52 protein-coding genes and 8 pseudogenes (1 of these 60 running past the window's edge) are annotated in these 57,671 nt (G+C 46.4%); 29 read left to right on the top strand and 31 right to left on the bottom strand.

Annotated features, from left to right (window positions below; genetic code table 11):
- Window positions 1–333 carry the 5' portion of an FAD-dependent oxidoreductase gene (locus tag JCM12296_RS04960; RefSeq protein ID WP_054690623.1) on the bottom strand. Its footprint begins 1,590 nt before the window's first position, so the window shows 333 of its 1,923 coding nt (coding positions 1–333); it begins with the start codon at window positions 331–333; its stop codon lies off the left edge, out of view.
- Window positions 334–718: 385 nt separating this feature from the next.
- Here JCM12296_RS04960 and JCM12296_RS04955 point away from each other — a divergent pair, with 385 nt between their 5' ends.
- Window positions 719–1,396: a cytochrome b/b6 domain-containing protein gene (locus JCM12296_RS04955; protein ID WP_054690621.1), complete on the top strand. Its 678-nt coding sequence runs from the start codon at window positions 719–721 to the stop codon at window positions 1,394–1,396.
- Between the two features lie 9 nt (window positions 1,397–1,405).
- Here the strand turns inward: JCM12296_RS04955 and JCM12296_RS04950 are convergent, their stop codons facing one another.
- The 19 genes and pseudogenes from JCM12296_RS04950 to JCM12296_RS35925 all read right to left on the bottom strand — a co-directional run bounded on the left by JCM12296_RS04950 (window position 1,406) and on the right by JCM12296_RS35925 (window position 18,559).
- Window positions 1,406–1,858 carry a c-type cytochrome gene (locus JCM12296_RS04950; protein ID WP_054690616.1) on the bottom strand — a complete coding sequence of 151 codons (453 nt, stop codon included), beginning with the start codon at window positions 1,856–1,858 and terminating at the stop codon, window positions 1,406–1,408.
- Window positions 1,859–2,072: 214 nt separating this feature from the next.
- Window positions 2,073–2,489, bottom strand: coding sequence for an acyl-CoA thioesterase (locus JCM12296_RS04945; protein WP_054690615.1), 417 nt, complete (start codon window positions 2,487–2,489; stop codon window positions 2,073–2,075).
- Between the two features lie 46 nt (window positions 2,490–2,535).
- Window positions 2,536–3,582 (bottom strand): alkene reductase, encoded by a 1,047-nt coding sequence (locus JCM12296_RS04940; RefSeq protein WP_246803997.1) that lies wholly within the window; start codon window positions 3,580–3,582, stop codon window positions 2,536–2,538.
- 1,006 nt (window positions 3,583–4,588) lie between these two features.
- Window positions 4,589–5,746 (bottom strand): dihydrolipoyl dehydrogenase family protein, encoded by a 1,158-nt coding sequence (locus JCM12296_RS47055; RefSeq protein WP_218187969.1) that lies wholly within the window; start codon window positions 5,744–5,746, stop codon window positions 4,589–4,591.
- Complete coding sequence (locus JCM12296_RS47050; RefSeq protein ID WP_218187968.1) at window positions 5,731–6,018, bottom strand: FAD-dependent oxidoreductase; 288 nt, start codon at window positions 6,016–6,018, stop codon at window positions 5,731–5,733. Before JCM12296_RS47050 ends, JCM12296_RS47055 begins: the two co-directional genes overlap by 16 nt.
- Before the next feature lie 48 nt (window positions 6,019–6,066).
- Complete coding sequence (locus JCM12296_RS04925) at window positions 6,067–6,813, bottom strand: 2-oxo acid dehydrogenase subunit E2 (protein ID WP_246803996.1); 747 nt, start codon at window positions 6,811–6,813, stop codon at window positions 6,067–6,069.
- 57 nt (window positions 6,814–6,870) lie between these two features.
- Window positions 6,871–7,002 (bottom strand): annotated as a pseudogene (locus JCM12296_RS50180) (E3 binding domain-containing protein); the annotation flags it as partial.
- Between the two features lie 143 nt (window positions 7,003–7,145).
- Window positions 7,146–7,307 (bottom strand): annotated as a pseudogene (locus tag JCM12296_RS50175) (biotin/lipoyl-containing protein); the annotation flags it as partial.
- 322 nt (window positions 7,308–7,629) lie between these two features.
- A complete protein-coding gene (locus JCM12296_RS35945) occupies window positions 7,630–8,430 on the bottom strand; it encodes a 50S ribosomal protein L11 methyltransferase (protein WP_083455844.1) in 801 nt (266 codons plus the stop codon).
- Window positions 8,431–8,610: 180 nt separating this feature from the next.
- Window positions 8,611–8,952 (bottom strand): hypothetical protein, encoded by a 342-nt coding sequence (locus tag JCM12296_RS04910; protein ID WP_054690603.1) that lies wholly within the window; start codon window positions 8,950–8,952, stop codon window positions 8,611–8,613.
- Between the two features lie 26 nt (window positions 8,953–8,978).
- Window positions 8,979–9,644 (bottom strand): YkgJ family cysteine cluster protein, encoded by a 666-nt coding sequence (locus JCM12296_RS35940; protein WP_083455843.1) that lies wholly within the window; start codon window positions 9,642–9,644, stop codon window positions 8,979–8,981.
- Window positions 9,645–9,676: 32 nt separating this feature from the next.
- Window positions 9,677–11,092 (bottom strand): tRNA uridine-5-carboxymethylaminomethyl(34) synthesis GTPase MnmE, encoded by a 1,416-nt coding sequence (gene mnmE / locus JCM12296_RS04905; protein ID WP_054690602.1) that lies wholly within the window; start codon window positions 11,090–11,092, stop codon window positions 9,677–9,679.
- Window positions 11,093–11,116: 24 nt separating this feature from the next.
- The gene (gene jag, locus JCM12296_RS04900; protein ID WP_054690600.1) at window positions 11,117–11,821 is read right to left on the bottom strand and encodes an RNA-binding cell elongation regulator Jag/EloR; all 705 of its coding nucleotides are present in this window, start codon (window positions 11,819–11,821) and stop codon (window positions 11,117–11,119) included.
- 31 nt (window positions 11,822–11,852) lie between these two features.
- The gene (gene yidC, locus JCM12296_RS04895; RefSeq protein WP_054690598.1) at window positions 11,853–13,529 is read right to left on the bottom strand and encodes a membrane protein insertase YidC; all 1,677 of its coding nucleotides are present in this window, start codon (window positions 13,527–13,529) and stop codon (window positions 11,853–11,855) included.
- A 134-nt stretch (window positions 13,530–13,663) separates the two neighbouring features.
- Window positions 13,664–13,873 (bottom strand): membrane protein insertion efficiency factor YidD, encoded by a 210-nt coding sequence (gene yidD / locus JCM12296_RS35935; protein WP_083455849.1) that lies wholly within the window; start codon window positions 13,871–13,873, stop codon window positions 13,664–13,666.
- Between the two features lie 5 nt (window positions 13,874–13,878).
- Window positions 13,879–14,223, bottom strand: a complete 345-nt coding sequence (gene rnpA, locus JCM12296_RS04890; RefSeq protein WP_054690596.1) for a ribonuclease P protein component — start codon at window positions 14,221–14,223, stop codon at window positions 13,879–13,881.
- A gap of 59 nt (window positions 14,224–14,282) precedes the next feature.
- Window positions 14,283–14,417 (bottom strand): 50S ribosomal protein L34, encoded by a 135-nt coding sequence (gene rpmH / locus JCM12296_RS35930; RefSeq protein WP_083455842.1) that lies wholly within the window; start codon window positions 14,415–14,417, stop codon window positions 14,283–14,285.
- Between the two features lie 133 nt (window positions 14,418–14,550).
- Entirely contained in the window at window positions 14,551–16,077 is a 1,527-nt protein-coding gene (locus JCM12296_RS04885; RefSeq protein ID WP_054690594.1) for an Rne/Rng family ribonuclease, read from the bottom strand.
- Between the two features lies 1 nt (window position 16,078).
- Entirely contained in the window at window positions 16,079–18,559 is a 2,481-nt protein-coding gene (locus JCM12296_RS35925; RefSeq protein WP_083455841.1) for a TIGR03960 family B12-binding radical SAM protein, read from the bottom strand.
- Between the two features lie 67 nt (window positions 18,560–18,626).
- Here JCM12296_RS35925 and JCM12296_RS51300 point away from each other — a divergent pair, with 67 nt between their 5' ends.
- Complete coding sequence (locus JCM12296_RS51300; protein WP_306303966.1) at window positions 18,627–19,277, top strand: OB-fold nucleic acid binding domain-containing protein; 651 nt, start codon at window positions 18,627–18,629, stop codon at window positions 19,275–19,277.
- A complete protein-coding gene (asnS, locus tag JCM12296_RS51295) occupies window positions 19,259–20,008 on the top strand; it encodes an asparagine--tRNA ligase (protein WP_306303965.1) in 750 nt (249 codons plus the stop codon). The genes JCM12296_RS51300 and asnS overlap by 19 nt, the downstream gene beginning before the upstream one ends.
- A gap of 280 nt (window positions 20,009–20,288) precedes the next feature.
- Here asnS and gyrB read toward each other — a convergent pair.
- From gyrB to JCM12296_RS04855, 4 genes and pseudogenes are all read right to left on the bottom strand, one after another.
- Window positions 20,289–22,683, bottom strand: a pseudogene (gene gyrB / locus JCM12296_RS04870) (DNA topoisomerase (ATP-hydrolyzing) subunit B).
- Between the two features lie 5 nt (window positions 22,684–22,688).
- A complete protein-coding gene (dnaN, locus tag JCM12296_RS04865; protein ID WP_054690591.1) occupies window positions 22,689–23,807 on the bottom strand; it encodes a DNA polymerase III subunit beta in 1,119 nt (372 codons plus the stop codon).
- Window positions 23,808–24,144: 337 nt separating this feature from the next.
- A complete protein-coding gene (locus tag JCM12296_RS04860) occupies window positions 24,145–24,573 on the bottom strand; it encodes a hypothetical protein (protein WP_246803994.1) in 429 nt (142 codons plus the stop codon).
- Between the two features lie 11 nt (window positions 24,574–24,584).
- A complete protein-coding gene (locus JCM12296_RS04855; protein WP_054690588.1) occupies window positions 24,585–25,199 on the bottom strand; it encodes a recombination-associated protein RdgC in 615 nt (204 codons plus the stop codon).
- A 607-nt stretch (window positions 25,200–25,806) separates the two neighbouring features.
- Here JCM12296_RS04855 and JCM12296_RS04850 point away from each other — a divergent pair.
- The 5 genes from JCM12296_RS04850 to JCM12296_RS04825 are packed head-to-tail and all read left to right on the top strand — an operon-like array spanning window position 25,807 to window position 32,939.
- On the top strand, window positions 25,807–28,221 hold the full coding sequence (locus JCM12296_RS04850) for a transposase (RefSeq protein ID WP_054690585.1): 2,415 nt from the start codon (window positions 25,807–25,809) through the stop codon (window positions 28,219–28,221).
- 41 nt (window positions 28,222–28,262) lie between these two features.
- Entirely contained in the window at window positions 28,263–30,524 is a 2,262-nt protein-coding gene (locus tag JCM12296_RS35920; protein WP_083455840.1) for a UvrD-helicase domain-containing protein, read from the top strand.
- The gene (locus tag JCM12296_RS04835) at window positions 30,458–31,660 is read left to right on the top strand and encodes a 3'-5' exonuclease (RefSeq protein WP_172683769.1); all 1,203 of its coding nucleotides are present in this window, start codon (window positions 30,458–30,460) and stop codon (window positions 31,658–31,660) included. The genes JCM12296_RS35920 and JCM12296_RS04835 overlap by 67 nt, the downstream gene beginning before the upstream one ends.
- Before the next feature lie 11 nt (window positions 31,661–31,671).
- On the top strand, window positions 31,672–32,052 hold the full coding sequence (locus tag JCM12296_RS04830; RefSeq protein WP_054690574.1) for a hypothetical protein: 381 nt from the start codon (window positions 31,672–31,674) through the stop codon (window positions 32,050–32,052).
- An 8-nt stretch (window positions 32,053–32,060) separates the two neighbouring features.
- Entirely contained in the window at window positions 32,061–32,939 is an 879-nt protein-coding gene (locus JCM12296_RS04825) for a HEAT repeat domain-containing protein (protein WP_054690571.1), read from the top strand.
- Between the two features lie 92 nt (window positions 32,940–33,031).
- On the opposite strand, the gene JCM12296_RS48900 is transcribed toward JCM12296_RS04825, so the two are convergent.
- Complete coding sequence (locus JCM12296_RS48900) at window positions 33,032–33,976, bottom strand: penicillin-binding transpeptidase domain-containing protein (RefSeq protein ID WP_306303964.1); 945 nt, start codon at window positions 33,974–33,976, stop codon at window positions 33,032–33,034.
- A gap of 158 nt (window positions 33,977–34,134) precedes the next feature.
- Window positions 34,135–35,307: pseudogene (locus JCM12296_RS48895) on the bottom strand (transglycosylase domain-containing protein); the annotation flags it as partial.
- A gap of 315 nt (window positions 35,308–35,622) precedes the next feature.
- On the opposite strand from JCM12296_RS48895, the pseudogene hisI reads away from it, so the two are divergent.
- From hisI to JCM12296_RS50165, 15 genes and pseudogenes are all read left to right on the top strand, one after another.
- Window positions 35,623–36,003: pseudogene (gene hisI, locus JCM12296_RS04815) on the top strand (phosphoribosyl-AMP cyclohydrolase); the annotation flags it as partial.
- The gene (gene hisG, locus JCM12296_RS04810) at window positions 36,000–36,875 is read left to right on the top strand and encodes an ATP phosphoribosyltransferase (RefSeq protein WP_054690566.1); all 876 of its coding nucleotides are present in this window, start codon (window positions 36,000–36,002) and stop codon (window positions 36,873–36,875) included. The pseudogene hisI and the gene hisG, both read left to right, overlap by 4 nt.
- Before the next feature lie 25 nt (window positions 36,876–36,900).
- A complete protein-coding gene (locus tag JCM12296_RS04805) occupies window positions 36,901–38,043 on the top strand; it encodes a pyridoxal phosphate-dependent aminotransferase (protein WP_054690563.1) in 1,143 nt (380 codons plus the stop codon).
- A 17-nt stretch (window positions 38,044–38,060) separates the two neighbouring features.
- Complete coding sequence (gene yihA, locus JCM12296_RS04800; RefSeq protein ID WP_054690559.1) at window positions 38,061–38,663, top strand: ribosome biogenesis GTP-binding protein YihA/YsxC; 603 nt, start codon at window positions 38,061–38,063, stop codon at window positions 38,661–38,663.
- A complete protein-coding gene (gene era / locus JCM12296_RS04795) occupies window positions 38,653–39,555 on the top strand; it encodes a GTPase Era (protein ID WP_054690557.1) in 903 nt (300 codons plus the stop codon). Before yihA ends, era begins: the two co-directional genes overlap by 11 nt.
- Before the next feature lie 83 nt (window positions 39,556–39,638).
- On the top strand, window positions 39,639–40,412 hold the full coding sequence (locus JCM12296_RS04790) for an ATP-grasp domain-containing protein (protein WP_172683768.1): 774 nt from the start codon (window positions 39,639–39,641) through the stop codon (window positions 40,410–40,412).
- Complete coding sequence (locus tag JCM12296_RS48890) at window positions 40,409–40,900, top strand: HNH endonuclease (RefSeq protein WP_083455838.1); 492 nt, start codon at window positions 40,409–40,411, stop codon at window positions 40,898–40,900. The genes JCM12296_RS04790 and JCM12296_RS48890 overlap by 4 nt, the downstream gene beginning before the upstream one ends.
- Window positions 40,878–41,198, top strand: a complete 321-nt coding sequence (locus JCM12296_RS43515; protein ID WP_246803993.1) for a hypothetical protein — start codon at window positions 40,878–40,880, stop codon at window positions 41,196–41,198. The genes JCM12296_RS48890 and JCM12296_RS43515 overlap by 23 nt, the downstream gene beginning before the upstream one ends.
- Window positions 41,195–41,665: a PAS domain-containing protein gene (locus JCM12296_RS43510; RefSeq protein ID WP_246803992.1), complete on the top strand. Its 471-nt coding sequence runs from the start codon at window positions 41,195–41,197 to the stop codon at window positions 41,663–41,665. Before JCM12296_RS43515 ends, JCM12296_RS43510 begins: the two co-directional genes overlap by 4 nt.
- A complete protein-coding gene (locus JCM12296_RS43505; protein ID WP_246803991.1) occupies window positions 41,662–42,381 on the top strand; it encodes a sensor histidine kinase in 720 nt (239 codons plus the stop codon). Before JCM12296_RS43510 ends, JCM12296_RS43505 begins: the two co-directional genes overlap by 4 nt.
- Complete coding sequence (locus JCM12296_RS04775; protein WP_246803990.1) at window positions 42,365–43,552, top strand: response regulator; 1,188 nt, start codon at window positions 42,365–42,367, stop codon at window positions 43,550–43,552. The genes JCM12296_RS43505 and JCM12296_RS04775 overlap by 17 nt, the downstream gene beginning before the upstream one ends.
- Complete coding sequence (locus tag JCM12296_RS43500) at window positions 43,474–43,779, top strand: sensor histidine kinase (RefSeq protein ID WP_246803989.1); 306 nt, start codon at window positions 43,474–43,476, stop codon at window positions 43,777–43,779. The genes JCM12296_RS04775 and JCM12296_RS43500 overlap by 79 nt, the downstream gene beginning before the upstream one ends.
- A gap of 235 nt (window positions 43,780–44,014) precedes the next feature.
- Complete coding sequence (locus JCM12296_RS04770) at window positions 44,015–44,692, top strand: anthranilate synthase component II (RefSeq protein ID WP_083455837.1); 678 nt, start codon at window positions 44,015–44,017, stop codon at window positions 44,690–44,692.
- Window positions 44,692–45,375: a hypothetical protein gene (locus tag JCM12296_RS35910; RefSeq protein WP_083455836.1), complete on the top strand. Its 684-nt coding sequence runs from the start codon at window positions 44,692–44,694 to the stop codon at window positions 45,373–45,375. Before JCM12296_RS04770 ends, JCM12296_RS35910 begins: the two co-directional genes overlap by 1 nt.
- Window positions 45,288–46,928: pseudogene (locus JCM12296_RS50165) on the top strand (bifunctional anthranilate synthase component I family protein/aminotransferase class IV). The gene JCM12296_RS35910 and the pseudogene JCM12296_RS50165 overlap by 88 nt, the downstream one beginning before the upstream one ends.
- 56 nt (window positions 46,929–46,984) lie before the next feature.
- Here the strand turns inward: JCM12296_RS50165 and pruA are convergent.
- Together pruA and JCM12296_RS04755 are read right to left on the bottom strand one after the other, a co-directional pair.
- Entirely contained in the window at window positions 46,985–48,628 is a 1,644-nt protein-coding gene (pruA, locus tag JCM12296_RS04760) for an L-glutamate gamma-semialdehyde dehydrogenase (protein ID WP_083455834.1), read from the bottom strand.
- A gap of 94 nt (window positions 48,629–48,722) precedes the next feature.
- Window positions 48,723–49,037, bottom strand: coding sequence for a hypothetical protein (locus tag JCM12296_RS04755; RefSeq protein ID WP_157067383.1), 315 nt, complete (start codon window positions 49,035–49,037; stop codon window positions 48,723–48,725).
- Between the two features lie 166 nt (window positions 49,038–49,203).
- On the opposite strand from JCM12296_RS04755, the gene JCM12296_RS04750 reads away from it, so the two are divergent.
- Complete coding sequence (locus JCM12296_RS04750) at window positions 49,204–50,208, top strand: TAXI family TRAP transporter solute-binding subunit (RefSeq protein ID WP_054690546.1); 1,005 nt, start codon at window positions 49,204–49,206, stop codon at window positions 50,206–50,208.
- 13 nt (window positions 50,209–50,221) lie between these two features.
- Entirely contained in the window at window positions 50,222–51,748 is a 1,527-nt protein-coding gene (locus JCM12296_RS04745) for an AAA family ATPase (protein ID WP_054690542.1), read from the top strand.
- A 153-nt stretch (window positions 51,749–51,901) separates the two neighbouring features.
- Here the strand turns inward: JCM12296_RS04745 and JCM12296_RS04740 are convergent, their stop codons facing one another.
- Window positions 51,902–52,270: a nucleotide pyrophosphohydrolase gene (locus JCM12296_RS04740; RefSeq protein WP_054690539.1), complete on the bottom strand. Its 369-nt coding sequence runs from the start codon at window positions 52,268–52,270 to the stop codon at window positions 51,902–51,904.
- Between the two features lie 18 nt (window positions 52,271–52,288).
- The gene (locus tag JCM12296_RS04735; protein ID WP_054690534.1) at window positions 52,289–52,789 is read right to left on the bottom strand and encodes a MogA/MoaB family molybdenum cofactor biosynthesis protein; all 501 of its coding nucleotides are present in this window, start codon (window positions 52,787–52,789) and stop codon (window positions 52,289–52,291) included.
- A gap of 195 nt (window positions 52,790–52,984) precedes the next feature.
- On the opposite strand from JCM12296_RS04735, the pseudogene mobA reads away from it, so the two are divergent.
- The 4 genes and pseudogenes from mobA to mltA all read left to right on the top strand — a co-directional run bounded on the left by mobA (window position 52,985) and on the right by mltA (window position 55,703).
- Window positions 52,985–53,589 (top strand): annotated as a pseudogene (mobA, locus tag JCM12296_RS35895) (molybdenum cofactor guanylyltransferase).
- Window positions 53,590–53,601: 12 nt separating this feature from the next.
- Window positions 53,602–53,961, top strand: a complete 360-nt coding sequence (locus tag JCM12296_RS04720; protein ID WP_054690525.1) for a molybdenum cofactor biosynthesis protein MoaE — start codon at window positions 53,602–53,604, stop codon at window positions 53,959–53,961.
- 27 nt (window positions 53,962–53,988) lie between these two features.
- Complete coding sequence (gene moaC, locus JCM12296_RS04715) at window positions 53,989–54,477, top strand: cyclic pyranopterin monophosphate synthase MoaC (RefSeq protein WP_054690522.1); 489 nt, start codon at window positions 53,989–53,991, stop codon at window positions 54,475–54,477.
- A gap of 47 nt (window positions 54,478–54,524) precedes the next feature.
- Entirely contained in the window at window positions 54,525–55,703 is a 1,179-nt protein-coding gene (mltA, locus tag JCM12296_RS04710; RefSeq protein WP_172683767.1) for a murein transglycosylase A, read from the top strand.
- A 9-nt stretch (window positions 55,704–55,712) separates the two neighbouring features.
- Here the strand turns inward: mltA and JCM12296_RS04700 are convergent.
- A pseudogene (locus JCM12296_RS04700) lies at window positions 55,713–57,232 on the bottom strand (DUF5714 domain-containing protein).
- Window positions 57,233–57,671 lie beyond the last annotated feature (439 nt).

The raw sequence follows: 57,671 nt of genomic DNA, 5'->3' as shown, positions 1-57,671 counted from the left end.
CGCCGAATCGGAAATGAACACCGCTACCCGGCGGATCTCATCCAGATCGCCCATCTGGCCGTCACCAGCGCAAATGCGATCCATGATCGCAACAAGCCGCTGTGTTCCCTCGCGACAAGGCGTGCATTGGCCACAAGATTCCTGGGCAACCTTTTCCAGATACGCCCGCAAAAGGTCTACGGCATCGGTCGTTTCATCCCAAACCACCATGCCTTTCCATCCTAGCATGGCCTTGAATGGAGTGGAACCGTTCGAATCGGCAGCCGCTTTTCCCAAGAGCCCGATAAGCTGATCGGACCAGCCTTCCCAAGTGCAGAGCACTGGCGCTTTCATGAGGCATCACCTTTCGTTTTGCAGAAACAGAAGGATTTCAAATCCGTCAACAAATTGATTACCTGGAAAACAATGAAGTTTGAAGGATATTTCCTTACTACAAAAAATGTTCGGAGGTCAATCCAAGAGACCGTTTCTTTTTCTTTTTCCATGACCATTGGGGGCCAAATACCCCCCAATGCCTCTCGGGTCTCGGTAACCGTTCTTGTTTTTTGAGCAGATCAGGCCAGAAATGACCACTGGTTACTTTTTGTGCCTGGCTTTTCTTTTCTTGGTGGTTGTACATGAAGCGTCACAAGCCTATACTACCATGAAACAGAAAACAAAAATGGCCTTGCCGGGTAACGACATTACAATTCGGTCAGATCTTAATAAGGAGAAAATCATGCAGGCACCCCATGATCCCGAAAAAAACTGGATCGAAGTGTGGGATATCCCAACCCGCTTCTTTCATTGGCTGCTGATGATCCTGGTGACGGTGTGCTTCGTCACCGCAAAACTGGGGGGGAATGCCATGACCTACCATATCAGCAGCGGCCTTGGCGTCCTGGGTTTGCTCATCTTTCGGCTGATTTGGGGAATCATCGGCAGCCAAACGGCCCGTTTTAGTCAGTTTATCCGCAGTCCGATGGCTGCTTGGCGATATGGCCGGTCCCTGATGAAAAATAGCCCCCACCCCTACCTGGGCCACAATCCCTTGGGCGGATGGTCCATCCTGGCCATGCTTCTGGGGCTGCTACTCCAGGCAACAACCGGTCTGTTCGCCAATGATGAAATCTTCACCCATGGACCGCTTTACGCCTGGGTCAGTGATGCAACCAGCGGTGAGCTCACCCATATCCATCTTATCAATCAGGGAATTATCCTTGGTTTAGTGAGTCTGCATGTTCTGGCTGTGGTATTCTATTTCGGGGTCAAGCATGAAAATCTGATTCTACCGATGATCACCGGCCGCAAATCAGGAATGCACTTCGAAGAGACACAAATAAAAACGCCACCCATGGGGGTGGCGTTACTGGCCTTGGCCTTTTCAGCGCTCATCGTCTATTTGATTGGCAAATGAATAGAAAATTCATCTGTTGCGAAAATTACCGTGACAAGCTTTGCAGGTTTTGGCCACAGCCCCAAACTGAACCTTGAGCGCATCCATCTTACCACCGGCAGCCACCTGGTCGAGTTTTATCGCCTCTTTCTCAAAGGCGGCGGCGTCTGATTTGAAGGTTCCCGTATCTTCGAATACTTTTGAACTCATGGTGGTATCCCCGTTGTCAGTGCCCGGCACCAAAAAGGCTTCCCAGGGCAAAGGTGCCAACATGGCCACCACCCTGGCATCCTGTACAATCGTTTTGTCTTCGGAAGCACCCCCCAGCGCCGCACCAATTTTTCCAAAATGGTGCCCCAGCAAAATCATGACCGCTTGTCGGTATTTAATGGCATCTTGCGGTTTGTCAAACTGAGCATAGGCCATACCGGCTACCACGATGGTAAGCGTCAAGCAAATTACATAAATAAAACGTTTTCGCATCACAACTCCTTTCATATTCTTGATGGTTGTCTGTACAAAAAGTCCCCTCATCGAGGATTGAACCTGATTTTGAACCGAAGAATACATTAATGAGATGATGAGATGATGCTCGAACTGTAGAAATTAAGAAAAGTTACCATGAAGAATTCGTATGAGCAACCATCAAACCGACGGCATCCCCGCCCATCCAATTCTTCCGTACCCATCTATTGTTTCAATCCTTCATACGCGTTGATGGGTTCCGCCAGCGCGTCGGGTACGTCGACCACCTTTTTTGTCTGGTAATCAAAAAAAGGTAGGTCGTTGATCCGGTTGCACAGATGTTACCGTCTCGATTAATCTGAAAATTCAGGATGACGGCCTTAGGCTTGATCTCACCAACCCGGCATTCTATGTTGATTTGATCTCCCAGACGTAGCTCGCGTTTGTAAGCGCATCGCGTCTCGGCGACGATCAGATCAATGCCGTTGTTATCTCCCGCCACCGCGTGACCGAACATGGCAAAATAGCTGACACAGGCCTGATGGAAATAATAAAAATACTTCTCATAGCCGACATGCTGATATTCGTTAACCTCTGTCTCTAAGACTGGAAGATCCAAAGAAAAGTGAAAGGGTGTCAATTTAGGCAACGTCAACTCCATTCATTAAGGTGAAATCGGGTTACTCACAAGTCCGTCAATGCTGGATAATCCGTATACCCCTTGGTGCCGCCCCCGTACATTGTCTCCACATCCAGAGGATTGAGGGTGGTATCCTCGCGGAAACGGGAAACCAGATCCGGATTGGCGATGTAGCCTTGCCAAAAGCCACCGCATCGGCGATTCCATCCTGCAGCAACTGCGTTGCCGTCGCCTTGGTCAACTGTTCGTTGGCGATCAGCATCCCACCAAACGCTTTTTTTAACGATGGCGTCAACATCGGCTCATTCGGGTGTTCCCGCGTGAAAATAAACGCAATCTTGCGTTGCCCCAGCATATTAGCGATATAGCCAAAGGTTTCCGCCGGATCATCATCCCCCATGTCATGAGCATCCCCGCGGGGCGCCAAATGGACGCCGACGCGGCCGGCACCCCAGACGTCAATCGCTGCATCGGTAACTTCCAGCAGCAGTCGGGCTCTGTTTTCAACGCTGCCGCCGTATTCATCGGTGCGGTGGTTGGTGGAAGTCTGCAGGAACTGGTCTAATAAATAGCCGTTGGCGCCATGGATCTCAACACCGTCAAAACCGGCCTTCTGGGCATTTTCCGCGCCTCGCCGGTAGGCGGCGATAATGCCGGGAATTTCGTCTATCTCCAATGCACGAGGAACGACATAGGCTTTTTCAGGACGCACCAAACTGACATGCCCTCTCGCCGCAATGGCACTGGGTGCTACCGGCCGTTTCCCCTCCAGGTAAAGGGGATCGGAAATGCGGCCCACATGCCATAACTGCAAGACGATTCGGCCGCCAATCTGGTGAACCGCATCGGTAACCAATTGCCAGCCGGCCACCTGGGCCTCGGACCAAATCCCGGGCGTATCCGGATAGCCGATTCCCATAGGATCAACCGACGTGGCTTCACTGATGATCAACCCTGCAGCCGCACGCTGGGCATAATATTGGGCCATGAGGGTATTGGGAACGCGTCCTTCGCTGGCGCGGCAGCGAGTCATAGGTGCCATAACAATACGATTAGGAAGAGAAAGCGCGCCCAATTGAACCGGATCGAATAATGTTATCATAGAAACTCCTTTGGCAGCACAAAACCCGAAACCAATACACGATAATTGGCATCCCACTGCACTTTTCCAAATTTAGACACATTGTCCGTATCAATCGACTGTTAAATACCGATTGCCGGAGCTACCAAGATTCTGAATGCCCAATAAGATAGTGCCAATTTGGTGCTATGCCACCCTTTTCAGATTTTTCCGACCCTGACGTCAGAAGATTAGTGAACATGGGGTTTCCTGAAGTGATCATCCACGAGCAACCCACTATATTTAATGACGAAAAGCGGTGTTGGGTGGCCTTAACTCATTTGTTCAAAATAGCATAGCCCGGCGGGTAAGCGGGTAAATAGACGGGTTGGCTGCAAGGAGCCGTACAAAGCAAGGGAGGGGTGATGAACGGCTTGGACGCCGCAGAACAATTCACCACCCGACCCCACCTTTTAAGACGCAACATGACAGAACAGCGGAAATGATTCCCGATATCAGATAGTTATCCAATTGTTAGTTGGCGTTCGTCTGGTCAAGCAGCTCAACAACGTCAATACCCCATATTGACTGTTTTTTCTTGAACGTCATCCCCGGGGATACGCGATAGATGCCGTAAGTGCTCTTAATATCCGAGTTCTTGATACAGGTCCAGGAACCGTCAGGGTTTCTCCGGAATTCTTTAGGCGATACGATTGCCGTTGGTTGCATAGCCGAGCTCCTTTCTTTTTTATGCGTAAACATGTTTTGATGAATTAAATTCAGTTAAAACATCTATTGTATATCGGTCGTCATTTCTTTCAAAAATAAAAACAATCCTGCCGACTTAAAAAGGTATCCTTACTCTGTTGATATGGAAAAGACTGTCCCAAACGAACTATCAGGAAAAAATATTTTCAAGTAGATATAGCTACAATGTATACACAATATGAATGTTTTAATAAAGCAAAAAATTAAAACAAACCACGTATTTGACTACCGTTTTTATTTAGGATTAAAAAAATTGTATTTATTTTTAAATAGTTATTTTTTATTTCTTTTTCTTCTTCGGGCGGTAGTAGTGAGTCGCCGTGCCATGAAAAATATCAGCGGCCTCTTTAAACGTCTCTGAAAGTGTCGGATGGGGATGAATGGTCAACCCTACATCGGTGGCGTTGGCCCCCATTTCCAGAGCCAACGTCGCCTCGGCAATCATCTCCCCGGCTCCTGGCCCAACGATACCTACGCCCAGAAGCCGTTCAGTGTCCGGTTCGATAATTAATTTAGTGATGCCGTCATTGCGGCCCAGAGTGACCGCCCGTCCCGAAGCGGCCCAGGGAAAGCGCGTGACCTCCACGGTAATACCTTTTTCCTTGGCGTTACTCTCGGTCAACCCAGCCCAGGCCACTTCCGGATCAGTAAAAACCACCGCCGGGATGGCTACTGGATCAAAAGCCACATTCTTCCCGGCAATGCTCTCAACAGCAATCCGTGCCTCATAAGAAGCTTTGTGGGCTAACATCGGTTGACCGGCCACGTCGCCGATAGCAAAAATCGTTTCAACCGATGTCCGACACTGGGCGTTTATCCGAACAAAACCTTTATCGTCTACATCAACACCTACCACATCAAGGCCCAAGCCAGTCGTTTGGGGCCGGCGTCCCACGGCTACCAAAATACGCTGAAAGAGTTGTGTACTCGTTTTCTCTACGTTTTTAGTTTGAAAAGTCACTTTAACGCCATTCTTCTGAGGCTTGACCGCTGCCACTGTAGTATCCATTAAAATCGCTTTGAAGCGATCTTTTAATCCTTTCTGCAGGAAACGCACCAGATCCCGGTCTGCATCGGCCAACAAATGTGGTGACATCTCCACCACAGTCACGTCAGTCCCCAAGGTGGCATAAACACTGCCCAGTTCCAAACCGATGTAGCCACCACCCACCACCAGCAGGCTTTTTGGAATCGTTTTTAGATCCAAGGCGTCTTTGGAATTCCAGATATGGACGTTGTCCACCGGGAATAGGGGTAAATCGACTGCCTGAGATCCCGTCGCCAGAATGGCAAAATCAAATATCAATGTGCTGGTGTTGCCATCAGCATCGGTCAGAATCAGGTTATGGGCATCGGTAAAAGCCGCTGTGGCCCGCAGGTAGGTAATTTTGCGTTGGGTCACCAGACGCCCCAAACCACCGGTCAGCCCGGCAACCACATCCGCTTTCCACTGGCGCAGCGGTCGATATCAATTTTGGGTTTACCGAAAGAAACGCCCCAATTTTCGGCTTCTGCCGCATCGTTGATTAGCCGGGAAACATGCAATAACGTCTTGGATGGAATACAGCCACGATAAAGGCAAACGCCTCCCGGATTTTCCGCCGGATCAATAAGGGTTACGGCCATTCCCATGTCAGCGGCCAAAAATGCAGCCGCGTATCCGCCAGGACCAGCGCCAATCACAGCTACGTGTGTTGTCTTTTCATCCATCTAATATTCTCGCTTTCTTCATTTGGTGATGCGAACACCACGCACCGTTCAATCCAAAAAAAGGGTTAAGGGCTGTTCCAATCCATCACAGATCCACCGCAGAAAACGTGCTGCATCGGCACCGTCGATGATGCGATGATCATAGGAGAGCGATAAGGGAAGAATGGTTCGCGGTTCAAAGCGATCCTGAACATATATTGGGCGAATTGCCGAACGGCTGATACCCAAAACGGCCACTTGGGGCCAGAGCACAATGGGTGTGAACCCAACCCCGCCGATACCCCCCTGGTTAGAAATGGTAAAAGTGCCCCCTTCCATTTCATCGGGTTTTATTTTTTTATTACGCGCACGTGTCGCCAAATCCGCGATGGTTCTGGCTAATTCAATAATGCTTTTACAATTTGCATCACGAACCACTGGAATAAGAAGACCCCGGGGGGTGTCCGCAGCTATCCCAATATGAATGTATTTTTTAAGGATAATGCGGTTATTGACCACATCAACACTGGCGTTAAACCGTGGAAAACGTCTGAGCGCTTCCGCACAAATACGGACCAAAATGGCTGTCAACGTCAAGCGGACACCGATTTTCTCCGCCTGTCGAGTGTTTTTTTCAATAAACGCCATCACACCGCTAATATCGGCTTCATCAAACTGAGTGACATGGGGTATGGATTTCCAACCCGTCATGGTACTTTGGGCCGTCAGCCGTCGAACGGTTTTCATTTCCTCAATATCCACTTCACCCCAGCGGCTAAAATCAGGTAGACTTGCCACCACACCCGAAATGGCCATACTGGCTTCTCTCCCTGCCTCTGGCATGCGCTGATGCACATGTGTCTTGACATCAGATTCGCTGATCCGCCCAGCTGGACCGGAGCCACACACAGAGTGGATATCGACACCCAGTTCCCTGGCGATTCGCCGAATCGAGGGAGTAGCTGGCGCCGGAGGGCGCTCCAGCAATGACCTTTCTGGCGGCACTGCCTTCTCCAAATTTGATAATTCGGTCGCAATATTGATCGCGTTGTTTTTGGAAACGGTCGGCGTAGCGTTTCACTATCCACCTTAGCGATAACATCACCCACGTGCATCCGGTCACCTGGGCAGGCAAGCACGTCCACAACCCGGCCGGCAATCGGCGATGGAATCTCAACCAGGGCCTTATCAGTCTCCAGTTCGATAACCGTATCGTCCACTGCGATTATATCCCCGACCTTAATATGAACCACCACAACCACCCCAGCTTCGACATTCTCACCGATTTCTGGAACCTTGATGACATCCATCATGGTTTCTCCTTCAATTAGAAAAGTCGGAATCTATCGAGATACAGAAAATAAATAAACCGCTATCACTTCGGTATAGATATATTGGGATACAGACACCCGGCTGTCAACAGATAGGGAAAGCTTGACAACTAATTGGAAGAGGTTGAAAAGGATTAGAATTATATTGACAGAAAAATAGATAAAGGTTTCGCAATTCCAAATTATTGGATTAAAATTCAATTAAAACGGAATGATAAAAACGAATCACATACAGCCTCATTTTTAAACGATTAGACATGAATCAATACCACAAGTTGATCAACCTATTATCTTTCAATAATCAGGCTCTAAGAATCCATAATGCCATCCATCCATTTTCTGTAATTTCTTCTACCAAAGAAAAACCTGCTTTTTCATATTGATTGATAACAAATTTACTCTCCCCTTCTTTAATTCCAGATAAGATTATATCACAATGCATGTTAATTATATGTTGTATCTTTTTGCTGATTTCTAAAAGAGTAGGGGTCCGAAGATTCGCCAAAATAAGATCATAAGAACCTGTTAACTTACTGATACTTGTATCACTAACAATAATTTTATGAGATAAATTGTTAATACAAATATTTTTTTTAGCATCAAAAAGAGAACAGGGGTCGTTATCTAAAGCGACCACCGATTTTGCCCCTATCTTAGCTGCAATTATAGCCAGCACACCCGATCCTGTTCCAATATCCAAACAATTAATTTTATTTCTTTTTAAAATTATTTTTTCTGAATAAAAATATTTATCCATTAATTTAATACATAAGCGTGTCGTTGGATGATCTCCCACTCCAAATGAACTACCTCTATATAAAGAAACAACATGGTATTTTTCAGAAAAATAGTTTGAATTAGATGGTTTTAAAACAATATTCTGAGAAACCAGGGTTGGCCGGTCATATGATACTTCTATATTTGAACGGCCATACTGAGATGAATAAGTAAGAATTCCATCGTTAATTAATTTTTTTATTACCGATTTTAATTTTTTAACTCCCGAAGGATGGTTACAATTAAATATTTTTTTTAACTCATTAAAATCAACTTTGTGGTTTGCTAAAGCAATATACCGTATTAATTCTAATGATTGAGTCATCACCCGAAGATATTTCCTTCCTTATTATTAGACGATATCGTAAAAAACCCGATATCGGCGTTAAGCTTCATCCTTCGTCACTGCGGCGTACGCAAAAGTACGCCGCATTCCTAAGGACTCGCAAGCCTTGTTATCGGGTTTTTTACGATATCGTTTGGGACGCGGATTTTTATGAATCTATTAACCCTGCTCTTTTCTGATAAGTTCATTGTGCCAAAGGGCGAAATCATACATCGCTATATAACGATCATCATCATTAACTATCCCAATGGCCATATCTAAAACACCGCGGCCATAATTATTTGAATATTGATCCATTGATTTTGACTGTAAAAATTCACGAACAAGCATTTGCGCGGTACGCTTACTTTTATCCCGTCTGATATCAATAGGATCTTTTGGTTTTTCAAATGGATCCCATTTGTCATAACCAACTTTTTCTATAATATATTTTTGTCTTTTTGGCGACATAGAGTCAAACACGGATTTTTTTTTATCTGCATCCGAAAGTAAATAATTCATTTATTGACCTCTTTTTCACCTTTTCTTTATTCTTTATCTTTTTTTACGCCTAAATAGGATTCATCAAAAACAGTTAACAATGACATAGAAAGCGGCATCAAAATTTTATCCATCTGAGTATATGAAGATTTTATAGTCTTAACCAATTTAGATGAAAGATCATTTAATTTCAAATAAATTGCATCAAGGTTAACGGTTGGATAGCTCTGCCCCTCTTTAAACATCGATAATCCACAGGTATGACCCCTCCCTCCAATAGAAGTAGGAATCCCGTACAATCGACAAGTAATAGGTCTAAATTTATATAAATCACATAGGTTTTCATTATTTAATAAAGGACAACGAGATCTTTCGGCAGCTAATTCAAACAAGACCTGATCTTCGGTTTTATCGCCAGATTCAATAGATCTAAATGAATCTCGCTTTAAGCGGTATAGTTTTCTATCTACTTTGTTTGCCTCTTCTAAAATCAAAGCTCTTTTTGTCTCAGGAATATTTTCTATAAATTTATAATTTATATAAATTGCTTCAACTAACGTTAAGTCAAATAATGCATGACAGCAATCTGAGCACTCTTTTTTACAGTTTATACATTCAGGGAATTGATTACATACAGATTCAAAAACCTGATCAACCTGACTTACAATATTTTCATATTCTGCAAAAATTAACTCTAATTCCGGTATCATCATGATCGATCCTCAACATTGTTTCACGTGAAACACTATTTCCCAATACAAAATTGTTGAAAAATTTGTTTATACAATTTATCGGAATTTACATTTCCAGTGATTTTATTAAATATATTAATTATTATGCCAATAGCGTCGGAAAAATCTTGTAAATCTATAAATATTTCTTTTTCGAATATCCTATTTATTTCTTTTTCAATTTTTTCGAGTAAATAACACTGCCTTAAATTGGCAACTTCAAAATCAAAATTTATTCTGGTTTGTTTTTGGTGAGTAATCTTCTCAAAAATGAGATTTTTTAATTTTTCGATTCCAATATCATTCTTCGCAGAAATTTGTGGGATGTTGTTTTCATTAAGATATTTTTCTAAATTGGCAATGTTTTTCTCTGTTGATATATCTATTTTATTTATAACCTTTAACAGATTTCTATCATTATTTTTGTAGAGAAATTCTTTTTCAACCTTATTTAAAATTCTGCTTCCGTCTAAAATAAATATAATAATATCAGAACATTCAATATTTTCTTTAGTTTTTTTAATGCCTTTTAATTCTATAGGATCTATTGAATGATGTATTCCTGCAGTATCACATGCTGTAATCGGAAGACCTTTAATCGTTAGGAAATCTTTAACAATATCTCTTGTGGTCCCTGGAATTTCACTAACGATTGCCGTTTCTTTTTCAACAAGACAATTGAGCAGACTCGATTTTCCTACGTTTGGGTATCCGGCTATGGTAAGAATTATGCCTTTTGCATATATTGATTTTTCATTACTATTTTTTAAAATTTTTTTAATCTCAGGGAGAATGTTTTCGGCAAGATTTTTTTTTGCCTCAAAACATATTTTTTCCGCTGCAATATTTTCATCATCATAAAATTCAATGTATGCTTCTAATTTTGCTTTAATATCGTAAATACAATTTCTCAGTTTTTCTATTTTTTTGGATAATATTCCTGAAAGTTGGCCGATAGCAATTTGTGCAGCTTTTTCACAAGGCGCATTAATCAAATCGATAATCGATTCGGCTTGGGTTAAATCTATTCTTCCATTATTAAATGCTCGCAATGTAAATTCTCCAGGTTCAGCTATCCTGGCACCAGCCTTTATCACTTCTTTTAATATTCTTTCTAAATTTATTATTCCTGAGTGAACTTGAATTTCAACAACATCTTCTCTTGTGAAGCTTTTTGGACCTTTCATATATAGAATAATTGCTTCATCTAAAATTTCATTTGTTGCATAATTCTGAATTCTTCCAAAATAAATTCTATGAGATTTGATGTTATTTTTAAAAGTGAGGAAATTAGAATTTTTTATTTCTTTTGCTATCGGACTAAAAAGTTTATAAATTATTTCTAAGGCATTAGGGCCAGAAATTCTAATTATACCTATGCCGGCGGGACCTAAAGCAGTTGCTATTGCTGCAATGGTTTCTTCTAACATTTATTTTCAATGCTTCTTAAAAAATTATTTCTTATTATTTTTTATTTTTTTATGGATAGGAATAATTATTAGTTTTCTATAAAATCCATCTCCAATACTTTTTGTTCTTACCCCAATTACATCTTTTAATTCTAAGTGTATTATTCTTCTATCATGCGAATTCATTTGACCAATAGTGATAGTTTTTTTATTCTTTTTTGCCTTCTCAGCCATCCTATGTGCTAATTTAATTAAATTTTTTTTCCTTTTTTCAATATAATCCTCAACATCTACAACAACTCTGATTCTTTTTTCTCTTTTTTTATTAATTAATTTTTCGCTTATATATTGAATAGCTTCTAAAGTTTGACCTCTTTTACCTATTATTACACCACTTTGATTACCTGATATTTTGAATACCAGTTCTTCTCCATCAAAATAATGTTCAATTTTAACATTATCCGATAAATAGTTAACTATTTTTTTAATTTTTTCTTTTTCACATTCTATTTCTTCATTACTTAAAAGATTATTTGTTTCATTGCTATTTTTATTAAACTTGCTTTTATCTTCTTTATCGACAAAAACATTTATTTTAGCCTTCTTTACGCCAACCAATCCGAAAATACCGGATGATCCATAAGTAATAACTTCATATCGTATATTTTCTTTTAATACGTTTAATTCTTTACTGGCACTTTCAAGTGCTTTTTCAACACTCTTTCCTTTAAACTCTAAAATGTTTATCATTTTCCCTCTGGATTTCTCATTCCTTTGGATTTTATTTAGCTTTCTTTTGAATGTAGTATTGTTGGCTAATAGACAGAATATTATTCACTAACCAATATAAGACCAAGCCGGATGAAAAATTGATAAAAATAAAAGTAAAAACGATCGGCATCAGCATCATCATTTTTGCTTGAGCTGGATCTCCAGGAGGTGGTGACATCTTTTGTTGAAGCAACATCGTCGCTCCCATTATTATGGTCAAAACAGGAATTCCGTATGGAGGTTGCATAAAAGGTATTGAAAAAGAAAAATTAAAAAGTCTATCGGGTGCTGATAAATCATTTATCCAAAATATAAAAGGCGCATGTCGTAATTCTATTGCTTGATATAACATCCTATACAAAGCAAAAAAAACTGGTATTTGAAGAACCATCGGAAGACATCCACCCATAGGATTTATTTTGTATGTCTTATATAAAGACATCAACTCTTGATTCATTTTTTGTTTATCATTTTTATTTTTTTCTCTAATTTCGGCCATTAAAGGTTGAAGCTTCTTCATATCATTCATTGATTTGTAGCTTTTTGAACCCAATGGCCATAAAATTAATTTAGTAATTATTGTTAAAATAATTATAGCAAAACCATAATTTGGAATAATGCTATGAATTTTAATTAAAAACCATAGACACGGCTTGGCTATGATATCAAAGAAACCAAAATTTAATACTTTACCCAAATCATGACCAAGACTATTCAATAATTCCATGCTCTTCGGACCCATAAATACTAAATACTTAAAACTCTTTTGTTGTTTGGATTCGATTCTAAAATTATCAGTTATTAATCGATTGGAAACGATATTATCCTCAATGGATAACCGCATTATACCTTCAATCGGTTTTTCGGGAACAATCGTATAAGTAAAGTATTGATCTTCAATACCAACCCATTTTATTATTCCTTTAAACTCATTTTCTTCGTCTATATTTTTAATTTTAATTTGTTTTAGAGAATTATCAATTAATGCACTAGGCCCCGAAAAACCATAACCTTTTTCATCTTCAACATTATTCTTCATCCCAATTGATAAGCTATCAATTAATGCATTATCAGTATTGTTTATAATAGCTACATCCAATGAAATAAGATAACTTTTTGGATCAAAAGTAAATTTTTTATCGATTATATATCCATTGTCAGATATCCAACGAAAATGAATTTCTTTTTTACTTTTTAATAGGGATATTTTTTCTAATTTTTCGCTTATTGAATAATTAGCATCACCAAAACCTTTTATAGAAGAATTTGCCAAAGTTGTATTAAGAACGCCATTATTTATATTGATGGGGATTAATTGTTTATCTGGTGACCCAGGTTTCGCATTTTCTTTGTATTTTTTTAAAACGTAACTTTTAAAAGTAGCGCCTCTACTTGAAATTTTAACAATATAAAATGGCGTCTCAATACTAACTTGCCTTTCATATTGAGGATTATCAACAATATTGTTTTGACGTGAATGGTGGGAAGAAACTATATCTTTCTGTTTATTATTTTCAATTTTATTTTCTACATCTATATTATTTTCTTCATTATTTTTGATTTGGCTTTTTTCTACGATTTCTTTATTATCGATCTGTTCTGGCTGCTTATCTATAAAAAAAACACTCCAGATGAATAATACGACGAAAGATAGGCCGATTGCCAACAGCAGCCGAACTTGTTCCATTTTAAATCTCCTTGACGATTTTTCTCGTCAATACGTTAATTACGCTGTTTATATCTAAACAACATCAACAAAGTCAGAAAAGGGGGAAAAATACATAGTACACAGTAATCAGGAGAATTTAATTTTGCAGTTCATTAGGGAACTGGATCATACCCACCTGGATGAAAAGGATGGCATTTTATTATTCTTTTTAGCGTAAGCATACTCCCTACAGCAAAACCATGCTCTTTTAAAGATTGGTATGCATATTCAGAACAACAGGGATAAAATCTACATGTTTGCCCAAAGATTGGTGAAATTAAAATTTGATATATTCTTATTATTATAAGAAAAATTTTTTTCATCGACATTATTTTCCAATTTTAATTTGAAAGAGTTCCAGCTCTTTTTTCAAATCGCTATGGTCGCAATTTTTTATTTTCTTTCTCACGATAATATTAATGTCATAGTTATTATTATATAACATACGCGATTTTCTAAAAAATTCTCTTATAATTCTTTTTATTTTGTTCCTTACAACTGCATTTCCCACTTTTTTTGATACTGTTATTCCTATCCTTGAATTACTTAAATCATTTTTACGGTAAATAATAATTATATTTTTATAAAATTTCTTTTCTCCAAACTCAGAAAGCGTTATAAATTCATAACGCTTTCTGAGTTTATCTTCTTTTTTCAGTACTTGTGGGTTCATAAGGATTCGACCTTTTTTGTTTATTTCTAATTAATTTTCAAAAGGCCGAATCCTTAAGATTAAAGAGCTAAACGTTTTCTTCCCTTCGCTCTTCTTCTGTTAATAATTCTTCTACCTGCTTTGCTGGACATTCTTAATCTAAAACCATGAGTTCTTGAACGCTTAATTTTGCTTGGCTGATAAGTTCTTTTCATTATTTATTTCCTTTTTTAGTTATATTTTTTTAAAACACATAACAAATCGATTTTATTAATCATAAGAAAATACCTGTGTCAAGATTGAAATACCTGTTTTAATTTTCAATGCCACCATATAATCGGTCGTTTATCACAATGATTCTGTTATTTCAAATGCTTCCATGTGATATCGAACATCGGGATATATCGTTATCTGTTTTTCTATCGTTTTTTCAATACCAGGAATAAGCCGATTTTCTTCACCATGCAAATATTCAGCCACTTCCGGATTAACTCTTAATGTAAGCCTATTTCCGGTCATATCAACGGCATATCTTAATATTTCTCGATAGATAGAATAACAAATGGTCTTTATGGAAATAACATAGCCCTCTCCATCACAATAAGGACACGGATCACACAGAAGTCGACTTAAAGGTTTTCTTGTTCTTTTCCTAGTCATTTGGATAAGCCCCATCTCTGAGATGGGAAGGATATGGGTTTTGCTCCTGTCTTTTGTAACTGCTTCATTTAAAGCGGAAAATACTTTTTCTTGATTCGATTTTTTTTCCATGTCGATGAAATCAATAATTATAATACCCCCTATATCTCTCAATCGAATTTGATAAGCAATTTCCTTAACTGCTTCTAAATTTGTTTTTAATATTGTTTCTTCCAAATTATGTTTTCCGACATATCTACCGGTATTAACATCTATTGCCACCAAAGCTTCAGTATGTTCTATAACGATGTATCCACCAGATTTTAACCAAACTTTCTTTTTCAATGCTCTTATAATATCACCTTCGAGATTATAAGAATCAAAAATAGGTTCTTTCCCATCATATAATTCTACTGAGCTTTTTAATTTTGGATTAAATGTTTCAAGAAAATTTAAAACTGAATCATAATCCTTCTTTGAGTCTATTACTAATTTTTCAGCTTCTTGTATAAGCAAATCTCGAACGGCTCTAAGACTTAAATTTAGTTCTTGATGAAGCATTGATGGTGTAATAGCAGTCTGATATTTCTTTTGAATATTACACCATAAATTCTTTAAAAAACCCATCTCATACGCAATTTTTTCTTTATTAATCCCTTCTGCAGCAGTTCGTACAATATATCCCATATTACTTTTATCTGCGAGTCCTAATACTATTTCCTTTAATCTGTTTCTCTCTACATCATCCTCAATCCTTCTTGAAATACCAATATGCGATGAAGTCGGCATTAAAACTAAAAATCTACCAGGAAGAGAAATATTAGATGTTATTCTTGCTCCTTTTGTTCCAATCGGAGATTTTGAAACTTGAACCAGTACTTCTTGTCCTTCTCTAAGAATGTTTTCAATATTTTCCTTTACGATGGTTTTTTCATTTTGATTCTCTATATTTTTTTTTTCTAATTCTAAATTATCGCAGTTAAAATAATTTTCCGATTCTACATATTGATGGTTTACTACATCATCAACATAAATAAAAGCAGCTTGGTTTAAGCCTATATCGACAAAGGCAGCTTGCATTCCTGGCAAAACCCGCTGCACTCTTCCTTTATAAATATTTCCGGTAATATCTCGACTACCTTTTCTTTCGATAAAAAGTTCAGCAATGGTTTCTTCTTCAACCAATGCTACACGCGTTTCATGGTCGGATACATTTATAATTATTTTTTTATGCATCTTAAATTTTTATTATCTTTGATTGAATTATTTGGTAATCGTTTAATCCGAATAATTCCCTAAGAATTTTATTCGGCCTTATAATTATTCCATTATTTATTTTTATAGTTAAAATTGCTTTATTTAGACCAATAATAGTTATATTATCAATCATTTCTTTTAGATTTATTTTTATAATATTACCTTTTTTATTTTTTTTAGTTATTTCGAATACTTTTTCTTTATAAAATAAATCGATTTTTTTTGAATTAAAAAAACAATCTTTAAGTTCTATGAAATAATTATATTTATCATTTTCATTTTTATGAAATAAGCTTGTTTTTATTATTTTGATGCCTTCAGGCAAAGTTTTATTTATTTTTTTAGTTATTTCATCAGGATCAATATATTTATACATTTTTATTATCATTTCTTCATTTATACTTTGAATTCCTATAGGCAAAGAATCAATAAAAGAAATTTTTGGCATAGGATGAAAACCTTCAGAATATTTAATTGGAAACCCCATGCGTCTTGTTGCTCTTATAAATATATTGACTAATTCTAAATGACCGAAAAATCTTGCATCACCTTTTTTTATAAACTTAATTCTGAATTTATATGTATTAATATCATTAATTTCATCTTTATTATCAGAAATTACTAATTTTTTATTAGTATAATATAAAATAGGTTTTATTTCTTTAAAATCACAAACTCCGCAATTTGAACATTTTCCATTCCGACAATCTTCCGTTGTAACTCCTTTTAGAGAACGTTCTTTTTCTTCAATTAAATATTTTTTGTTAATTCCAATATTAATATGGTCCCAAGGCAATTTTTTTTCAACATCTATTTTGTGATCAGTAAATTGCAGGAAATTGATATTACATTTATTAAAAACAGAGATCCATTTATCATAATTAAAATAATCACTCCACCCATCAAAACGGCATCCATTTCTCCATGCTTCAACAAGAACGTTACTAAGTTTTCTATTTCCTCTAGACCAAGCAGCTTCAATTTTACTAACCCTTGGGTCTTGCCATTTAACTCTAACATTATGTATATTTAGATTGTCTCTTAACCATTCTATTTTATTTTTTGCAACTTCAAGATCAATTTGTTCTTCCCATTGAAAAGGTGTATTAGGTTTTGGCACAAAAGTCGATAAACTAACATTTATTTTTATATCGCCTTTTTTCAATATATCGTATTTAATTTTCTTTATTAAATCGACAATAGCCACTAAGTCTTTATGCTGTTCAGATGGAAGACCTATCATAAAATATAATTTTATTATCTTCCATCCCATTAAATAAGCACTATTGACTGTACTAATAATATCGTTTTCATCGATATTTTTATTAATTACATCCCGCAAACGTTGACTTCCGGCTTCAGGTGCAATTGTAAATCCTGTTTTTCTAACTTTTCTTATGCAATCCATTAATTCTTGGCTAATTGAACCTGCTCTTAACGATGGTAATGAAATGGAGACACCATTATATGTTTTTGAATTAATAAGCGTTTTTATTAGATTAGAAATGCAAGAATAATCTCCTGTGCTTAGTGATAAAAGCGATAAATCTTCATAACCGGTATTAATTAAAGATTTCTGCGTAATTGATAATATTTTATCAGGATCTCTTTCTCTTACAGGTCTATAAATCATGCCTGCCTGGCAAAATCGACATCCTCTTGTACACCCGCGGGCTATTTCCATTCGTAGACGATCATGAATTGGTTTTCCATAGGGTATAATTGGATTTTCTGGATAAACAGCCTCATTCAGATCAGGAACAACAGCTCTATCAACACAAGTATGCCATGCTGTTTTTGGAATAAGTATTTGTTCATTATTAGAATATTTAACATCAAAAAAACTTGGTATATAAACGCCTTTCAAGCGAGACCACGCTTCCAATAAATCTTGGCGGCCGGATTTATTATTAAATTTATTTTTTTTCCATATATTTAGCATTTCCAACAATACATATTCACCATCACCGACAACAATAGCATCAAAAAAATCGGCAATAGGCTCCGGATTACAGGTACAGGGACCACCAGCGATAACAATCGGATCAGTTTCAGTTCTTTTTTTTGAAAACAAAGGAATTTTTGATAGATCAAGCATATTAATCATGTTAGTGTAATTTAGCTCATACAACAGACTAAAACCGATAATATCAAATTCCTTTATTGGTTTTTTCGACTCAAGAGAAAATAAAGGGATATCATTCTCTCGGAGATGTAACTCCATATCCATTGCTGGTGCGAAAACACGTTCTGCTAATATATTGTTTTTTTTATTTAAAATATTATACAGTATTTGTATTCCAAAATGAGATGAAGCAATCTCATAAAGATCAGGGAATGCCAAAGCAAAGCGAATTTCTACTGAGTTCCATTTTTTTTTAATGCTGTTGATTTCGTTACCTAAATACCGACTAGGAAGTTGAATTAAGGGAAGGATCTCTTGAATAGTTTTATTGCTCATGATATTCTTCTTATAAAATTAAATTATTTATCCTTTAACTATTTTTTTTAAATATATGGTTTTGCCAATGAAAAGAAATAAAATTATAGACCTTATTAATTTAGAAAGTCCCAAAAAAAATATTTTAATTAAAGGATGGGTAAAAACAAAAAGAGATTCAAAAACATTTTCTTTTATAGAATTAAATGATGGTTCATGTCTAAAAAATATACAGATTATTGTTAATGATAATTATGTCGATTATTCAAAAATAAGGAAATTAAAAACAGGATCAGCCCTTGAAGTCACTGGCAACATGGTTGCATCTCAAGGAAGTAGACAAAAATGGGAAATCCAAGCCCTTACCATAGAAATAATAGGTTCCTCTGAAGATTCCTTCCCTTTGCAAAAAAAGAGGCATAGTGATGAATATTTACGTACGATTGCCCATTTAAGGCCACGAACAAATAAATACGGTTCCTTATTTAGAATCAGAAGTGAAGTTTCATGGGCTGTCCATAAATTTTTCAAAGATCGTGGTTTTTGGTATATACATACCCCTGTTATCACCAGCTCGGATTGTGAAGGAGCAGGAGAGCTTTTTCGTGTTACGACATTAAGTGACCCCCTTCCTATGAAGGAAGATAAAAAAATCGATTATTCAAAAGATTTTTTGGTAAAGAATCAAATCTTACTGTATCGGGTCAGCTTTCAGCAGAAATGTTTGCCCTATCATTAGGCAATGTTTATACGTTTGGACCTACTTTCCGTGCTGAAAACTCAAATACGAGCCGGCATATTGCAGAATTCTGGATGATAGAACCAGAAATGGCATTCTGCAATCTTAATGAAAATATGGATCTTGGAGAAGAACTTATCAAAAATATTGTTAGTTTTTCCCTTGAGTATTGTTCCGATGATATCAATTTATTCTCAAATTTTGTTGATAAACAGTTGATTTTTTCTTTGGACAAAATCATTTATAACGATTTTATTAGAATTCCATATGAAGAAGCCGTTGATATTTTAATAAAATCAAAAGAAGCTTTCACTTTCAAAATCGTTCATGGCTTGGACCTGCAATCCGAGCATGAACGTTATTTGAGCGAAAAAGTTTTCAATAAACCGGTGATCATATATAACTATCCTAAAGGAATTAAACCTTTTTATATGCGCTTGAATGAAGATAACGAAACGGTTGCGGCCATGGATATCATTGTTCCCCGAATTGGAGAGTTAATAGGTGGTAGCCAACGTGAGGAAAGGCTTGATATATTAGAAAAAAATATGGAATTTTTAGGCCTTTCAAAAGATCACTATTGGTGGTATTTGGACTCAAGAAAATATGGGTCTGTTCCACACAGTGGATTTGGACTTGGCTTTGAACGCCTTCTAATGCTGATTACTGGCATTACTAATATTAGAGATGTAATTCCCTTTCCTAGAACTCCCGGAAGCATAGATTTTTAATAGCTTATTAAAACTTTAATCATTTTAAATAGATAGCATTTTTATTAAAATTATTCAAAAAGAGATTGACAATAAATAATGTTTATGCGAGTTCTTATAAGCTCTTTTATGCAAAAAACCTGCGATTGCGATAATACTCTATTCTGCCTACTGATTCGATTACTTAAACGTTATTAACTGTTCTTGCTGCTGCTGAAGTTGAAAAAATTTGCCAATAAAGGAGCGCACCCATTAAAGAACCCTCTATTTTTTAAATAGGGGGTTCTTGTTTTTAGCCTCTTTAAATATCTAACATACTGACTTCTAAAGCGTTATTTTGAATGAAATCGCGTCTTGGCTCAACCTCGTCTCCCATAAGAATAGTAAAAATTTCATCTGATTCAACCGCATCCTCAACAGTTACTTTTAGCAAGGTTCTTTTATCTGGGTGCATTGTTGTCTGCCATAATTGTTCTGGATTCATTTCGCCTAAACCTTTGTATCTCTGAATATTGAACCCTTTCTTGCCTTCTTCAAGAATATTTTGCAATAAATCATATTTATTTTTTAAAATAGCAGGTTCTGACTCTTTTTCCATCGAACTTATTTCAAATGGAGGGTTATCTATATTTTCTATTTTTTTATTCAAAATAAAACATTTCTGATAATCTGAGGAATATATCAAACTTTTTCCAACAGTATTTATTTGCATATAATTATTTTGATCAGGCGCTTTAATGGTTAACTCAAAAACTTCTTCATCACGATTCCAATATAATTCTTCTGTAGCATAGCCTTTGGATTTAAATTTTTCATTTAATTTTAGCATGTTGTCTCTATTTTGAAGAAAAGATTTATCTTGTATTTCAGATTTTATCAATTCCTCCACAACCTTAGAATTAAAACCATTGCTTTCCAACTTCTCCATTGAGGCAACAAACTCACTTAAATCACATAAAAAATAAAAAGGTTATAATCTACAAGAGTATGATCTTTCTGTAATACTTTTATTTTTTTCTTTTCGCTGCTCTTTTTAAGTATAAATTCGTTGAGTTCCTTTTCATTTTTAATGTAGGATTCGTTCTTTCCTTTGGTAATTTTAAATAACGGTGGTTGAGCAATATATAGATAGCCCTTATCCACTAATTCCGGCATTTGACGGTAAAAAAAAGTCAGTAACAATGTCTGATGTGAGAACCATCAACATCAGCGTCCGTCATAATTATAATTTTATGATACCGTATTTTATCAATATTATATTCTTCTTTTCCTACTCCTGTTCCTAACGCTGTAATTATATTTTTTATTTCTTCACTTCGCAGGATTTTATCGAATCTTGCTTTTTCTACATTCAGTATTTTTCCTCTTAACGGTAATATTGCCTGAAATTTTCTGTCCCTACCTTGTTTCGCCGAGCCACCTGCCGAGTCACCTTCGACAAGGAATAATTCCCGCATTGAAGGCTCAGGAACTTGGCAATCCGCTAATTTTCCCGGAAGTGTTGAATCAATTAACGCGCCTTTATTTCTTGCAAGATCCCTCGCTCTTTTGGCTGCATCCCGAGCTCTTGCCGCATCGACTGCCTTTTCAATGATCTTACGTGCTACAGCAGGATTTTCTTCCATAAAAGAGCTGAGTTTTTCATTAACCAGCGACTCAACCAAACCCTTAACTTCACTATTTCCCAACTTTGTTTTGGTCTGCCCTTCAAACTGGGGTGACTTGATTCTAACACTAACAATAGCTGTCAACCCTTCACGGACATCATCACCACTTATTTTTGCAGAAAGGTTTTTTGGCAGATTACCATTAAGAGAATACTGATTTATACACCTGGTAAGTGCCGCTTTAAAACCAATTAAATGAAAACCACCCTCTACCGTATTGATATTATTCGCAAAAGAAAAAATATTTTCCTTATAGGTAGCATTGTACTGAATAGCTACTTCTATATTTACATCATTTCGATATCCTTCTATGAATACGGGCTCATGTAAAACTGCGTGGCGTCTGTTCAGATATTCGACAAAAGATGCAATTCCTCCATCATAATGGAATTTTTCATTTTTATCGAAACGTTCATCCTCGATGTATATATTAACCCCTTTGTTCAGAAAGGCCAATTCTCTCAGTCGCCGTGAAAGAATATCATAATTAAATTCTGTTGTATTGAATATCGTATCATCAGGAATAAAATGGATCTTTGTTCCTTTTTTATCAGTTTTTCCTTTAATCGTTAATTCACTTGTTTTAATTCCTCGCTCATATGTCTGATAATAAATATTACCTTTTCCGTATATTTCGACTTCAAGTTTTTTTGACAACGCATTAACGACGCTAACACCAACGCCATGAAGTCCTCCAGACACTTTATAACTGTCATTGTCAAATTTTCCACCGGCATGCAGTTTCGTCAATACGACTTCGACAGCTGGAACATTTTCCGTGCGATGAATATCAACAGGTATACCGCGCCCGTTATCTTCAACACTAACACTGTTATCCGAATGAATACTGACCCGGATATTATCACAAAAACCGGCCATCGCCTCATCAATGCTATTATCCACAACCTCGTAAACCAAATGATGAAGACCAGCCACATCAACATTACCAATATACATTGAGGGTCTTAACCGGACCGGCTCAAGCCCCTCTAGTACATCTATACTATTTGCATCATAAATTTCGCTCATTAAAATTAAATTCTCATTGGCATAATAACACTGGTAAAAGTTTTATCACCATCACCTTCAATGACACAGGGATGGTTACCATCGACAATATTGATAATTACCTGTTCATCATCAATAACACTCAATGTATCCAAAAAATATTTTGGATTAAAAGCAGCTTCAATCATCCCTCCGGCAAATTCTATTTCGGTTTCTTCCTTGGATTCACCATAATCCGGATTTGTAGCAGTTACCACCAGTTTATTATCATCAAAAGTAAAAACAGCGCCCTTGTAATGATCGGTTGCTAAAATAGACATTCTTTTCAGCATCTTATAAAATTCTATCGTATCAAGGTGAATAAAATGGTCCACTCCCTTTTTTAGGATATCTTCGTATTTGGGAAAATCTCCTTCCAGCATTCGAATAATGATGGTTTCAGTCTCTTTTTGAACAATAAAATTGCTATCTTTGATGCCAACTTGAACATTTCCCTCAACATCAAGAAATTTCGCAACTTCATTTAGTCCTTTTTTGGGAACCAATACACCTTCACCCAGAGGAATTATTAGTGATGACTCAAAAATATGATCGACTGCATTTAAACGACTGCCGTCTGTGGATACAAATCGAAAGATACTTATATCTTCGTTTTTCATTCGCTCAACAAAGATACCATTGATATGGGCGCGTTTTTCATCACCCGCTGCTGATATAATAGTGGTACGTTCAATCATTTTTTGTAGAATGGCGGCTTCAATCGAAAAAAATTCAACTTCACTAATATGTGGCGTTTCTGGAAAATCATCTGGATTCATTCCAACAATATGGTATTGAATTTTTCCGCTACCAATCTCTATCCAGCGATTTTCGACTTCATTGATGAAAATATCATCAGAAGGAAACTCTCTTAAAATTTCATATAATTTTTTTGCACTAACAGCAATGGCGCCCTCTTTTTCTACCGAAGCAGAATAAAAACCTTCAAAACCGGTTTCTAAATCGGTCGCAGTCAAATATACACCCTCGTTTCCACTGCGAATCAAAATATTTTCGGTAATTGCCAGATTGCTTCTTCTTCCAGCCAATCCTTGAACTTTTGCCAGCACACTTACAATCTGAGATTTGTTGATAACGAATTTCATAATAAAAATCCTTTATATTCATCTATTGGTTCTTAGAGCTGACAAAAAAGTTTATATATTCATAACTAATTATAATAACTAATTATTTTTAATAAAAAAATGTTAATAACGTTTTCTGTAAATTTATTTAACCCGTCATTTTTAAACCTGTGATTTGCTGTTGTTCATAACTATGGTGTTATTGTCAATCTATTAAACAAAAAACTTCTCAACAAAAAACTTCACGGCTGCATAGCAAGCAATTAAGCCTGAACCCACTTTCGGATTTCTGGTAAAAGCGATGTATTCCAATCCGAAGAGACTCTCAGATTTAAAAAAGCATTAAAAAGACGGTTTATTAATTCAATCGCTTTTTCAAACAGATAAGCTTTCTCCAACAACAAGCCCTCAATATCGTCTTTTGTTTCCAAGGGCCCCGTCTCAGGAGCTTAAGCCCTGAAAAAGATAGACTTTCGCCTTTTAAAGAAAATTTCCAGTCCTGATTTTCTGTTTTATAAATTAAATTCATTTCAATAACAACGGCACCCTTTCTCAAAGAAAGAATTCCCTCTTCCAAACCGGCATCGTCGCCCTTAATCGTAATTATCTCACTTGAATCATTACTATTGTTTTCAAGTACGATTCGGTTGCCAATATTCAGGGCAACAATGGTTTGATCGACGGTTTTTAAATAATCCGGGTTGGCGTCAATGATAAACCAAAGCCAGGTTAAAAATTCATTTCCAATAAATTTATAGCGGTTATAGGCAACGGCGACATCAAGCATGGAATAATTGGCTACTCCGTAAAACGGGTTGGACTGAGTTGGGTAAGAATATCTTTTTCCGGATCGGATAATGGCGATGCTAATGACGCCATACTATATGGAAAAAGTCGTATCAGTTTCAGTTTAAAGGACTTCGAAAATAGGGTTTCCAGTTCTTCATTGGCACCCTTCAAATTTGAAAAAAACCATAATCGGTTGGCTTCATAATTCCAAATAAGGTCATAACTATTTGGTGTTGCAGGAATTCTTAAGTTCAATACATGGATAACGTGGTCTTTTATCTCTTTTTTTTCGGTTTTGCTCAAAAAATCGCGGCCGCTGACCTCAAGCCGTTTTTTCATCTCCATGGCATAGTGCTTTTGAACGATTTTGGCAGGAATTGATTTTTTATCAATCCGCATGGAAAAAACCAGATGCGTTCCGATCAAGAACGGATTTCTATCAAAATCGGTGCTGAAAGGATCATTGAAACAAGTCCAGCCGATGGCCTTATCTGAAGATTCATTGTCAATCTCTTCAATGGATTGCTTTTTTAAACCGATTGCAACGTTTTCGATAATCGGTTCATCAAGATTCCCCTCGACAAGGTATTGCGTAATCGAAACAGAAGATGAAAATATTCCCATAGAAGATTCCGCAGAAAGTCATCAAAAGGTTAATAATTTATATTAAAAACATATACATATAATATATTATTAATAATTTTTTCAAGCTATTTTTGAAATCTTTTTGAAATAGATGGAAGCCAAAGAACATTTGTAATATCAAGTCCTAGTCGGGACCGACTTGTGGTGTGCTATTGATAAAAAAATATGAATCATCCAAAATTTTTTATTTTGTAATTAAAATCAGACGATTCTCCCGACCAAAACCGGACACATTTTGAGCATTAAAACAACCTAAAAAATAATAATCCAAATAAATACAGGACGTAACAAAACTCTACTTTGTGCGTTAAGCCTGAAAATGACCCATGCTAAACGCACGGCCATCTATCCCTCCTCATACTCCTCAGGGCGAACAGAGAAAATTTCTCAAACCCCAAACAATATGCTGTAAATATACAATAAATTGAAAGAAGGCGCAATCAGCAACACGCTTGACCGCGTCCTGTTTGCGAGAGTATCTGTCGAAAAACAGGGAATTCCGGACAATTTTATCCCAAAATGTGTTGTATTTAGCATGGCAAGAAAATACTTGATTTGTTGCATATAGCATGATAACAAATTCAGCATGATTCTTGCCCCCAGCACGATTACCTACTTCAATAAAATTCAGGCCAAGGTCGCCCAAGCCATGGCTAAATTCGATAGTGCCACACCTTACTTCGTTCAAGATGATCCGGTCATTTTTAATTACGAATTGATCCGAAAGGCCTGGTTTCAGGGAGTACCGATCAAAACCATCTGCCAAGAAAACAAGATATCGCGCTCGCAGTTCTATGAAAAGGAAGATCGCTTTGTAACCTACGGGATGGCAGGGCTTTTTCCGGATTTTAAAGATCTGATCGATGCACCAGATTTGGAACGTTTGGTGATTATGGTCAGCAGGGCACGGCCAAGCCTGTCTCAACAGGCAATTTTTCGATTTGCCGAGGCGGTTCCTGCTACCAAGGCGGATGCGAATATAGAAACGGTTGCACAAATTCTGGCGTCTTACGGTCGTTTGGTTTCCAATCGGCCAGGTGATATCGATTTTTGGTGGCGCATTCAAAGAACACTTTCTGAACTGAATCGATTGAAGCAGAAGGGCGTTAAGGGGCGAGACCGCAAAAAACGCCAACAAACATTTTTTCAGGATGCCGATTTATGCCATAAACGTTTTGAATTATTCAGAGAGATATTTTTACAGTCCTCGAATGCGGTTAAACCGGTTTGCTTGCGTTACGGTTTGTCGCTGACCAGTTATTACCGTTTGGTGAAAGACTATCGGCTTTTTGGACCCTGGGCACTCATTCCGGCCAATACACCCGGCAAGGATACGATGAGCGATGAGACCGAGTTGAGCATTGTTCTGCACAAGTTGCGTCATCCTCGAGAATCGGCGCAGGGGATTGTCAACATTCTCAAATTGCGTTGCTCGAGATTTACCGTTAATCGGGTGTTTTCCCGCTGGGCTTTAACAGACCGCACGCGGGCACCGGTGGCTTTGGATCAATTCTGTTCCGAGCCGGACAACGAGGTGAATCCGTTTGTTCCCGACATGACAGCGTATCATCTTCATAGTGAGGCGTCATTGCTCGAATCGCGCCGGATAAACCGGCAGTTTGAGTTACTGTGCCGTAAAATGCAAACACATGCCTATCATTTATGCGATCCAGGCCCACTTTTGCTGGCACCGTTTGTCAATGACCTGGGGATCGTGCAGGCGATGGAAAGCTATGGTCCGGCGCGGTTGCGAGGTAAGGACTTGAGCAATTTGGCCCTGCTGAATGTTTTTCGCATTCTGTCCGGATATCGACGCATTAATCATCTACGCAATAATCGCGATCGATCTGTGGCCTTTGCCAGTGGCCTGGGTATGTTCGGATCACGTTCACGCTATTACGAGGACACCCTGGAATTCAAATTTGACCAGCTTCATCTACTTCGTTGCGATCTGGTTCTCCGGGCCAAGGAGCTTGGCCTTACCCAAGGCACGAAGATCGCTTTCGATTTTCATTTCAAGAGGTTTTTTGGAGCTCACAGCATTGATAAGGGAATTGGAAAAGGCCCTGACAAATCGGGTGATTTGGTTCCCGGCTTCAGGCCCCATGTGTCTTGGGACCTTTCGACCAACACACTTTTGTCGATGAATTATTACCATGGGGGCATGCGTGCACCAAGCATCCTGGAACACTATTGCGAGGAACATATATTTCCGCTTTTCGATCCATTGGCCATTGAGGAGATTTATATGGACTCGGAATACACCAAGGAAGCCAGCCTACAGTATTTCAAGCAGGTTCGCTGCTCCAATGGCGATGTTTATATTTGCCTGAAGAAAAATAAGCAGATCAAGAAACTGATCGGCCCGGCGTTGGATGACGAATCCGGCTGGGAGAAACACGACGAGGAAGATGAACTCAAATCCATTGACGTTACGCTTCCGAAAACGTTGCTGCCCCTGAGGATCGCGATCCTGCGTGATCTTGAAACTCGAAAAAAGATTCGCTGCTTTGGAAGTACCCATACCGAGTTAAACGCGTCGGAAATGCTTCAAAAATACCGTTACCGCTGGCTTGTGGAAAACGGTCTGAAGGACTTGGTATACAGCTATTTTTTAGATGAAATGACTGGCAGCGACCCCGAAAAAGTTGAATTCGAATTATACTGCATCATGGTGGCAAGACTTGCTTATGAAAATTTCCTCAAAGAAGTGGGCGGGGAGCACTACCGCCACCAAGATGGTAACAAGACGACGCTACAAAGCATGCGGAACTTGTTTTTTGAAAAAAGAAATTTTACCCTGCATCAGGGTTCGGATGACAATCTGGTCGTCACGATCCTCGATAGCAGTGGGAACGAATTTGAGCAACGTACCGCTGATATGCTGAGCCAACGGATGGTACAAGGCAAAAACAAAGTCTTGTGGTGGGGCAATCGTGGCGTCGTACTAAGGTTCAAAAACCAGTACAAACCGATGAAAGTGTCCGGTCAGCAGACCTGAAAAGTGTCCGATTTTGGACGGGAGAATCGTCTGAAAATATAATGAACTCAGATACTTTTATAGCTGATTTACATATCCATTCAAAATTTTCGCGAGCTACTGCTCAAAATCTTGACCTTGAAAACCTTTATGTCTGGGCGCAGCTCAAAGGAATTAAGGTTGTTGGAACTGGGGATTTTACCCATCCGGAGTGGTTTTCAGAGATCAAGAATAAGCTGGAACCCGCTGAACCGGGTTTGTTTCGCCTCAGGTCCGATATTGCAAACTGCTGCGATGAACGTGTTCCAGTATCCTGCCGGGCGCCGGTTAGGTTTATGTTGAGCTGTGAAATCAGTAATATCTATAAAAAAGAGAATCAGACTCGCAAAAATCATAACCTTGTATTTTTTCCTGATCTCGAAAATGTAAGGCAATTCAATCAACGGCTCAAGGCCATCGGTAATATTCATTCAGACGGTAGACCCATTCTGGGTTTAGATGCACGAGATTTACTTGAAATTACACTGGAAACGTCTGATTATGGTTTTTTTGTGCCGGCTCATATCTGGACGCCTTGGTTTTCCATGCTGGGCTCAAAATCGGGTTTTGATTCGATTACCGAATGTTTCGGTGACTTAACCCACCATATTTTTGCAGCTGAAACAGGCCTTTCATCGGATCCACCAATGAATTGGCGCGTTGCCGATTTGGATTCGGTTACCCTTATATCAAATTCGGACGCGCATTCACCTGCTAAACTTGGAAGAGAAGCAAATCTGTTCAAAACGGATTTGAATTACCATAGCATATGGAGGGCTATTAAAAATGGCGATCCGAATCATTTTTTGGGGACATTTGAATTTTACCCTGAAGAAGGCAAGTATCACGTGGATGGACATCGTAAATGCGATGTTTGTTTACAGCCCGCCGAGACCCGATTGTATCAGGGGCTTTGTCCTGTTTGCGGCAAGGCATTGACCCTGGGGGTATTAAATCGCGTTGAACAACTTGCCACACGCATTGAAGGGATTCGATCGAAGCGCACCTTCCCGTTCTATCGTTTGATTCCATTGGAAAATATTTTGTCCGAGCTTCTTTGCGTGGGTCCTAAATCCAAGAAGGTTTCCCAAACCTATTGGTCGTTGCTGGAAAATCTGGGTAACGAATTAACCATTTTGCACGATTTGGCGATAGAGCGTATCGCTGCAGTTGGTTTTCCCCTGATCGATGAGGCGATTTCTCGAATGCGTGACAACCGTGTCGCGTTTTCACCTGGATATGACGGCGTTTTTGGAACGGTTCACATTTTTTCCGAAGCGGAGCGATCCAAGCTCTCCACACAGCGTAGCCTTTTTGCCGGTTTCGACATCGGAACTGTCGCTAACCCGCCCCAAATGAAGAATAATCCCATTCAACCCCAACCTTCTTTACAGCAAAATACCATCGATAGCGTTGATCCGGTTGTCCGTTTGAATGCCGAACAGCAGAAAGCCGTTGACCATACCCATGGCTCGCTGATGATCGTGGCCGGACCCGGTACCGGTAAAACCCGAACCCTGACCCACCGTATGGGTCGGATTCTTCAATCGGGTGCGGATATCAGCCGAATAATAGCCGTCACCTTCACCAATAAGGCAGCCAAGGAGATGCAGGAACGTTTGTTCGCCATGCTGGGAGAAAGCCAACCGCTTCCGTTTGTCGGAACATTTCATTCGCTGGGCTATCAGATCTTAAAGGACGGGAACACCGATCGAGCGCTGAGCATTCTGGACGAGGACGGTCGCAAAGCCATTGTTCAGGATGTATTGGTCTTAAATAATCAGGTCGGCAATGGACGTCGGATTAAATTAGAAGATCTGATGAAATGGATTGGACTGGCCAAACAAAAGATGCTTTCATTCTGTGAAGAACTGGATGATATTTGTCCGCCTGAGCAGGTTGATCTTTTTCGCCGTTGTTATGAAAGCTATGAAAACATATTGGAAATTCATCATTCTGTCGATTTTGAGGACCTTATTTTTAAAAGTGTTCAGTTACTTGAAAACGATGTCAGTATACAGGAAAATTATAAAAATCGCTTTACTGATATATTTATCGATGAATATCAAGATATTAACGTCAGTCAATATCGTCTTGTTCGTCTGTTGGCCGGCGGTCAAGCCAATCTTTGCGTGATTGGTGATCCAGATCAGTCCATCTATGGTTTTCGAGGATCTGATTTAAGCTGCTTTAAATGGTTTCTGGGCGATTACCCTCAATGTCAGACAGTTTTTGCAAAAATTATCGATCGACACAGACCATTCTTGAAATTTCTTCCCAGGTGATCCGGCATAACCCGGAACCTTTGGCAACCGGTCAGCGTTTGGCGACATATTCAAACCGAACAGGTGATAGAAAGATCCAAGTATTGGAAATGCAGAGCGAAAATGCTGAAGCTGTCGCTATTGGCAAGACTATCGAAAAAATGGTGGGTGGGATTGGCTTTTTATCGTTGGACTCTGGTTCCGTGGATGTATCCGATGACTCACTGAACTTCGGTTTTTCTGATTTTGCCGTTTTGTTTCGAACCCGGAATCAGGCTGTTCCGATTTTAAAAATACTGGAAAAAGCCGGAATTCCTTGCCAAGTTGTCGATCGGAGAAGTGTTCTGGATCACCTGGGACTGAAATCATTGCTTTCGATTGTTAAGTTGATGCATGGTTTGGGCGGTTATGCGGATATCGAAGCGGCATTGAAGGTGATGAGGCCCAAATTGTCTTCCCATCTAATAAAATCATTAAAACGCTGGGCCTATCAGAACCAATTATGCGTTGAACAGGCCTTTATTCAAACACGACGCCGTTTACCGATTCCCCCTATGGGGCTTTCAAAACAGCAGCAATTATATGATTTTATTCATCAGATTGATATATTGAAAAATAGACTGGCCACTTGTTCATTAACGGATCAAATCGAATATTTATCGGAAAAATTGGGTATTACTGAAAAATTTAATGACGATATTTTCTTTGAAAAAGGTTTTCAGCAGATCGTCGAATCCGCAAAGGGTTTGTTTCCAAAAGATGTGGCTGACTTTTTGGCGACAGTGGCGCTTTGTAGGGATACCGACACGTATGACCATCGGGTTGAAAAAGTGTCGCTGATGACCCTGCATGCTGCAAAAGGTCTTGAGTTTCCGGTTGTTTTTATTTCTGGTTGCGAAGACGAATGGATTCCCTACCGATCGGAGAATCGGTCTTCGGATGTACAGGAGGAGCGACGGCTATTTTACGTCGCTCTGACCCGGGCGAAAAGATACCTTTTTCTCAGTTGGGCCAAAAATCGCCGCATCCATGGGAAACCCCGTAGCCGGCATGTATCGCCATTTATCGAGGATATTGATATGATCTATAAAACAAATTTCGGACACGATTTTAAGAAGGCACCGCAATCCCAACATAAACAACTTTCTCTTTTTTAACGGAGTATTGCATGTCAGGCGACCCTTTTCGATCTTTACCGCTGAATACCGGATTAATCCTGAACTATTTTGATCAATCCAAAAAAATTGCCGCCGATAGTTGGTATGTCTGTATTTGGGTAGAAATAGAAATTCCCGTGAACAAAAAATGGTTCGGCAATTATCACTTGGATGATATGAAATTCGACAAAATACGGCAGGCCCTTGGGGATCGGGTTTGCTTCAGACATAAAAATGAACGAAATTTCGTCAGTAATCATGACAAAGAGCGGATTGTAAACGATATTTGTGATCGCGTGGCGAAAATGGGGACGACCTATTTCTGCCACCCGGATTTTGCCGCCAAATATATTTTGAAATGCTTCAACGATAAAATAAACCGTCGATATTGATATTTTTAATGAAGAACGGCAGACTTATTCCTTTCAATCGCTCGCATCGGCTTTTGGATAAAGTGCGTGATTATTTGGCGGACATGAACACTTTTTTCGCCGACATCGATAATGGTGTAGCGATATTTCTTGAAATATTGCCGCATGTGGACAATTCCATGTTGGCCAGGATGCTTCCACTGCTCGGATATGCCGGTAAGGAAGAAGTATTGTGGCCTTTATATGATTTGACGGTCAATGAATCGACGAATGAGCAAATTCGCACGACGGCTGCCATTCAACTGGGGCTGGCGGCTTTGCAAAGTAAGGATCCATCCGCTATCAATGCCGCGTTGATCAATATGCTGGATCATTCTTTGCCGACGATTCGAATGGGTTGTGCATTAGCCTTGGGTTGGGAAGGGAATTATCCGGCCGTTCAGGCGCTTATTCAACGTCTTGATGATCCTGAGCGGGATGTTCAGGCATCGGTCGTAACGGCCTTGGTGTCCGTGGGTGGCAATTATGTTTTTGATCTGTTAAAATCACGGCTTCTAATCGGATCCATAGAAGAACAGCGTAGTATTTTACTCAATTATTGGCGTTTTTCCGAGAAGTTTCCAAACGTCGAATGGGTCTACAGCGATGTTATCATGGATTTGCCCGCAGACATGCGCATCGACGCGTTGGAGGGAATGGGAATGCTTCCCATTTCTTTTGTTATTCTAAATAGATATCGTAAATTGATTGCTGACGAAGATCCCTTCGTCCGATTGAAGGTTTTAGAAAATTTATTAGCCCACAAAGCGGATGAAATTTCTTCTATCAGTGATGATCTGTACCCTCTTTTAAATGATAAGGACAGTCGTGTCAGACAGGCCGCTGTTCGGCTTTTAAGTAATTTATAGATAAAAATATCCAATTCATCCGGAACATTGTAAACCACGATGGTTCTTCGGGCGTTGCCGTTACATGTCGGATTTAAAGAAAGATTCGGTATCTACAATGCTGTTCGGCCGTTTGGAATACTCGGTGGGGACGGTTCCTTCCTTGAAACATTCGATAAGAGTATCCTTGGATTCGGGAACGGGCAGCAATCCGGTTTTAGCATCGATTTTTGCAAAACGACCCCTTCCGGAACCTGAAAGACTTTCACGGGTTTGTCTTTTAGGATCGTTTCCATGAATCCGAGCCAGATGGGACTGGCCGTACGCCCGCCAGTCTCCCCTTTCCCCAGGCTCTGATTATGATCGTGTCCCACCCATACACCGGTGATGTATTGCGGCGTATAACCAATAAACCAGGCATCCTGTAAATCGTTGGTGGTTCCGGTCTTGCCGGCTACCGGGCGATTGAGCGCCTTGACCCGTTGGCCGGTTCCCTCTTTCACCACACTCTCCATGAGGCTGGTCATGATATATGCCGTATTTTTTTCCATAACCTTTTTGGGGTAGGGATTCATCTCCTCGATAACATTTCCGAAACGATCCTCTATTTTGGTAATGAAGGCCGGTTCTATCAGGTATCCGTCGTTGGCGAAGACGGCGTAGGCATTGACCAACTCCAGTACCGTTACACCGGAAGAGCCTAGGGCAATGGAAAGGTTCCGCTCCAGGGGGGAGGCGATGCCCATTTTGCGTGCGTAGTCGATGCAGTAATCCACTCCGATGTTCTGAAGAATTTTAATGGTGACCACATTGCGGGATTTGGTCAGCGCTTCCCGAAACAGGGTGGGACCATAGAATTTTTTGCCGTAATTTTTCGGTTTCCAGGTGAAGTCCCGGGCTTTAAAAACAATGGGGGCGTCGATGATTTCCGTTGCCGCCGTGTAACCTTTATCCAATGCCGCTGCGTATATGATCGGTTTGAATGCCGAGCCGGGCTGGCGGCGGGACTGGATGGCCCGGTTGAATTGGCTTTCCGCGAAGTCCCGGCCCCCGACCATGACTTTGACCAGTCCCGTTTGGGATTCAATACAAAGCAGGGCGCTTTGGGCATCGGGAATCTGATCCAACGAAAGATCCCAAAGTCCGTCGGGTTTCTTTTTTCGTTTAGTCGCACCAGAATCACATCACCGGTTTTAAACACGCGACCGAGATTTCTGACACGGTCCTGATAGGCGGCTTTGTTAACGTTGGGCTTACGGGCCCAGCGCACATCACTCACAGGAATGACGCCCCGGGCATCCCCCATGCGGACGAGGACCTTGCCCGCCTTGTCGTTTATATCGATTACCACGCCTTTTACGGAAGCGCCCCGTGCTAAAGGCGTCTCTTTCTGCAACGCTTTTTGCTTGGTGCAAAAGCCCTCTATTTCGGCCTCGGCCAGGTGGGCTTCGGGTCCCCGATATCCCTGGCGGTGATCCAATGCATGCAGTCCCTTTTCGATTTCCCGGCGGGCCGCCTTCTGCATTTCGATATTGACGGCCGTATAAATTTTCAATCCTTGGGTATACAGTGCCGCCTCACCGTATTTTTGTTCGACATAGCGCCGGACATGCTCCGTGTAGATGGGAACCTCTTCAATATACCAGTTCCGCCGCGGCTTAATATCCAACTTAACATCAATGGCGGCGGACACTTGGGCATTGTCGATGAAACCCTCTTCCATCATCCGGTTGAGCACATAAATCTGGCGCTGTTTGGCCCGTTCGGGATAGTGGAACGGCGAGTATCGGCTGGGCGCCTGGGGAAGTCCGGCCAAAATGGCGCATTCGGCCAAATTCAAATCGCTGACGGTTTTGCCAAAATAGTTTTCGGCCGCCGCTTCAACCCCATAGGCGCCGTGGCCCAGGTAAATTTGATTGAGATATAAAAAAAGAATCTCCTCCTTGGAAAAGGTTTTGTCGATACGATAGGCCAGGATGGCTTCCTTGATTTTTCTTTCGTAGCTGCGTTCAGGGCTTAAGAGAAAGGATTTGGTGACCTGCTGGGTGATCGTGCTGCCCCCCTGAACAATCGTGCCGGCTTCCAGATTTTTTATAAATGCCCGCACGATGCTGAAAAAATCGATTCCCTGATGCTTATAGAAGCGCGAATCTTCGGCGGCGATGAATGCCTGCTGAAGTTGGACGGGGATTTTGGACAACGGAACGACGATGCGTCGTTCCTTATAAAATTCGGCGATTTTATGATTGTCATCCGAATAGACGGTGGTGACAATGGAGGGCTGGTAATCTTTGAGGCTGGTTATTCTTGGCAGATCTTCGCTGAAATAGGAGTAAACCGCGAATGTCGCCGCGGCACCGGTCAACAAAAGAAAGAAGGCCAGCCACATCGACCATTTGATCAAGCGGAACATGATCACATGGGGTTTGCGACGGGCCCGTTTTTTGATAATCTGCGAGGTGCTCTTCTGTCTCGTCATGGCGGATTGAATCTTCTGCGTTTTGCATGCCGGCCATCCAACGGCTTGCCGGTGGGGTGACCATGAATCAAGCTGACGACTTTATAGCATATTGAGACAATCGTCGCACCCTAACAAAGTAAATAATTTTTCGCAAGATTATCCCGCAGTTGCGAAAAAAAGGGATTGACTCCCGCCGGTGATCTGATTAGATAATCCGGTTTTACCTCAAGTCGGAGTAAGGAAACGATGATAGAACTCGATTTCAAAAAAATGGGTGGGCTGGTTCCAGCCATTGCCCAGGATGTGGAAACCGGTGACGTGTTGATGCTGGCTTTCATGAACCAGGCTGCATGGGAAGAGACCCTGAAGACTGGGCGGGCGACCTACTACAGCCGTTCTCGCGACACCTTGTGGGTCAAGGGCCTGACCTCTGGACATATTCAGTACGTCAAGGAGATCCGGGTCGATTGCGACAACGACACCGTGCTGCTTAAAGTGGAACAGGTCGGCGGAGCCGCCTGCCATACCGGATATGCCAGCTGTTTTTATCAGAAAGTGGAAGACGGTGCATTGGTGACCGTTGGCCAGCCCGTTTTTGATCCCAAGGAGGTTTACAAAGAATGACGATGCCGCTGAAGCTGGGTATTCCCAAGGGAAGCCTGCAGAATGCCACCTTTGCCCTGTTCAAGCGTTCGGGTTGGACCATCAATGTCAATGACCGCAGCTATTTCCCTGAAATTAATGACGATGCCATCGAATGTGCCATCTGCCGGGCCCAGGAGATGTCCCGCTACGTGGAAAACGGCACCCTGGATGCCGGCCTCACCGGAAAAGACTGGATCGCCGAAAACGAATCCGATGTGCATGTGGTCGCCGATCTGGTTTATTCCAAGGTCAGTGCCAGACCGGCACGCTGGGTTCTGGCGGTGCCTTACGATTCGTCGGTTGCTTCCCTTGAGGATTTGAAGGGGAAAAAGATTTCCACCGAACTGGTCGCCTTTACCAAACGCTATTTTGAAACCCGTGGGATCCCCGTCAAGGTGGAATTCTCCTGGGGGGCGACTGAGGCCAAGGTCGTTTCCGGTCTGGCGGATGCCATCGTCGAGGTGACCGAAACCGGTTCGACGATCAAGGCCCACGGTCTGCGGATCATTCATGAACTCATGCAGACCAACACCCAGCTGATCGCCAACCGCACGGCCTGGGAGGATTCCCAGAAGCGTGAAAAGATCGAACAGATCGCCCTTTTGCTGAAAGGGGCGTTATTGGGGGAAAAACTCGTGGGGATCAAGATGAACGTGCCGGAGGACAAACTGCCTGAGGTGGTCGGCCTTTTACCTAGCCTCAACGCCCCCACGATTGCGTCCCTTTACAATTCCAATTGGTTTTCGGTGGAGACGGTTATCGGAACCAACGTGGTGCGGGATTTGATTCCCGAATTGCTCAAAAAGGGTGCCGAAGGCATTATCGAATATCCGCTCAATAAGGTGATTTGATCGTTTCTTAACAAAAGGGGTTGGTATGGCATCAAAACGCACCGAGGAGATGACTTCCTTTATTGTCATGGATGTTCTGGAAAGGGCCTGCGAGCTGGAATGTCAAGGCAAGGACATTGTTCATCTGGAGGTCGGCGAGCCTGATTTCGATACCCCCGAATGTGTCAAGGCGGCCGCCTGCAAGGCCCTGGCGGATGGGTCGACGCATTATACCCATAGTCTGGGACTGTTGGAGCTGCGTGAGGCCATTTGCGAATACTACCACGATACCTATGGCGTCACGGTGGATCCGGACCAGGTGGTGGTCACCTCGGGTACGTCGCCGGCCATCTTCATGACTTTTGCCGCCCTTTTGGAAGCCGGTGACGAGGTTATTCTTTCCGACCCGCATTATGCCTGTTATCCCAACTTCATCAAGTTCGTGGGTGGAGTGCCGGTAACCGTGCCGGTGTTCGAGGAAGATGGATTTCAGTATCGGCCCGAGGCCATCGAACAGAAAATTTCCGACCGGACCCAGGCGATTTTCATCAACTCCCCGTCGAATCCCACCGGCAATCTTCTTTCCAAGGCGCGCATGCAGGCCATCGCCGGCATGTCACCGTGGATTGTTTCCGATGAGATTTACCATGGCCTGGTCTACGAGGGAAAGGAACACTCTATCCTCGAATTCACCGATCGGGCTTTTGTCCTCAACGGATTTTCCAAGCTTTTCGCCATGACTGGTCTGCGGTTGGGCTATCTGATTGCGCCCAAGGCATTCATGCGGCCGATCCAGAAGGTGCAGCAGAATTTTTTCATCTCGGCCAATGCCATGATCCAGAAGGCTGGCATCGCCGCCCTGAAGGAAGCCGGTGCGGATGTGGCGCGCATGAAACGCATCTACAACGAACGGCGCATCTTCATGATCCGGCGGCTTAAAGAGATGGGATTGGGCATTACCGTCGAGCCGACGGGCGCGTTTTACGTCTTCGCCAATGCCAAGCACCTTTCGGGCGACTCCTACGCCCTGGCCTTCGATATTCTGGAAAAGGCCTGCGTGGGGGTGACCCCAGGCGTTGATTTCGGCAAACACGGCGAGGGATACCTGCGGTTTTCCTATGCCAATTCCCTTGAAAACATTGCTGAGGGGCTGAATCGTCTCGAAGCCTATCTCAAAACCCGAACGTAAGCGACCCGACCATTCCCATGCATGTAAAAACGGCAGAATTCGTCACCAGCGCGGTCAAACCCGAACAATATCCGGCGGGCGCCCTGACCGAGGTGGCGTTTGCCGGCCGGTCCAACGTGGGCAAATCTTCCCTGATTAATACCCTGGTTAACCGAAAAAGACTGGTCAAGACCAGCTCCACCCCCGGCCGCACCCAACTGATCAATTTTTTCTGTGTCAATCAGACGCTCCATCTGGTGGACTTGCCCGGTTACGGTTATGCCCGGGTGCCTGAATCGGTGAAACGCCATTGGGGACCCATGATCGAGACCTACCTCAAAGCGCGCGACCGGCTGAAGGCCGTCGTGTTGATCCTGGACATCCGGCGAATTCCAGGGCTTGAAGAACTGCGCTTCCTGGACTGGTTGGCCCTGTACCGCAGAATCGCGATTCCGGTGTTGACCAAGGTGGACAAATTATCCAAGTCCGCCCAGCAAAAACAGCGTCAGGCCATTGCCGGTGCCCTGAACGTGGATGCGTCGACCTTGATTCTTTTTTCCGCTAAAACCCGACAGGGATTGCCACAGGTCTGGGCCGCCATCGACCAGGCCATCGAAGCCGAGGTGCCCGGTGAACCGTGATACCGATCTTTTCCGCTGCGGTTATGTGGCCATTCTTGGCGCACCTAACGCGGGAAAATCCACCCTTCTCAACCGCATGCTGGGGCAGAAGCTCTCCATTACGTCTAAAAAGCCGCAGACGACGCGCAACCGCATTCTCGGGGTAGTGCATCGAAAGGGATCCCAAGTGGTTTTTCTGGACACCCCTGGAATCCACCGGGCCAAGAACCCGCTTAATACGCGCATCGTGGACGCGGCCCTGTCTACCCTTGCGGAGGTCGACCTGATCCTGCTGGTGGTGGATGTGCAAAACCCGGACAACGCATCGGAAGACCTTTTGATGGGCAAGCTTGAGACCCAGAAGCATCCGGTGGTGTTGGCGCTCAATAAAATCGACCAGCTTCAGCGGCCAGAACTGCTGGTTAGGATTGAGCGTTGGTCCCAGCGCTTTGCCTTTACCGCCGTGGTACCTGTCAGCGCCAAAAGCGGTGAACAGGTGGATCGTCTGCTCGACGCCATGGAGATGGCGCTTCCCGAAGGTCCGCCGTTTTTTCCACCGGAGAGTCTGACCGATTTGCCCATGCGTTTCATTGCTGCCGAACTGATTCGTGAAAAGGTGATCCGACTCACCGGGCAGGAAATCCCTTACGCGGTGGCGGTGACCATCGATCTTTTCAAGGAAGAGAAGAACGGATCGCTTAATCGCATCCATGCCACGATTCATGTGGAACGCGACTCCCAGAAGGGCATCGTTATCGGGAAAGGCGGTGCCAAGCTCAAGCAGATCGGCGAGGCGGCCCGGCAGGAGATCGAACAGCTCCTGGAAAGCAAGGTTTTTCTGAAGCTTTTTGTGCGCGTTCAGAAGAACTGGACCAAAGATACCAAGGCCCTGCGTAAGTTCGGATACGAATGATTCTCTCTTTTCACCCTTGTTATGAGGCGGATGCCAATATCATTTGCGCCGGAAGGGAGCCGGACGCCGGGGATATTGCCGCCATGCGTGCGGCCGACGCGGTGATCCTGCCCCAGGGGTGCCGGGAATCGCTCTACCGATTAAGCCGGGCGCACTGCCGGCATGTGTTTCCGGATTATGCGATGCGATTTCGCTACCCGGGAAAAACCGGGCAGGCAAGGCTTTTTCGGGAAATGGCCGTTCCCCATCCGCAAACGTGGGTTTTTGATGATCTGTCCCACTATCATCACTGTTCGGGAAACGAACCGCTGCCTGCCTTTCCACTGGTTTTTAAACTGGACTGGGGCGGCGAGGGGGAAACGGTTGCGCTGATTCGTTCCCATGCCGACCTCGAACGGGCCCTTGCCACAGCCGCAGCCTATGAGCGTTCCGGTCAGCGCGGGTTTATCCTGCAGGCCTTTGTTCCCACCTTCAATCGGAGTTTACGGGTCGTGGTGATCGGAGACGATTTGACCGCCTATTGGCGGATTCAGGACCAGGCCGCGCTTTTCGGTACCAGTGTGGCCCATGGCGCGCGCATCGATCACCATGCCGATCCCCTGTTGCGGGAGCAGGGCATCAACCTGACCCGTGATTTCTGTCGGCGGGCGGCAATCAATCTGGCCGGGTTTGATCTGTTGTTCGAAGCCGGTCCGGGCGGGGTTAATGCCCTGTTTCTTGAAATCAACTACTTTTTCGGTCGAACCGGTGTGGGGGGATCCGCCACATTCTACGCGCGGTTACAAAGCGCCATCGATGCCTGGCTGGCGCAGCGGGGACTGGCCGTGGGCAAGCAATCAACCGAGGAGACGGCATGAAGCCCTTTGCCTATGACCTGGATGAACAGGATCTCAAACGCGAGCGCCAAAAGGCGCGGGAACTCAGACAATCCCAGTGGTGGAAACGCCGCTGCGCCAAGGGACGCTGCCACTATTGCGGGCAAGCGACGCCACCGGCGGAACTGACCATGGATCACATCGTTCCGGTGGCCAGGGGCGGAAAAACCACCAAAGGCAATGTCGTGCCTGCCTGCAAGTCCTGTAATAACAAGAAGAAACAGATGTTGCCCATGGAATGGGAGGCGTATCTACGCTCGGTTGGCACCCCGCTTGACGCTGAACCGATTCCGCCGAAAAGATCCTCTGGAACACCGGCCGTTTTTCAGGCCGATTTGACTTCTTCCTGCCGTATAGCTGTTGACATGACAGCAAATCTATCTTTTAATCACACGACATACCCCCAAGCATGCACGGAACCTCAACGTCCCCATGGAGGTTTTTCGGATGCGCACGGAAAACGAGAATAAACTTCTGCTTCAGGCGCTGGATGCGTTCAATCGCAAAATCGTTGTCGTGTCCAGAGATTTCCGTATTCTTGCCTATGCCGGCAGTGACGCCGTGGAAGATGGCGCCACGCTGAGCGGACAATGCTGTCATCAGGTTTTTTACAACCGTGCCGAACCCTGCGACTATTGCCCGGCAAAAACGGTGATGGCATCGAATTCGGCCTCCCTGCGGGAACGCACCTCCAGTTTACTGAGCAATTCCAATCGTGCCTGTCTTTACGCCTATCCCGTTCCCGATCCTGGGGGGGAGAGGATGTGATCACCATTTTCAATTTCGAGCTTCCGGCCCTTGAGGGGCTGGAAACCGAACTCCGTCGGGCCAATAATTTTTTGCACAAATTGCTTCAGAGCGCCTGCGACGCCGTGGTGGCCGCCGACCGGACGGGAAAGCTGATCATTTTCAACGATGCGGCGGCAGAAATGACCGGATACTCGGTTGAAGAAGCCCTCGACCAACTGAATATCCGCGAGGTCTACGAAGGCGGTCCCGAGGAAGCCAAACGGATCATGCGCTATCTCCGCACGGAGGCGTATGGCGGCAAAGGCAAGGTTAAAAAATACCACACCCATGCGGTCGACCGAAAGGGGGATAAGTTTCCCATCAGTCTTTATGCTTCCATTATCTATAACGAGAAGGGTCAGGAAGTCGGTTCGATCGGTTTTTTCCATGATTTGCGAGAAAGAATTCATATTCAGCAAAAGCTGGAAAAACCCAGCTCCAGTTGATTCAGTCTGAAAAGATGGCATCCCTGGGAAAGCTTTCCGCCGGCGTGGCGCACCAATTGAACAATCCGCTCGGCGGAATCACGCTTTACACCAAGCTGATGCTGGAAGATTACGATTTAGAAGACAACGCCCGGGAGGATTTATACCGCATCCTCAACGATGCCCAGCGCTGCCGCGATACCGTCAAGGAACTGCTCGAATTTTCCCGACAGACGCGCCAGTTCATGCGGCCGCTGAGTATCAACAAGGCCATCGAGCGAACCCTTTTTCTCATTGAAAATCAAACCCTTTTCCACAACATCCAGGTGAAGAAAAAGATGGCCCCGTTCATTCCCCTGGTGATGGCGGATGCCCAGCAGATGGGCCATGTCTTCATGAATATCATCATCAATGCCGCCCAGGCCATGGACGGTCAGGGGTCGATTACCATCACCACCCGCGAATCGGCCGCCAAGGACCGGGTGATCATCGAAATCGCCGATACCGGTCCGGGAATTTCATCAGACAATCTTTCCCACATTTTCGAGCCGTTCTTCACCACCAAGCAGGAGGGCCAGGGAACCGGTCTGGGCCTCAGCGTGGTCTACGGCATTGTCGAAAATCATGGCGGCACCATAAAGGCACGTAGCGTTCTCGGCCGTGGCAGTACGTTCACCATCGAACTCCCCATCACCCAAGAAACCGAAAAAGGAGCCGAACATGCAGAGCACGCCTGATCCTGTGACCGTCCTGGTGATTGATGATGAGAAAGGCATCCGGGACGGATCAAAACGGATCATCGAGCGCATGGGATACAACACCCTGACCGCCGAAAGCGGGGAGGCCGGACTGGATATTCTGGGGCGCGCCGATGCATCCGTCGTGCTTTTGGACCTGAAGATGCCCGGTATCGACGGCATGGAGGTCTTAAAGCGCATCCAAGCCATGGATCGGGATATTCTGGTGATTATCATCACCGGATTTGCCACCATCGAAACCGCCATCGAGGCGATGAAACGCGGCGCTTACGACTTTATTCCCAAGCCTTTCGAGCCCGATCAATTACGGATCGTGGTGAATCGGGCCATGGACAAGCTTTCGTTGAAAAGGGCCGCAGAGAAGCTGGAAAACGAACGGCGGCGGACCCTCGCCGATCTGGGTACCGAAAGAACCCGTATTCATACGATCATCGATTCCTTGCCCAACGGTATCGTCGTTACCAATGCCGACGGCAAGGTGGTGCTGATGAACCCGGCCTTTGGACGGTTGATGGATCTACCCCCCGACTGTGCCAGCGGTGAGCCTGTTTCGGCCTACATCAAAGAAGAGGGCTTGTGCAAACTGATCGTGGATATCTCCAGCGGCCGACACGTGGATTTTGATGATATTCCCGCCTATGAATTTTCCCTGGGTGGGGAACGGTTCTTCATGGCCCGGGGACGTCCCGTGCTCGGCGAACGCAAGGAATGCCTCGGGGCGGTCGTCACCATTGTCGATATTACCAACATGAAGGTCCTCGACCGCCTCAAATCCGAGTTTGTGGCCAAGGTTTCCCATGAGCTGCGAAGCCCGCTTTCAACCATTCATGAACAGCTGGCGCTGGTGCTCAACGATCTCATGGGCCAGCTCAGTGCGTCGGACGAGCATCTGCTATCCCGGGCCAAGGAAAAGACCCAGGGCCTGATTTCCACCATCGGCGATCTGCTCGATCTTTCGCGCATCGAGTCGGGAAATATCTGTCAGGAGCTCAAGCCGATTCAATTGGAGGAATTGCTCGACAACATCGTCGATTTTTGGGCACGCGGGCACGTACCAAAAATCAGGAGCTGGTGCTGGAGCATCCGCAAGCGCCCCTGCCGACCATCAAGGCCGACCCCCTGGCCCTTGAGAGTGTTTTCGGAAACCTGATCACCAACGCGATCAACTACACCCAAAATGGCGGAAAGATCGTGGTGCGTATCGATATGGCCGGGATCAATCTGCGGATTCAGGTGATCGACAACGGTTTTGGCATCGAGGAGCGCTACCTGGATAAGATTTTCGATCGGTTTTTCCGCGTCAAAACCGACAAGACCCGTTTCATCACCGGTACCGGGCTTGGCCTACCCATTGTCAAAGGCTGGTGGAATCGTTAAAGGGACGTATCAGCGCCGAAAGTACACCGGAAAAGGGGAGTACGTTCACCGTGCTGCTGCCGGTGGGGTAAGCAATTATCTTGACCGATTCGCTTCGATCGGTTACTGATTAACGCAAAACCGATACCGGCGGCCGTGTTCTTGCGCGGTCACGGACATTCTTGAGTTATGCAACAGGCCTCGGCCACCCAGACTCGATCTGGGTGGCCGTTCTGTTTTTTAAGGAGGAGATGAATTGGCCACACTTCTGGTGATCGACAACTATGACTCGTTTACCTACAATCTGGTGCAGATGTTCATGCATTACGACCTGGGCATCGACGTCGTGCGCAGCGACCAAATTACCCTGGAGGCGGTGGCCGCCCTTCGGCCGGACTACCTGCTGGTCAGCCCCGGGCCCAAGGATCCGGCCCACGCCGGTATTTCCAAGGCACTGATCGCACGGTTTTATCGATCGATCCCGATTTTCGGGGTATGCCTGGGCATGCAGTGCATCAATGAGGTTTTCGAGGGCCAAACCAGGCGCGCAGCGGCGCCCATGCACGGCAAGACCAGTCGGGTATTCCATCAGCAGGCGGGATTGTTTGGCGGTATCCCCTCCCCTTTCCGTGTGGCCCGTTACCATTCCCTGGCCGTTTGGCCGACGGCCCAGGCCCTGGCCGATGACCTCGTGGTGACCGGCCGCACCCTTGATGGAACCGTCATGGGGCTTTCGCACCAACGCTACCCCCTGCACGGGGTGCAGTTCCATCCGGAAAGCTTTCTTACCGAGCATGGTTTTACGCTGGTCGAGAATTTTTTGCGCCTGGGTCCGCTGCAGGGTTGCTTGCCGGCCAATGGACCGAGGCCAAACCCCTGTGCCTACCAGCTACTTGAAAGCGGCGCGACGTTTGAAATGCCGGGGGGCTGCTGATGGACAGGTTGGATACCTTACTGCCCCCTATCGATGGCATCCGGTCCATGGCGATCACGCTTGAAGAACCCTTCGAAGCCATGGCGGCCCGTTTTGCCCACGCGCCGGGCACCGTCGTGCTGCTCTCGGGTGGAGATCTGGATTGTGCGCGCTATCACCTTTTGGCGATCCATCCGTGGCTCACCATCAACGGCCGACGGCAATCGACGACGGTGGTGATCGATGGTGCCGGGCAGGAGATTCCCCAGGATCCTTTAACCGTGCTGGAAACCGTTTTACAGCGCTGCCGCCTTCCTGTGGAGGATGCCGTGTCGCCGGTTTGCGCCGGCCTTTTCGGGTACCTGGCCTACGAGTTGAAAGACTGCCTGGAGCGGCTCCCCCGTACCGCCCTGGACGACCTCGCCCTGCCCCACCTGCTCTTTTTTGCGCCCACGTTGATTGTCGTTCACGATCAAAAAGAAGACCGTACCCACCTGTACGCGCCGGTGCGCCGGGATGTCGGCGACGCTGCAGCAAAAGCGGCGATGGCGGATTTTATAGCGGCATTGAAGCGTCCTTCCCCGAGCCGGGTGTTTTTTCAGGGGCTGCCACAACGATGCAGTCCACCTTTTCGCGTGAAGCCTACGAGAGCGCCGTCCAACGGATCCGCGATTACATCGCTGCCGGCGATGTCTACCAGGTAAATCTTTCCCAGCGTTTCGAGATGGGGTTTTCCGGGGATCCCTACGCTCTTTTTACGACGCTTTTCCAGATGAATCCGGCACCTTTTTTTGCCTATGTCAATGCCGGCGACCACCAGATTGTTTCCACATCGCCGGAACGCTTTCTCCGGCAGTGCGGCGAGCACGTGGAAACCCGTCCCATCAAGGTACCCGTCCCAGGGGAAAGACACCCGAAACCGATCGCAGATGCGAGCCGAACTTGCCGGCAGTCCCAAGGACGATGCCGAGCTTTCCATGATCGTGGACCTGATGCGCAACGACATCGGCCGGGTGTGTTGCGGCGGATCGGTGGTCGTTACCCAGCACAAACGTCTGGAAGCCTACCAGAACGTCCACCATCTGGTTTCCGTGGTAGAGGGCCGCCTGGCCGAGGGCCGCCATGTCGTGGATCTGATCCGGGCCACCTTTCCCGGCGGCTCCATCACCGGCTGCCCCAAAATTCGCTGCATGGAAATCATCGATGAACTCGAGCCCCGGCAGCGGCACGTTTATACCGGCTCCATCGGCTATATCAGCTTCCATGACACCATGGATCTGTCCATCGCCATCCGTACCGCAACCGTGGTCGACGGACGGATTTATTTTTCCGTGGGCGGGGGTATCGTCATGGATTCCGACCCGGCCGATGAATATGCGGAAACCCTGCACAAGGGGGAAACCTTGATGCGGGTTTTTCAGGGAGGGGATCGCCCGAGCCTTGAGCCGGCGGGCATGCCCTGGGCGTGGCATAACGGGCGATTGGTTCCCCAGGACGAGGCGATGGTGCCGATTTCCGATTTGGGACTGCAGTATGGCTTCGGTTTTTTCGAAACTCTTCGCGTCGAAAAGGGAAATATCTCCCATTTGACGGCGCACCTGGAACGCTTCGCGCGTACCTGGGCGGCCCTGTTCGACGGACCGCTACCGGACCTGACCTGGGAAGCGATCATCTCCCAGGTGATCGTGAAAAACGGCTTGGAATCGACAACGGCGGCGGTCAAACTGCTGGCCACGCGGGGGGCGGCCGGTGTCCACCGCGCTGCCGGCGCGCTCGTGGTGACGGCCCGGCCCTATGTTCACCGGTTGCGGGCGTTGGGTCAGGAGGGGTTGAACCTGATCACCGAAACCGAACCGCGCGCGAGCCCCCTGGCCGACCACAAAACCCTGAACTACCTCTTTTACTATCAGCCGGCCGACGGGCCCAGGCCAAGGGGGGCGACGAAGCTTTGATCCTCAATCCAGACGGTACGGTTTCGGAAACCAACACAGCCAATCTCTTGGTGGTGAGGGGAAACACGCTGGTGCGGCCCCGTTCTCCCCACGTCCTGACCGGAGTGATGCAGGCGACGGTTTGTCGGCGGCTGGCTGATGCAGGTTTCGTGATTGTCGACCAACCGGTCCAGCCCAAAGCGCTGTTTGCAGCCGACGGCGTCCTTTTAACCAACGCCCTCATGGGCGCGGTTCCGGCGCTCTCCCTGGATGGACGGCCACTCACGGTGGCCCGCCATGTGTTTGAACCACTGGACCGGTGGTGATTTTTGTTCGGTCAAACAGCCGCTAAGCGGTCCATTGGAGAGGGTGCGTGGATTGTCTATTCGGCCTGCATGAACGGATAGTCGAAGCGCTGGGGTGCATCGAAGGTTTCCTTGATGGCGCGGGTCGAGACCCAGCGCATCAGGTTGCTGGCCGCACCGGCCTTGTCGTTGGTTCCCGATGCCCGTGCACCGCCAAAAGGTTGTTGGCCAACCACGGCACCGGTGGGTTTGTCGTTGATGTAGAAATTGCCGGCGGCGTTTTCAAGGGTGGCCAGGGCCTGACTGATGGCCAGCCGATCATTGGCGAAAATCGCGCCGGTCAAGGCATAGATGGATGTGCGGTCACAGGTTTTCAACGTTTCTCCATAGGCTTCGTCGGGGTAGACATACACGCTGAGCACCGGTCCGAAGATCTCTTCCTGCATGGTCTTGAATTGCGGGTTGGTCGTCAGGATGACGGTGGGCTCGATAAAATAGCCCTGGCTGTCGTCGCACCGGCCGCCGATGATGACCTCGGCGTCGTTTGCCGCTTGTGCGTCGGTGATATAGGTGCGGATGGTGTTGAAGGCAGTTTTGTCGATGACGGCGTTGACGAAGTTGCTGAAATCGGTCACCGGTCCCATTTTGATGCGAGCCATCTCCGCCTCCAAGCGGGCGCGAACTATCGGCCAGAGGGAGGCGGGAATGTAGGCCCTTGAGGCGGCCGAACATTTTTGCCCCTGAAATTCAAATGCGCCGCGAATACAGGCCGTGACGAGCTTGTCCACATCGGCGGAGGCATGGGCGAAAATGAAATCCTTGCCACCGGTCTCTCCGACAATCCGCGGGTAGGAACGATAGGTGGCAATGTTGTTGCCGATGGTTTTCCAGATGTGCTGGAAGACCGCTGTCGAACCGGTAAAATGGACCCCGCCCAGATGCCTTGATGCCAGGCAGGCATCGCCCACCCGGCTTCCGGGCCCGGGAACAAAATTGATCACGCCATCGGGCAAACCGGCCTCCTTGAGGATCTGCATCAGCAGCCAGGGGGTGTAAACGGACGTGGAAGCCGGTTTCAGAATCACCGTGTTGCCCATGATGGCCGGTGATGTGGCCAGGTTGCCGGCGATGGCGGTAAAGTTGAACGGCGTCAAGGCCAGGACAAAGCCCTCCAAAGGGCGGTACTGGGTAAAATTCCAGGTTCCCCGGGAAGAGCGCAAGGGTTGCTCGGCATAGATGGTTTGCGCGTAATAGACGTTGAAACGCAGAAAGTCGATCAACTCGCAGGCGGCGTCGATTTCGGCCTGATAGGCGTTCTTGCTGGTAGAGAGCATGGACGCGGCGTTGATCTGAAAGCGATATTTGCCGGCAATCAGATCGGCCGCCTTAAGAAAAATGGCCGCCCGTTCTTCCCAACGCAAGGACTGCCAGCGGGTTTTGGCGTCCATGGCCGCCTCGATAGCCAGTTGAACCTCTTTATCGCCGGCCATGTGGTAATCGGCCAGTTTGTGGGCATGCCGGTGGGGCATGACCACTTTTCCGCAGGTGCCGGTCTTGACCGCCCGGCCGCCGATGATCAGTGGAATTTCCACCGTTTTCCCGGCCAGTTCGGCCAGGGCGGCCTTCAGCTGGTCACGGGCGTTTGTATTGACCGCATAGTCGAACTGGGGTTCGTTGACCGGTTCGGGTACGCGGATGATGCTGTTGTTCAGTAGATTCATTTTTGCCTCCTTTACGGGTAAAGGGTTCACGGCGACCGCACCTTTAAGATGCTGAACGGATGCCTGGACGGGCTCATCATGGAGTGCGACGCGATTAGGAATCGCGCCGAATCATCAAAATATAGTCATCGGCAAGGCAGATGCCACGCAACACCAATGGAGGATGCGTTTCTTTCCGGTGGTATTCGGATTTCTTCCGGTAATTCAGGCCAACCTGCCTGCTTTTTGCCCTATCGTTGCGGTTGGTTCGTTGCCTTTTATGCGCCAAACTGTTAAATTGAACGAACACTGAAAAAGATCGACGTTCAGGCCCCACGATGGTGTTGAACCTTTTTTTTCCAAGCGTTTCTTTCAAGCGAACTTGTTTTTCTCTTTTCTCTGAGCGCCGGATCGTTTCTATTATCAACATTAGCACCGGTTAACGACAGTTCTATCTTCGCGACAACGATATCTTCATCATATCCAGCGAATGGTGGGGGACGTCGCCTTTCAAGCAGGTTCGCGTTTAGAGGTGGCTTGACAAGGGAAAGCGTCCACCATTCATCCGACGCATGCCGTTAAGGGAGGAAAAGATCATGCAAAAACGATTTGCCGGTCTGATTTGTTTTCTGATGCTCAGTTTCTGTTGGATCCCTATCCTTGCGGCCGACCAGGATAAAGGGGCGGACCTGGGCATCATTACCGGCGGCGAGAAGGGAACCTATTATCAGTTCGGGCTGAACATCGCTGCATTGCTCGAGGCGCACGGTATGAAAATCAACGTCTATAACTCAAATGGTTCGGTTGAGAATATATACGCCGTCTTCAAACGGCCGCGCACCCAGTTGGGCATCGTCCAGTCCGATGTCCTGGCCTTTGTTTCCAAGGTTCAAAGTGATGCCACGCTCAAGCGGATTGCCAAAAAGATCAAGATGGTTTTCCCTCTGTACAACGAGGAAATTCATCTTTTGGGTCAAAAGACGCTTGCCGACTTTGAGGCGCTTGACGGCAAGCGGGTGGCCATTGGTACCGAAGGCAGTGGAACTTACCTCACCGCCCGTCTGCTGTTCCAGGTTTCCGACATCCATCCTGGCCAGATGCTGACCATCGGCCTGGACGAAGCCCTCGAAGGCGTCAAGTCCGGTTCCATCGATGCCATGTTTTACGTGGCCGGCTATCCGGTGAAACTGTTCGCCGAGGGGGTTACCGCCGCGGACGGGCTACACCTGATTCCGATTACCAACAAAAGTATTGTCGAATTCTATCCACAGGTACAAATTCCGGCCGGGACTTATTCCTGGCAAAACGATGCCGTCAACACCGCAGCTGTCAAGGCGGTGTTGGTCTCCTATGATTTCCGGAATTATCACTGTGGCGTGGTTGGCCGAATCGGCCGTTTGATATACGAAAATTTTGATGGGCTGAAAAACAGTGGCCATCCCAAATGGCAAGCCGTTGATCTTGACTATCGGTTGAAGGGGTGGGAGCAGTACGACTGTGTTCGGCAGCAGTTGGCCAAGGCTTCCCCTCCGACGCCCCCCAAACCCAAGCCGTCACTCAACCCCGTGTTGAATGCCATTAAAGAGGCGCTTCAGCCGTGAGAGGTGCGGGGTTATGTACGAAACGTTCTACCAGCTGAAACGCAAGCCGTTTCAGATCACCACCGATCCGGCCTTTTTGTGGCTCGGTGAAAAGCATCGTGAAGCGTTGGCCACGCTGAAATATGGCGTGATGGACAACAAGGGCTTCCTGCTGCTCACCGGTGACGTGGGAACCGGTAAAACCACCCTGATCCATGCGCTCTTGGAATCCCTGGACGCGTGCGTGCTGACCGCCATGATTTCGGATCCCAGTTTGAGCCGATTGGATTTCTATCGATTGATCTGTAATCATTTTGGGGTTACCGGCGAGATTAAAAACAAGAGTGACTTTCTAGCGCATTTCAGCCAATACCTCTACCAGGCCCACGAAGACAACCGAACCGTTCTTTTGATCATCGATGAAACCCAACGGCTGAAGCATGATCTGCTGGAAGAGATCCGGCTGCTCTCCAATATCGAAAAGGCGGAGGCAAAGCTGCTCAACATCTTTTTTGTGGGCCAGAACGAAGTCAACACCCTCCTGCTGCATCCTGAGAATCGCGCCCTGAGGAAACGGATTACCATCACCTACCGCCTCGAGCCCCTGAACTTGCCGGAAACCATGGCCTACATTGCCCACCGCCTGAAAATGGCCGGGGCCGAGCACAATGTTTTCTCCTCCGGCGCCATGGCGGCGATTTACGGGTTTTCCGATGGGGCACCGCGCCAGATCAACATTATCTGCGACCTGGCGATGCTCTACGGGTATGAAGCCGGCAAACGAACCATCGGTAAGTCGATTGTCGAGCGATGTCTGGAGCGAATTTCGTTTCCCGAAGAACGGCAACCGGCGGTGCGTTCTCCGGTACCCCGTGTCAAGCGATCGCCTGCGGCACCCATCCCGGCATCGGCCAGGGGCGCGGCGGCCACCAACAGCGTGCTTAAATGGGCCGTGGTCACGATGACCGGATTGATGGTTGTTGTCACTGCCGCCCTGTTCATCCCCCTTCACTTTGGTGGGGAAGAGGCCGCCGATTCCAACCCGCGGCAGCAGACATCGAAATCGCCTGCCAACCCGAACGCTCCCGCCGTGCTTTCTTCCATGACACCGCTTCCCGAGGAGACCCCGTTGGGCCAGCAGCGCCATGTCAAGGTTACCGCGACCCTGGCGGCACCTGAGGCGCCCCCGTCCCCTCAAGAGACAACCACCGATTCGCTGGAAGGGAACATCCCGGTGTCCGAAGCCGCGCCCGTAAAGGAATCGACCGACGCGATGACGACCGCTCCGGAAGCGACCCGGAGTCAACCGACACCGTCATCCAGTGCCATACCGCTCCCGGCGCCCTCCCGGACGGCCGCCTCGGTTCCACCCGCAACGGCGGCGCATGAGATGCCCCTATATCCGACTTCCTCGGCATCCCAAAAGCGCCATGACATAAAGCCGCAGATTGTGCCGGAAACGATTCCCGAGCCCGACCCGGCCGATATCGTTGTTTGGTTGTTGGAAAAGAAGAAAGCCGCACAGTCGGCAGGCGCCGCAAAGGATGATCGCGCCCCCTAATGTGCATGGCTTGACCGGTAAATCCGGGACGCGGGAGGATCAGCCGTTGTTTATAGCATTCAAGATAATGTTTTTGGGCTGCGTTATCGGTCGTCGCGGTATGGTTTATACAGCTTCCTCCCTCTGGCCTTACCAAAAACATTATCTTAAATACTATAGCTTGGGATTATTCAAGTGGCGCTGGCTGTCCCGGGATGTTTTTTTCTGCAGATTTCTGGATAGCGCATCGGCCAGATCCACGCCGGTCTGATTGGCGATACAGACGAGCACGAAGAGCACATCGGCCAGTTCGTCGGCCAGTCCGGTGTGTTCCCGGTCCGTTTTGAAGCTCTGGTCGCCGTAGGTCCTGGCCATGAGCCGGGCCAGCTCACCGACCTCCTCCATCAATACGGCCAGGTTGGTCAACTCCGAGAAATAACGCACCCCATAAGTGCGAATCCAGCGGTCCACGAGTTCCTGAAGCTGCCGGAGGGTCGGATTTTCCTCACCGGTCCTGTCCGTATGGCGGGAATTCTTTGTCATCGGCAGCGGCGGTTCGGGTCAGCTCACGTGGGCGACCACATGACCGAGGTCCGGGAAGATCAGGGCCTTGCAGGCCAGTTGGCAGGCTTTCTTGCTGCCCGGCATGCAAAAAACCACGGTGCCGCCGATGATGCCCGCCGCTGCCCGGGAGAGAATCGCGGCGGCATCGATTTCATCAAAGCTGAGCTGGGCAAAAATGGCTCCGAAGGCGGTCATCTCCTTGGTAAACAGGGGTTTGATGGCCTCGATGGTGACATCTTTGGGGGTGATGCCCGTGCCGCCGGTGATCAGCAGGGCTTGCAGCGCTTTTTCACGGATGGCCTTCAAGGCGGCCTCCCGGATTGCGGAGATATCGTCGCTGACCACCTCATGGAAGCGAACGACGTGACCCTCTTTTTCTGCTTGGCGGGCAATCCAAAGGCCGCTTTCATCATCCGCCAGCGAACGGGTGGAGGAAACCGAGAGAACCCCGACCGTGACCGATGACGGTGCCGATTTTCGATGTTCGTGGACACCCATGTGTGTTGGCCTCAATAAAATTAGGTTAAGACTGTATTTGTTTTGGCGCGGCGTCGCCACGCCACGTTTCCAGCTTTCTAACCCATGCACAGCGGCAAGGCAAGCCCAATCTCCTTGCTTTTACGGGGGCTTTTCTTTATGCTGAGATGTCTTAAATCTAAAGGGGCGTTAACCCATGTGTTCGAGGAGTGAAGCATGCCATGGCCATGCACCGGTGTGATTCTGGCCGGCGGATTAAGCAAACGCTTTGGCGGACGAAATAAGGCCTTCATCCGCATCGGCGGACAGCGGAATATTGATCGCCTCATGAATGTCTATGCCAAATTGTTCGACCAGATCATCTTGGTGACCAACGATCCCGCTGCCTACATGGATGTCGACGCCTGATCGTCACCGATCATTACACCCAACGCAGTTCGCTCAACGGTGTATACGCCGGCCTGTTCGCCGCGCGGCATGAGTATGCCTTCTTTGCCGCTTGTGACGCCCCTTTTGTGAAACCGGAAATGATCGCATTGGTGCTGGACCAAATTGATGGCAAGGCCGATTTGATCGTTCCTTCAACCGATTCCGGCTATGAGCCGATGTTTGCCGTATATCGAAAAACCTGCCTGCCGGCGATGGTGTGGCAGCTGGAACGGGATCTGTTAAAAATCAAGGGGCTGTTCCGCAAGGTGCGGGTGAAAGCGGTTGCCGAGGGCGATTTACGCACCGTCGACCCCGAATTGGTCTCTTTTTTCAACATGAATACCCCTGACGACCTGGTCAAGGCCGAGGCGCTTTACCAGGCCAACTGCTAAGGAGTACCAACGATGAATGCAAACGAATTGATCAACAAGATAAAGATGCATCCGGATTACGCCCAGGTGGGAATGATTCTCTGCCACAACGGCGTGGTGCGGGGAACCTCGCGGGATGGGCGAAAGGTCTCCGGTCTGCGCGTGGCTGTGGACAACCCGCGCTTGGCCCAGGTGTTGGACGAGAATCGCCGCCTGCCGGGAATCGTGGATATCCAGGTGGACATCGTCGCCGACAAGGACCTTCAAATCGGGGACGATGTGATGTTCCTGGTGGTGGCCGGAGACATTCGTGATCATGTCATCGACGCCTTGACCCGGACCCTGAACGCCATCAAGACCTCGGTGACCACCAAAACCGAATTTTTCGTCTGAACCCAAAGCCGCTGAAGGGAACCGTGGATGTCTGATTTGACCCATATCGATGATCAGGGTCGTGTGCGCATGGTGGATGTGACCGAAAAAAAACCGACCCAGCGTACGGCGCTGGCCCAGGCGGTGGTGCATATGTCGGCGGAGACCTTTCAGCGTATTGCCGACGGTACCATGTCAAAAGGCAACGTGATCGAGACCGCCCGCATCGCCGGCGTGATGGGCGCCAAGAAAACCGCTGATTTGATCCCCATGTGCCATCCCCTCAACCTGACCCATGTGCAGGTTGATTTTTTCTCCGATGCGGCGGCCCATACCATCCGGATCGAAGGCACCGCCCGGATCTTTGACCAGACCGGGGTCGAGATGGAAGCCCTGACCGCCGTCTCCGTGGCTGCGCTGACCCTTTATGACATGTGCAAGGCCATCGACAAGGCCATGACCATTACCGACATCTGCCTGCTCAAAAAGAGCGGCGGCAAAAGCGGTACGTTCGTCCGGCCATCGTCCGTGCCATGAGATTCAGGATCGGATCATCGTTATGGGGTCGGTTCCTTGAGGTCGTGGTGTTGGCCCTAGGGGTCGCAGCTTGCGCCTTGCCATCGGCGTCAGGCCCATCCTCGCCGGCACCGCAAAAGGCGCTTGAACGCCTGGCGGTGAAGGATTACCCGGTTTTTGCGGATGACCTGTTCCTGGACAACCTCACCTATGGCATCGGAAAAAGCCTCGCGTACCTGAACCGGTTGCCCGGCGATCGCGTTTTCCGTTTCGGAGCCGATACCTACCGTGTCGATCATCTCATTCGGTCGCTGGCGCGGTTGCGCGATTTTGCCGCCACCCGGCCAGGCCCCCAGGCGTTGAACCAGTTTATCGCCGCGCACTATCGGGTTTACCGCTCTGTCGGCGGAAAAAACGGGCAAGTCCTGTTTACCGGATATTACGAGCCGGATCTTGCCGGCAGCCTGACGCCGGATCAGCGCTATCGCTATCCGGTGTATGCCATGCCCAGCGATCTGATCACCATCGACCTCGCCCCCTTTGGGGATAGCCTCAAAGGCAAACGCATCGTCGGTCGGTTGCAGGGACATACGGTGGTGCCCTACCCTGACCGGAAAGCCATCGCGGCGGACAGGCATTTTTCCCGCAAAGCCCGGCCGATCGCCTGGGTGGATGATCGCATCGATCTTTTTTTCCTGCAAATTCAAGGCTCCGGCAGGATCTATCTGAACAATGGCGACTTTATTCGCGTGCACTACCACGGCACCAATGGCCGTCCCTACCGAAGCATCGGCCGGCTGCTAATCGATCAGGGAAAGATCCCCGCAGCCGAGATGTCCATGCAGCGACTGAAAACCTACCTGACCGAACACCCCGAAGCGGTGGACAGGGTCCTCAATTACAATCCCAGCTATGTTTTCTTCAAGACGGAAACAAGCGGACCGCTTGGTGCCCTTGGGGTGGACTTGACACCAGGGCGCTCCGTGGCCGTGGACCGGAAGGTCTTTCCCATGGCCGCGCCGGCGTATCTCGAGGCCCGCATCCCGGTGATCGACGGTAACGGCCGTATCGACCGGTGGATGGAGTTTTCCGCCTTTGCCCTGAATCAGGATACCGGCGGGGCCATCCGTGGACCCGGGCGGGTGGATATTTTCTGGGGAAGCGGTCCCTACGCCCAGATCGCCGCCGGTCATATGCAGGAACGCGGAGCCTTTTACCTGCTGATCATGGATCCTGACGCCCCCTAACTTACCGTATCATAATGGTTTCACGTCACGCCACCACGGGCAGGCGTTGCCAGGACACTCCTTGTTCAAATACATTTGGCGACAGCGGGTATCGCCTTCGGCCGTCAACGGAATCGGCAGGATGCGTCGGGACAGGTCGGCGACCCGTTTGAGCACGGTCCAGATCTCCCGCTGGCAGCAGCGGGCCGCTTCGATGCCGCTGATGCTGGAAATAAGCTCGCCGGTCAGCGACTGGACAATTTTGCGCGGCACGGGCGTCATCGGCGAACTTTTCAGGATCACCCCAAAGGCGATGCCGGCACCCAGCGCGCGCCGCAGCCGCCCCAGAACCCGCAGCTACCGCCGGGGACGCCTTTGGCCCGATCGATGGCCGTGGTGATGTCCGCATCGGTGACATCGCCACCCGCGTTGCGGTAGGCTGCGACGATGAGCCCGGCCATGGCGAAGTGATGTTCGGGACCATGCAGGGGCACGGCCGGATGCCGGCGGATGGTGTTGGCCAGGGTGATCATGTCGGTTTCCCGCGAGGTCAGACAGATATGCCGCACCACGGCGTCGGCATCCTGGCCATGACAGGCGTCGCAGACAAAATGACCGTTGGCGCAGACCGCGTTGGCCGGCAGGGTCTCGCCACAGAAAACGCAGGGCATGATCCGGTCATGGTTGAGATATTCCAGCGGGCTGCCGCAAAGCATACAGCCGGCCAAGTGTCGAAAGGCCGACGGGGCCGGGTTCTCCTTTTCCGGGGTCGACGATGCCGCTTCGGGTGGCGTATAGCAGGCACAGGTGTTCTCGCCCTGGGGGCCGATGACCGACCCGCTTTCATCGAGAAAAAAGAAAGGGCCGTTCTCGTCACCGGCCTCGTGCCAGGGAATCTCGGTCGCCTCGCCGCGCAGGATCACTCGCCCGCTGTCGGTGAGCACCGCGGCGAAAGGGCCGGGGTAGATCACGCGCCGCAGGGTCTCGCCGCCAGGACGATAGGCGGTGAAGGTCAGGGAGTAAAAACGGTGACCTTGCACTTCCCGGTAGAAAAACCGTTTGAGGATCTGGATGCGTTCGAATCCAATGGATTCGAGCAGGGATATCAGCCGGCTTTGCAGCATGGCGCCGGAAATGCACTCACCCCGCAGTTTGGCGTCATTGAGGATCGCCGCCGGCGGCAGGCTGTCCGTGACGACATCCGAGATGACCAGGCGGCCGCCGGGCTTGAGGATGCGGAATATTTCTGAAAATGTGCGCTGTTTGTCTTCGGAGAGGTTGACCACGCAGTTGGAAATCACCGCGTCGGCCGTGCCGTCGGCCAGGGGAAGCGCCTCCAGATAGCCTTTTTTAAAACGCACGTTGGCCCATCCGAGGTTCCGGGCCACCGCTTCCACCGCCCCGTTGGCCAACGCCAGCATGTCATCGGTCATGTCAATGCCGTAAACCGCCCCACCCGGCCCCACCTTTTTCGCGGCAATGAAACACTCCACCCCGGCGCCCGAACCCAGGTCCACCAGCGTCTCGTCGGGCTTCAGATCGGCGTCCATCACCGGACTGCCGCACCCGTAGGAGCGCACCCGGGCCGATGCGGGAATGTGGGTGATCGCATCTTCGGCATAGCAGACCGGGTTGAGGATATCGCTGTTGGGGGTGACGGCCGCCTGGGCGTAAAACGCGCCCACCACTTCCCGCGCCTTGGCCACGGAGAGTACACAGTTGCTGTGGGTCAGGCTGACCCCATGACCGCCGTTGTCGCAGGAAAACAGCCGGTCGCCCATCTTCATCCGGATTTGGGGCAGGCGATTGTCGAAGCTGCTGCCGCCGGCGGCCTCAACCATTAGCCAGAATGCCAGCCGGCGATAGAGCGGCCGGTAGGGGTCGGCGCCGGCGAAACGACCGGCGGCGTAAAAGCTGTGGTCCATGTCGCTGCCGCCGGTGAGGAACCGCAGCGGATCGCCGGCTTCGTCAGGATCGGTGGCCACGACA

The sequence above is a fragment of the Desulfosarcina cetonica JCM 12296 genome, from assembly GCF_001311845.1.
GTDB classification, from domain to species: Bacteria; Desulfobacterota; Desulfobacteria; order Desulfobacterales; family Desulfosarcinaceae; genus Desulfosarcina; species Desulfosarcina cetonica.
The sequence above is the reverse complement of the archived record's forward strand: the minus strand, read 5'-3'. Positions and strand labels throughout refer to the sequence as shown.

Coding starts and splice junctions, on each gene's coding strand:
- JCM12296_RS04860 (WP_246803994.1), bottom strand. CDS start 24,573: ATGCTTGATGTCGCCGTTGCCTATAACCGCTATAAATTTATTGGAAAT.
- JCM12296_RS04850 (WP_054690585.1), top strand. CDS start 25,807: ATGATTCTTGCCCCCAGCACGATTACCTACTTCAATAAAATTCAGGCC.
- dnaN (WP_054690591.1), bottom strand. CDS start 23,807: ATGAAATTCGTTATCAACAAATCTCAGATTGTAAGTGTGCTGGCAAAA.
- JCM12296_RS04940 (WP_246803997.1), bottom strand. CDS start 3,582: ATGATAACATTATTCGATCCGGTTCAATTGGGCGCGCTTTCTCTTCCT.
- JCM12296_RS04925 (WP_246803996.1), bottom strand. CDS start 6,813: ATGGCCATTTCGGGTGTGGTGGCAAGTCTACCTGATTTTAGCCGCTGG.
- JCM12296_RS35920 (WP_083455840.1), top strand. CDS start 28,263: ATGAACTCAGATACTTTTATAGCTGATTTACATATCCATTCAAAATTT.
- asnS (WP_306303965.1), top strand. CDS start 19,259: ATGTTTGCCCTATCATTAGGCAATGTTTATACGTTTGGACCTACTTTC.
- yihA (WP_054690559.1), top strand. CDS start 38,061: ATGCATGTAAAAACGGCAGAATTCGTCACCAGCGCGGTCAAACCCGAA.
- jag (WP_054690600.1), bottom strand. CDS start 11,821: ATGATAAACATTTTAGAGTTTAAAGGAAAGAGTGTTGAAAAAGCACTT.
- JCM12296_RS47050 (WP_218187968.1), bottom strand. CDS start 6,018: ATGGATGAAAAGACAACACACGTAGCTGTGATTGGCGCTGGTCCTGGC.
- JCM12296_RS04735 (WP_054690534.1), bottom strand. CDS start 52,789: ATGGGTGTCCACGAACATCGAAAATCGGCACCGTCATCGGTCACGGTC.
- JCM12296_RS04755 (WP_157067383.1), bottom strand. CDS start 49,037: ATGTTGATAATAGAAACGATCCGGCGCTCAGAGAAAAGAGAAAAACAA.
- JCM12296_RS04835 (WP_172683769.1), top strand. CDS start 30,458: ATGTCAGACAGTTTTTGCAAAAATTATCGATCGACACAGACCATTCTT.
- JCM12296_RS04955 (WP_054690621.1), top strand. CDS start 719: ATGCAGGCACCCCATGATCCCGAAAAAAACTGGATCGAAGTGTGGGAT.
- JCM12296_RS04825 (WP_054690571.1), top strand. CDS start 32,061: ATGAAGAACGGCAGACTTATTCCTTTCAATCGCTCGCATCGGCTTTTG.
- hisG (WP_054690566.1), top strand. CDS start 36,000: ATGACGATGCCGCTGAAGCTGGGTATTCCCAAGGGAAGCCTGCAGAAT.
- JCM12296_RS04740 (WP_054690539.1), bottom strand. CDS start 52,270: ATGACAAAGAATTCCCGCCATACGGACAGGACCGGTGAGGAAAATCCG.
- JCM12296_RS51300 (WP_306303966.1), top strand. CDS start 18,627: ATGAAAAGAAATAAAATTATAGACCTTATTAATTTAGAAAGTCCCAAA.
- JCM12296_RS04790 (WP_172683768.1), top strand. CDS start 39,639: ATGCGTGCGGCCGACGCGGTGATCCTGCCCCAGGGGTGCCGGGAATCG.
- rpmH (WP_083455842.1), bottom strand. CDS start 14,417: ATGAAAAGAACTTATCAGCCAAGCAAAATTAAGCGTTCAAGAACTCAT.
- JCM12296_RS35940 (WP_083455843.1), bottom strand. CDS start 9,644: ATGATGATACCGGAATTAGAGTTAATTTTTGCAGAATATGAAAATATT.
- rnpA (WP_054690596.1), bottom strand. CDS start 14,223: ATGAACCCACAAGTACTGAAAAAAGAAGATAAACTCAGAAAGCGTTAT.
- moaC (WP_054690522.1), top strand. CDS start 53,989: ATGTCTGATTTGACCCATATCGATGATCAGGGTCGTGTGCGCATGGTG.
- JCM12296_RS04910 (WP_054690603.1), bottom strand. CDS start 8,952: ATGAATTATTTACTTTCGGATGCAGATAAAAAAAAATCCGTGTTTGAC.
- mnmE (WP_054690602.1), bottom strand. CDS start 11,092: ATGTTAGAAGAAACCATTGCAGCAATAGCAACTGCTTTAGGTCCCGCC.
- JCM12296_RS04745 (WP_054690542.1), top strand. CDS start 50,222: ATGTACGAAACGTTCTACCAGCTGAAACGCAAGCCGTTTCAGATCACC.
- JCM12296_RS04855 (WP_054690588.1), bottom strand. CDS start 25,199: ATGGGAATATTTTCATCTTCTGTTTCGATTACGCAATACCTTGTCGAG.
- JCM12296_RS35945 (WP_083455844.1), bottom strand. CDS start 8,430: ATGACTCAATCATTAGAATTAATACGGTATATTGCTTTAGCAAACCAC.
- JCM12296_RS35910 (WP_083455836.1), top strand. CDS start 44,692: ATGGACAGGTTGGATACCTTACTGCCCCCTATCGATGGCATCCGGTCC.
- pruA (WP_083455834.1), bottom strand. CDS start 48,628: ATGAATCTACTGAACAACAGCATCATCCGCGTACCCGAACCGGTCAAC.
- JCM12296_RS43515 (WP_246803993.1), top strand. CDS start 40,878: ATGCGCACGGAAAACGAGAATAAACTTCTGCTTCAGGCGCTGGATGCG.
- yidC (WP_054690598.1), bottom strand. CDS start 13,529: ATGGAACAAGTTCGGCTGCTGTTGGCAATCGGCCTATCTTTCGTCGTA.
- JCM12296_RS04720 (WP_054690525.1), top strand. CDS start 53,602: ATGAATGCAAACGAATTGATCAACAAGATAAAGATGCATCCGGATTAC.
- JCM12296_RS48890 (WP_083455838.1), top strand. CDS start 40,409: ATGAAGCCCTTTGCCTATGACCTGGATGAACAGGATCTCAAACGCGAG.
- JCM12296_RS04950 (WP_054690616.1), bottom strand. CDS start 1,858: ATGCGAAAACGTTTTATTTATGTAATTTGCTTGACGCTTACCATCGTG.
- yidD (WP_083455849.1), bottom strand. CDS start 13,873: ATGAAAAAAATTTTTCTTATAATAATAAGAATATATCAAATTTTAATT.
- JCM12296_RS04830 (WP_054690574.1), top strand. CDS start 31,672: ATGTCAGGCGACCCTTTTCGATCTTTACCGCTGAATACCGGATTAATC.
- JCM12296_RS04885 (WP_054690594.1), bottom strand. CDS start 16,077: ATGCATAAAAAAATAATTATAAATGTATCCGACCATGAAACGCGTGTA.
- JCM12296_RS35925 (WP_083455841.1), bottom strand. CDS start 18,559: ATGAGCAATAAAACTATTCAAGAGATCCTTCCCTTAATTCAACTTCCT.
- JCM12296_RS04805 (WP_054690563.1), top strand. CDS start 36,901: ATGGCATCAAAACGCACCGAGGAGATGACTTCCTTTATTGTCATGGAT.
- JCM12296_RS48900 (WP_306303964.1), bottom strand. CDS start 33,976: ATGGTCGGGGGCCGGGACTTCGCGGAAAGCCAATTCAACCGGGCCATC.
- JCM12296_RS04775 (WP_246803990.1), top strand. CDS start 42,365: ATGCAGAGCACGCCTGATCCTGTGACCGTCCTGGTGATTGATGATGAG.
- JCM12296_RS04750 (WP_054690546.1), top strand. CDS start 49,204: ATGCAAAAACGATTTGCCGGTCTGATTTGTTTTCTGATGCTCAGTTTC.